Origin of the sequence: Cellulomonas citrea (assembly GCF_009829685.1) — a bacterium.
In the GTDB taxonomy this organism is placed as follows: Bacteria; Actinomycetota; Actinomycetes; order Actinomycetales; family Cellulomonadaceae; genus Cellulomonas; species Cellulomonas citrea.
Map to the genome: position 1 here is coordinate 1 of NZ_VWSD01000006.1, position 50,732 is coordinate 50,732.

The following is a 50,732-nucleotide window of genomic DNA, read 5'->3' on the forward strand; positions in this document are numbered from 1 at the left end:
CGGGTCGTCCCGGGGATCGTGGGTGAGTGCGGCGACGGCTGCGGCCAGGGTGCTGGCCAGGGTGCGACGGGGTTGTGGCGCGGGTTCGGGCTCGGGGGCCGGCTCGTTCTCGGTGCGCAGCACCCCGAGCAGCCGCCGCATGTCGGTGAGGGCGGCCCGCCCGGTCTCGGCGATGGTCTCGAGCGACCTGGTGGCGGCCTGCGGGTCGGCGGCGGCGGCGTACCTGCCCCCGTCGGCCTGGGCGATCATCACGGTGAGCGAGTGGGCGACGATGTCGTGCATCTCGCGGGCGATCCGGGACCGTTCGGCGGCCGCGGCGAGCCGGGCCTGCTGGTCGCGTTCGACCTCGAGGCGTCGGGCCCGGTCGCGCAGCGAGTCGACGGCCTCCCGGCGTGCTCGGCGCGCCAGCGCGAGTGCCCAGGTGGCCAGCATCATGAGGCTCGTCACCACGGCGGTCCCGACGACCGTCTCCGCTCCGCCGCGCATGAGCAGCGAGAGCAGCAGCGCGCCGACCAGCCCGCCGCTGATGGCGACCCGGGCGGCCCACCGCGGGCCGTGCACCGTCACCGACCACAGCGCGACGAGCACGACGAGGTCGACCGGCAGGATGAGCGGGGGACCGAGCAGCATGTGGCCGAGCGCCACGGTGTAGACCGCGGCGGACGAGGCGGCCGGACGCACCCGCCGCCAGGCGAGCGGGGCGACCATGAGGGCGGCGACCACGGGGACGGACCAGGACGTCCCGGGCGGGCCCTGGTAGGTCTCCCACATGTCCCACCCGGTCGCGGTGGGCACGACGATGAGCGCGGTGAACGCGGCGCTGAGCGCGTCGACGGCGAACCGGTGGCGGTCGGACCACGCCAGCACCCGACCCCATACGCCCATCCGACCAGGGTAGGCGGGCGGGTCGGTGCGGCGCGTACGCCCGGGGGTGGACCGCCGCGGAGGACTGTCTGCGCCTGGGGGTGGAGCGTGGCGTACGTCGCGTCGGCAAACGCGGGTCCTGCGGGGGTTCGTGACCTAGCATGGGGCTGTGACGCGCGTACTGCTGGCTGAGGATGACCCTGCCATTGCAGAGCCTTTGGCTCGCGCGTTGTCCCGTGAAGGCTATGACGTCAAAGTGCAAGGCACTGGTCAAGGCGCCATCGACGGGGCGTCGTCGGCCGATCTGGTGGTCCTCGACCTCGGTCTGCCGGACATGGATGGCCTGGACGTGGCCCGGGCGATCCGCGCGCAGGGGTTGTCCACCCCGGTCCTCGTGCTCACGGCGCGCGCCGACGAGGTGGATCTCGTCGTCGGGCTCGACGCCGGCGCCGACGACTACGTGACCAAACCGTTCCGGCTCGCCGAGCTGCTGGCCCGGGTCCGCGCGCTGCTGCGTCGCACCGGTGCCGACACCGTCGACGAGGACGAGCTGCGGGCCCAGAACGTGCGCGTCGACGTGGCCGCCCACCGGGCTTTCCAGGGCGAGCGCGAGCTGCACCTCACGGCCAAGGAGTTCGACCTGCTCCGGGTGCTGGTCGCGGCGGTCGGCACCGTGGTGTCCCGCGACGCGATCATGCGCGAGGTCTGGGGCTCGGACCCGAACGGCTCGACGAAGACCCTCGACATGCACGTGTCCTGGCTGCGGCGCAAGCTCGGCGACGACGCGAACTCCCCGCGCTACATCACCACCGTGCGCGGGATGGGGTTCCGCTTCGAGGCGGACGCGGGAGACCGGGTCTAGCCGGTGCGTCGCCGGGTCCTGCAGGCGACCATCGCGGCGGTCACCGTCGCGGTGGTGCTGCTCGGCTTCCCTCTGGCCTTCCTCGGTGCCCAGCTGGTGCGGCAGGCCCAGGTCCAGGCCCTGGAGTCACGTGCGCAGTCGGCGGTGCGGGCCGTCGACTTCCGCATCGAGCAGCAGATCCCGCTCACCCGCCAGACGCTCGAGCCCTACACCGGCGGCCCCGGGCAGGTGAGCGCATCGGTCGTGCTCACCACCGCCGAGGGCCGGGTGCTCACCGCGGGCACCCCGGTCACCGGGTCCACGATCCAGGTCTCGGCCACCTCGAACGAGGGCACGGTGGTCGTCCTCACGGCCTCGTGGTGGGACGTGTTCTGGCTGTCGTTGCGGATCATCGGGCTCGTCGTGGCTGCGGCGGTGATCGCCTTCGGCGCCTCGATCGCGATGGCGACCTGGCAGGCGAACCGGCTCTCGGCGCCCCTGGTCTACCTGGCTGCCTCGGCCGAGCAGCTGGGCTCGGGGCAGGTGCGCCCGCACCTCAAGCCGTCCGGGGTCGAGGAGATCGACCTGGTCGCGGCCGAGCTGTCCCGCAGCGCCGACCGGATGGCCGGGCGGCTGGCCGCCGAACGGCAGTTCGCCTCCGACGCGAGCCACCAGCTGCGCACCCCGCTGACCGCGCTGTCGATGCGGCTCGAGGAGATCATGCTCACGGCCTCCCAGGAGCATGTGCGCGAGGAGGCCCGCATCTCCCTGGAGCAGGTCGAGCGGCTGGTGCGGGTGGTCGACGACCTGCTCACCAGCTCGCGCCGCGCCGCAGGCGGCACCACGGAGGCCGTCGAGCTCGCGGAGATCCTGCACCAGCAGGAGGAGGAGTGGGCCGTCCCGTTCGCCGAGGCCGGTCGACGGCTCGTCGTGCACGCCGACCCGGCGTTGCAGGTGCTGGCCACCCCCGGGGCGTTGGCCCAGGTGCTCGCCACCCTCATCGAGAACTCGCTCAAGCACGGGGGTGGGACGACGACCGTCCGCACCCGTCCGGGCAGCTCCGCCCGGTCGGTGGTGCTCGAGGTGGCCGATGAGGGTGCGGGTGTTCCGGACGAGCTCGCACCGCGCATCTTCGAACGGAACGTGACCTCCGGTGCCGGGACCGGGCTCGGGCTCGCGCTCGCCCGTGACCTGGCGTCGGCCGACGGCGGGCGGCTCGAGCTCGCCCAGCGCAGACCGGCCGTCTTCGCCCTGTTCCTGTCGGCGGTGCCCGCTGCGCTGCGGACCGACGTCGTGCTGCCGATGGGCCCGGCCGTGGCGACCCGCCCGGAGCGCCGCCGTCGCTGACCGGGCTCAGGCCTTGGCGGCGTGCCGGTTGCGCACGTGCCGGAACGTCCACACCTTGTTGACGGCGAAGTTCACCGGCATCGTCACGACGATCGTGATGAGCTGCGCCCAGTACTCGCGCGAGTGCAAGCCCGCGTTCTCGTGGAAGAAGGCGGCCGACAGGTACACCGGCGACGTCGGGTTCGTGAGGCCGATCTTGACGAACAGACCGACGAGCGCCGCCACGGAGCCGACCGTGAGGAACGGCCAGAACTCGGCCCACCACGGCGCGCGCTGCGCGGAGCGGAACGTCCAGTGCCGGTTGAGCACGAAGTTGAACAGGTTCGCCACGAGGAACGCCACGATCCACACCAGCGACGTGAAGCGCAGGCTGAACTCGCTGCCGGGGATGTGCCACAGCACGCGCTGGGCGTTGACCGTGCCGCCGTTGGCCTTGTTCATCGCGACCGCGACGAGCATGTTGACGACCACACCGCCGCCGCCGACGAGGCCGAACTTCACGAACTGGTGCACGGCGCGCCGCAGGCGGTTCAGGTCCACAAGCCGGTCACCCTACAGGCGCGCGTCCGTGCGAACCTGGGCGTTCGGTCGCCGGTCGGCCCCGCTAGGCTCGACGCCCGTGGGTGCACCGGTGGTCGCAGTCGTGGGTGGTGGGCAGCTCGCCCGGATGATGTCGCAGGCGGCGACCTCGCTCGGGGTGCGGCTGCGGGTCCTCGTGGAGGCGTCGGACGGCTCGACGGGGCTCGTCGTCGTCGACGCGCCCGTCGGTGCTGCGTCCGACGAGAGCGCGGTGCTCGACCTCGTCGACGGCGCCGACGTGCTCACCTTCGAGCACGAGCACGTCCCGCCGGCGATCCTCGCGGCCGTCGGGGCCCGCGGCGTGCCCGTGCGACCGGGAGCCGACGCACTCGTCCACGCCCAGGACAAGCTCGTCATGCGACGACGGCTCACCGAGCTGGGGCTGCCGGTGCCCGCGTGGGCGCCCGTGCGGGACCTGGACGAGCTGGAGGCCTTCCTCGCCGCGAGCGGCGGCGAGGCGGTCGTCAAGACGGCCCGCGGCGGTTACGACGGCAAGGGCGTGCGGGTGGTCGACGACGCCCACGAGGCGGCGGACTGGCTTGCCGCCGCGGCGGACGGGACGGGCCCGGCGCTGCTGGCCGAGGAGAAGGTGCCGTTCAGCCGCGAGCTTGCGGTGCTCGTGGCCCGACGACCGTCGGGTGAGCTCATGACGTGGCCGGTCGTCGAGTCGGTGCAGCGCGACGGCGTCTGCGAGCAGGTGATCGCGCCGGCACCCGAGCTGCACCCGGCGACCGCGGCGCAGGCCGTGGCCGTCGCCCGTGCGATCGCCGAGGGGCTGCAGGTCGTCGGCGTTCTGGCCGTCGAGCTCTTCGAGGTGCCGGCCGGGCCCGGCGAGCCGCCGACGGTGCTCGTCAACGAGCTGGCGATGCGACCGCACAACTGCGGGCACTGGACCATCGACGGCTCGCTCACCAGCCAGTTCGAGCAGCACCTGCGGGCGGTGCTCGACCTGCCGCTGGGTGCGACGACGCCCCGGGCGCCGTGCACCGTCATGGTCAACGTGCTGGGCTCGGAGCTCACGGACCTCACCGACGCCCTGCCGGCCGTGCTGACCGATCCGGGGGTCAAGGTCCACCTCTACGGCAAGCAGGTGCGCCCTGGCCGCAAGCTCGGGCACGTGACCGTCTGCGGGGACGACCTCGACGCGGTGCGCGCCCGTGCGCTGGCCGCGGCGGCCCTGCTGCGCGGTGAGGCCGCTGCTCCCGGCGGTGCACGATGATGGTGGTTCGACCCAGCGCATGGAGGACGGCATGACACAGCAGCCCCTGGTCGGCGTCGTGATGGGGTCGGACTCCGACTGGCCGGTGATGGAGGCGGCGGCCACCGCGCTCACCGAGTTCGACGTGCCCTACGAGGTGGACGTCGTCTCGGCGCACCGTCAGCCGGCGAAGATGCTCGACTACGGGCGACAGGCAGCCGCACGAGGGCTGCGGGTCATCGTCGCCGGTGCCGGCGGAGCGGCCCACCTGCCGGGGATGCTCGCGGCCGCGACCGTGCTGCCCGTCATCGGGGTGCCGGTCCCGCTGGCCCACCTCGACGGCCTTGACTCGCTGCTGTCGATCGTCCAGATGCCGGCCGGTGTCCCGGTCGCGACGGTGTCCGTGGGCGGCGCCCGCAACGCGGGACTGCTCGCGGTGCGCATCCTGGCGGCAGGTCGCGATGAGCGCGCCGAGCAGCTGCGCGCGGCGATGGCCGTGTTCCAGGACGAGCTGCGCGCGGTGGCCGACGCCAAGGGCGAGCGGCTGCGGGCCCGCGCCTCGGGCACGGCACGTACCGGTTTCACCGCCTGACGCTCGTCAGGCGCCCGTCGTGCGTCAGTGGGTGACGCCGCCGACCGAGCCTGGCTGCAGCGTGCCGTTGCGGATCGCGTCCCAGAAGGCGGGTGAGGTGTCCGGGTCGAGCAGCACGGTGGACCCCACCTTGCCCGGCCGGTAGTCGAGGGACTTGATGGGTGGGGTCCCGGTGATCCCGTCGGGTCCGTTCGCCGCCTTGAAGGCGAGCGCGAGCCGGGCCAGGTCGAGGATCGAGGCGTGCTCGTCGACCGTGAGCGCACCGGTGCCCGCGTCGACGAGCGCGACCTGCTGGTCGGGGTGCCAGACGAGGCTCGCCGGATCGACCTTGGCCATCACCGCCGAGACGAGCTGTCGCTGCCGCAGGCCGCGGCCGATGTCACCGGTCGGGTCGGACTTGCGCATCCGGGAGAAGGCGAGCGCCTGGTCACCGTTCACGTCGTGGCAGCCGGCCGTCCAGACCATGCCCGAGTCCTCGTCGTTGACGTCGGCGTCCCAGCACAGGTTCACGCCACCGACCGCGTCGACGACCTCTTTGACCCCGCCCATCCCGATCTCGGCGTAGTGGTCGACCGTTAGCCCGGTGATCTGTTCGACCGTCGTGACGAGCAACGGAGCACCACCCCACGCGAACGCGGCGTTGAGCTTGGCGGGGCCGTGCCCGGGGATGTCGACGTAGGTGTCGCGGGGCAGCGAGATGAGCGCGACGGGGCCGCTGGCGGGCACCTGCAGCACCATGATCGTGTCGGTGCGGGCGCCGGTGGTCCCGTCGTCCTCGAGTCCGTCCCCACCGCGCTGGTCCGACCCCGTGATGAGGTAGGTGGTGCCCCCGGTCCCGGCCGCGCCGGACAGGGCCTGCGTGTGGTGGATCTTGCCGTTGGCCCAGAACACCAGGCCGACCGGCCAGGCGATCGCGGCGACGAGCAGCAGTGCCACCACGGCCACCACCAACCGGCGGCGACGGTGCCGCTTCGTCGGGGGAGCCGGAGGTGTGGGGGAGGCGGTGCGTGCGGGTGCCGGCCGTCGGGCACCCTGCTGTGAGGCGACGGTGCGCGCGCCGGCGGGAGCCGACCGTCCCGACGTCGGCCGCGCCGACGTCGATCGCGCTGGTGCCGACCGTGCTGCGCCGTCCGCACCAGCCGTAGCGGCGGCTCGTGCCTGGGCCGGGGTCGAGGAGGCCTGCCGTGCGGCGCCGGGTGCGCCTGCCGTGTGCGGACGGCCAGGAACGGCGATCGGTCTGCCCTCCACCCCGGGGTCGTGCGCAGCGGGTGAACCGGCTGCCGACCGTGCCGGAGTGCCGGTCCGGGGCCCGACCTCGATCGGCGCCGGTCGCCCGCCGGGCGCGGCAGGAGACGTCCCGGGCGAGGCGACGGAGCGTGAGGTCACCTGTCGCGGCCGGGCCGGGTCGGCCGGTGCCGCCGGTGCGGCGGAGCCCGACGAGACCGAGCGGGGTGCCTTGCGGGGTCCTTCGCCCGCGGCCGGGGTCTGCGGCCGGTCGGACGTCGTCCGGGCCATCCGCAGGTGGGTGGCCTGCGCACCCTCGTCGGAGGGCTGAGACCCGACGACCTGGACGTCGTCGGGCGCGGGACGGGCCCCCGCCTTCGACGGCGCGAAGCTCGGTGGGGTCGGGCGGTCGGGTCCGGTCGTCATCCGGGCAACCGGCCTAGGCGGCGCAGGTCTGGTTGCTCGTCAGGTCGTCCGCGCTCATCGCGTCCTTGCCGGCCTGCTTGGTCGTGGTCGGGTTCGGTGCCGGCGGCGCGGTGGTCGTGCCAGGGGCCGTCGAGCCGGACGTGGGGGTCGCGACCGGTGCCGGGGTCTCGTCCGGGACGATCGGGCGGTCAGCGGCCATGTTCGCCCAGATGGTGGTGGCCTCGGGCGTCCACGCCACACGGTTCTTGTCGCTCGGTGCCGGACCCCACGGGATCGTCATGAAGGTGATGTTCGCACCGGAGATGCCCTTGAGCCCGTAGGCCATACCGGTGAGCGTCGACAACGTCAGGCCCGGGTCCATCGTCAGCGAGCTGGAGACGGCTGACGCGAAGCCGATGAGCTCGCCTGCGTTGGTGAGCACGTTCTTGCTCAGCACCTCCTGGACCACGGCCGCCAGCAGCTGCTGCTGGTGGGCGATCCGGGTGATGTCCGAGCCGTCGGTCCCGCTCACGTGCCGGGCGCGGGCGAACTCCAGCGCCACCTCACCGTTGAGCGTCTGCCTGCCCGCCTTGAGGTCGAGGCCCGTCATGTCGTCGGTCATGTCCGTGGGGATGCACATCGTGACGCCGCCGATGGTGTCGATCATCTTCTGGAAGCCGGCGAAGTCGACGACGACGAAGTGGTTGATGCTGACCCCGGTGTTCACCTGCACCGTGTTGATCGCGCAGGCTGCGGCGGAGGCCATGTCGCCGCCGTGGTCCCACCCGTTGGCGAAGGCGCTGTTGAACATGGCCGAGGACTGCGCCTTGGTGGTCGACCCGTTCGTCATGTTGCAGGCCGGGATCTTCACCAGGGAGTCGCGCGGGATCGAGACCGCCTCGACGCGGGTGCGGTCGGCCGAGATGTGCAGCACGATCGCGGTGTCCGAGCGCATCCCGCCCGCGTCCCCGCCGATCTCACCGTTCACGCCCTCACGCGAGTCGGAGCCGAGCAGCAGGATGTTGATGGCCTGGCCGGCGTTCGGGTCCGTCGGGTCGGCGAGGGTGGGGGTGGTGCTGATGGTGGGCACGAGCGCCGAGACGTCGACGTGCTTGATGTTGTTCTGCAGCGTGAGCGTGACCGCAGCAGCCGACGACACACCGAACGCCAGGAGGGCGACGGTCACCAGGGCCACACCGCGCAGCACGCCGTGGCTGCGCACCTCACGACCGTGGCGGGGTCTGCTGGAACGGTCGGCGACGTGGTGGCGGGGAGTCACGGGATGATCGTAGAAGGTCAGGTCGAGCGATCGGAGGACCTGGGGCGGGCGGGGCGTAGAGGATCTGTGCAGATCAGCGGCCGAGCTGGGCGTACTTCGCCTCGGTCGCGTCCTTCTGCGGACGCCACCACGCCTCGTTCTCCCGGTACCAGTCGATGGTGTCGGCCAGCCCCTCGCGGAACGTCGTGAACCGGGGCTCCCAGCCGAGCTCGCTGCGCAGCTTGCTCGCGTCGATCGCGTAGCGCAGGTCGTGCCCCGGGCGGTCGTTGACGTGGTCGTAGGCCTTCGGGTCCTGACCCATGAGCTCGAGGATCAGCTCGATGACGGTCTTGTTGTCCTGCTCGCCGTCGGCGCCGATGAGGTACGTCTCGCCGATCCGGCCCTTCTCGATGATCGCCCACACCGCGGCGTTGTGGTCGTCGACGTGGATCCAGTCGCGCACGTTCTCGCCCGTCCCGTACAGCTTGGGGCGGATGCCGTCGAGCACGTTGGTGACCTGGCGCGGGATGAACTTCTCGACGTGCTGGTACGGGCCGTAGTTGTTCGAGCAGTTGGAGATCGTGGCCTGCACGCCGAAGCTGCGGGCCCATGCGCGCACCAGCAGGTCGGACGACGCCTTGGTCGAGGAGTACGGGCTCGACGGGTTGTACGGCGTCTGCGGGGTGAACTTCGCCGGGTCGTCCAGCTCGAGGTCGCCGTAGACCTCGTCGGTCGAGATGTGGTGGTAGCGCACGCCATGGCGGCGGACCGCCTCGAGCAGCTGGTACGTGCCGATCACGTTGGTCCGGACGAAGGGCCACGGGTCGTGCAGCGAGTTGTCGTTGTGCGACTCCGCGGCGAAGTGGACCACGAGGTCGGCGTCCTTGACCAGCGCGTCGACGATGTCCGGGTCGGCGATGTCGCCCTTGGCGAAGGTGACCGAGCCGGCCACCTCGTCCAGGCTGTGCTCGTTGCCTGCGTACGTGAGGGCATCGAGCACCGTGACCTGCACGTCGGGCCTCGTCCGCACCGTGTGGTGGACGAAGTTGGAGCCGATGAACCCGGCTCCGCCGGTGACGAGCATGCGCACGACGATCAACCCTTCCAGAGACCGGGATCCTCGCAGACCCTATCGCCCGCTGTTCGTGCGACGGCCGGGAGAGCGGGAGGCGACCCCTACTATGGCGCCATGTTTCGGTCGCGGTCGACGAGCTCGCGGGGCACCCATCTCGCGGCGTCCGACGTCGCTCTCCTGTACCGGGAGCTCCTCGGACGGACGCCCTCCGCCGACGAGGTCGCGGCGCAGATGGCGGCGACCGACGACTGGCGCGAGCTGCTGGCCGCGATGGTGGTCAGCGACGAGTTCTGCACCGGGAAGGGCGCCGCGATCGAGCCGCGCAACCCTTCTCGCCGTGTGAACGTCTGGCACCCGGACCTGGGTGCGTGGACCCACCCGGTCGGGACGGCCTCCGCCGACGGCGACGTCGTCGTGGGTCGTGACGGGTACGTGTTCCTCGTGGGCGGCAGCAACGCGGTCCTCGAGCAGTACCAGCCCGGGTTCGCTCCCGGGCCGGACTGGGCCGAGCGATGGGAACAGGTCGTCCGGACGCGCCGCGAGGAGGCCCGGAAGCTCGGTGTCCGGCTGGGGATGCTGATCGTTCCGGACAAGCTCGGCGTGCTGGGCGATCTCGTCCCGCCCGGTGCCGAGCTCAACGCCCGCCCGCCGGCGTCGGTGATCTCCGAGCTGCACCAGGTGAGCTATCCCATCGACCAGCTCGCCGCGGTGGAGGGGGCCTACCTGCGCACGGACACGCACCTGTCCTTCGCGGGCAACGTCGCGCTCGCGCAGCTCGCCCTCGCGGACCTCGGCGTGAGTGAGCGCGTGGGCCCGCACGACGTCCAGGCCACGACCTACCTCAGCAGCGGAGACCTGGGCTCCCGGTTCTCACCGCAGATCGTCGAGGTGATGAGCGGGTACTTCAACTGGGGGGCAGCTCACCTGGTCGAGGACACGTGGCCGCAGGCCGAGGCTCTCGGCCGGCACGTAGGCACGTATCGGATGCTCCGGAACGACCAGGCGGTCGACGACGGTGTGGTCGTCGTGTTCGGTGACTCGTTCGCCTTTCCCCAGCCGCACTACCACGGAGTCGCGTGGTACCTGGCCCAGCACTTCCGGGAGACGCACTTCGTGTGGTCGCCCTTCGGCTGGGACGCAGGATTCGTGCGGTCTGTGAAGGCAACCGCGGTGCTCTGCGAGTCCGCCGAACGCTTCGTGCCGCGACCGCCGGCCGACCGCATCGATGTCAAGGCCATGCTCCTCGAGCTGCGCAAGGCGAGCAAGGCGGCCGGGCTCGACTAGGCTCGTGTAAAGTCGATGACCGCCGGGGGCCCGCACCGCATGTGAGCACCCTCATCAGATCGAGGTCCTGGCCCTGTCGGCCCGACGACCGAGGACTGAAGACCTGATGACGAGCCCGACGACGCTGCGACCGCGAGCCGACGTCCCTGCAGGTCGCACCCTGGTCCGGCGGGCCGTCTTCCTCGCGGCGGCCGTCGCCACGGCGGTGCTGGCATGGTACGTGACGGGGACGACGGGCGTCACGGTGATCGCCTCGGTCTGGCTCCTTGCCGACGGCGTCGGACGACTCGTCCCGGGGATGCGCGGGGCTGCCGGATGGGCAGCAGCGATCACGGCCGAGCTCGTGCTGGTCATCGGTGCGAGCGCTGTGGTCGCCATCGCTGCGCCGGGACCGCACGGCTCGGTCGTGTGGTCGGCCATGCTCGCCGTCCCAGCGGTGGCGGGCGTGGTGCTCGAGGTCGTCAGCGCGGTCCGACGTCGAGACCCCCGAGCGGACGAGCAGGCCCACGCCGGCCTGGCGCTGGCGATCACCGCGCTCATCCTCGGGTGCTTCGCGGCCATCGAGCGACAGGGGCGCTACTTCGACGTCGCCTGGGCGATGAGCGGGGACGCGAGGAACCACGCGCTCATCGTGCGGTCGATCATCGCGGACGGCGGGCTGACCCTCGATTCCCTGCGGTCCTACCCGGCCGCTGTCAACGGGTTCGCCGCCGTGGTCGCCGCCGCGGCCGGACGCGGGGGAGCCGCGGGCCAGCTGGTGCTGGACGATGCGCACGCGCTCGCGACCATGTACGTGCTGTCGGCCATCGCCCTCGGGGTGCTGCTCGCCGGAGCCCTTCTGGAGACTCTCGCTGCCGACCGTCACCGTCAGCGGCTCTCGGTCCCCGTGGCACTCGTCGCTCTGGTCACCGCGACGGGCGCGGTCACACCGCTGGTCCTGGGTACGACGCTGCTGGACGGCTTCTTCTCCGCCTACGGCGCACTCGTCCCGGCCCTCGCGACGATCGTGCTGGCGCTGCGCTGCGTCCGAGAGCCGCGCCCGCTGCCGTTGCTGCTGGTGCTCGCGTCGGTCTCGACCGTGCTGACGTTCGTGAGCTGGACGGTGCTCGTCGCGGTCCCGTGGGCGGCGTTGCTGGCGGCGATCGTGAGCGTGCTGCGCGGTCGACGTGGCACCGCCGCCGACATGGCGGCCTCGACGAGGTGGTGGGGAGTCGCCGGGCTCGCGGTCGCAGGGCTGGCCCTCGTGGCCGTCGTGGCCGTCGTGGTGGCCTACCTGCCCACGTTCCGGGTGATCTTCGCCCTTCCCGGCTCGATCATCGCCCCTTCGCGCTGGCTGCTGCTGTCGTTGGTGCTGGTCAGCTGTGCTCTCGCGCTCGGTGGGGGTGACGCCCTGCTGCGGCGGCAGCTGTGGGTCCCCGCAGCCGCGGGCCTCATCGGTGGCGCCGCCGTGCTCGCGCTCCGCGTGCTGGGGCAGGCAGGACACCTCACCTGGACCTACTACGCGAGCAAGACCAGCTGGCTCGTGGTCTGCAGCCTCCTGTGGATCCCGTTCGTCCCGCTGATCCGCTGGGCCAGCGGATTCGGTCGGGACGTCGAGGAGACGACTCGTTGGCCGTCCTGGATCGGCGCGGCCATCGCCGGCCCCGCAGCCGTGATGCTGGTTCTGGGGACCGCGACCACGGCACCGAACCCGCTCTCCCTCGCCGCTCGGGGCTGGTCACAGCCGAGCGCCGAGGCGGTGGAGGACGTCGTTCAGGCAGCTGACCAGCCCGGACCGTTCGTCGTCTGGCGTCTGACCGACGGCGGCAACGACCGGATCGCCAACTTCTGGGCCGCGCTCGCCTGGGCGAGCCGCGACGGGGCGTGGGTGGAGCCTCCGCCCGGCGCGTCCCAGAGCTTCCCCGTCTGGGCCTACTTCGTGGACGAGTCGCAGGTCAGCCAGCTGTGCGAGGCCGCCAGCCTGTCGCCGGGGATCGTCGTCTACACGGCCGAGCCGAGTGTCGCGTCTGATCTGCAGACCGCCTGCCCGGCGGCGGACCTGTCCGTCGTGGTGGAACCGCGGTCCTAGCGGCGCCCGCCTGTCCCGCACCGCGGTCGTGCGGAGTCAGCTGTGCCACCCCCGCGGACCTCAGGGCGTCGGCGGGGGGGCTGCGCGCGACGGCAGGTCCGCCCTCGTCGCGCCTGCGCACGTCGGTCCGATGTGCGCAGGCGCCGGGTCCATGGCGCCGAGCAGCGGCTCGGCGCCATGGACCCGGGGGAATGCTCGGGGCGACGCAGCTCAGCGGTAGGCGACGACCGCGTACTCCCCGCACCGGCGCAGGTCCTGCACCAGGTTGCCCGAGCCCATCGGGAACACGATGCGACCGGACTCGAAACCGCAGTCCTGGGCGAGGAAGAGCAACGACTCGGGGAAGAGCGGCCTGACGTGGGTGATGTCCAGCCAGAAGACCTTGAGCGCGGGCGGCGAGTGGGGATTGACGGTCTCCGCGATGAAGACGCCCCCCGGACGCAGCACCCGGTGGGCCTCGGCCATGAGGGTGCGGAGCATCTCGACCGGCAGGTGCTCGATGACCTGGAACGAGACCAGTGAGCCCAGACTGGCGTCGGGAAGCGCGGCAAGGTACTCGAGCGCATCGGCCTGGGTGACGTCGAGCCCGCGTGCGCGTGCCCGGTCGAGCATGCTCGGGTCCAGGTCGATGCCCTTGGCGGCGACACCCTCCTCCGCGAGGAGCGACAGCATCTCGCCACGGCCGCATCCCACGTCGAGCACCGGGACGTGCTCTCGGACGAGGGGGACGTAGCCGCGCAGACGGTCCTTGATGAAGTCCTCGCTGCCACGGAAGACGTCCTCGAAGCCCGCGTAGGACCCCTTGCTCCCTCGGGTGAATCCCAGGTACGGGCGTCCGTCCTCGCCGATGACCTCGATCGAGGTGCCGGGCCCCTCGAACGGTCGAGCGCCGAGCTCGAAGTCGATCCGGGCCACGTCGCCCGACGTCGCGTCCAGCCGCGTCGCGAGGTCATGCAGGATCGCCTCGTCCGCCGCCGTCGTCGAACGCACCTCGGCGAGACCGTGGGCGACCTCGGCCAGGTGCGCGTCGGTCGAGTCGAGCCGAGCACGCACCTTCCCGAACGGGCCGCGCGCCGACGGGTCGACGGCTGGGCCTGCGTCCGCTCGTCCTGGCTGCCCGGGGTCCGAGGACCGGACGGCGGACCTGAGCTGGCGTGCGGTCCGGCGGGCACGCCGTGCCGCGCGCAGCACGACGCTGGGCTTGGCCGCCGTCGCCTCGTTCCCCGGGATCTGTCGCACCGCGCGGACGACCGGAGAAGCGGCGCGCCGAAGTCCTGCCGCCGCGCGGGCTGATGCGGGCCGACGCCTGCGGGGGCGCACACCGATCGCCTCGACACGGTTGCGCACGAACGCCGCCGCCGCGCTCGGGTCCCCGATGCGGGCGACCGCAGCCCGTGCGCGCTCACCGACCTCGCGAGCGTGGTCCGGGTCGTCGACGATGCTGCGCATGTGCTGCGCCGCGACCTCGATGTCGGGCTCCGCCCAGTGGGCAGTGCTCGGGTACGGGGCCAGACCCGGACCGACGGGCACCAGGGTGTAGGGGACGAGGAAGCTGTCGTCCTCCGACATGAAGTCGAGGTTCCCCGAGTAGGCCGTCGCGATGACGGGACGCCCTAGAGCCATCGACTCAGCCATCGTCAGGCCGTAGCCCTCGGAGCGGTGCAGCGAGACGTAGGCGGTGGCGTTCGCCATGAGAGAGGTCAGCTGAGGCGCGGACAGGTAGTCCTCGACCAGGAGGATGTCCGAACGCGCGGCGCAGGCCCGGCGAAGGCGCTCCCGATCGGCTCGGCGCCGGCCCCCGTTGATCGTCTTGATGACGAGCATCGGGCCCTGTCCCTCGTCGAACGCGCGGGAGAACGCGGCGATCGTCGCGAGCGGGTTCTTGCGCTCCAGGACGCTGAAGTAGTCGAAGACGAAGAGGAAGTAGGGCTGGTCCGTGAGCCCGATCGCCGCCCGGTCCAGGGGCTCGATGTGCTCCGGCGCTGCGGGGATCGGCAGCGGGAGGACGTGAACGGGCTTCCTGGTCCGCTTCGCCACCGCGTCGCTCACGAACTTCGAGATGCCCCAGATCTCGTCGACCGCCGCGAAGGACTCGGGGTAGTCGGGGAAGTCCTCGAGCTCCCACGCCCAGACGCCGATGGTGTATCGGTCGGCGAGCAGGTCCGGGCCGACATCGGCGATCCAGAGCGGGAACTGGTCAGCGTTGACGAAGGCGATGTTGATCGGGTAGCGCACGTCCGACTCGTTGGCCGCGAACGTGGCTTGCTGACGGCTCAGGGTCCGGCCGGAGTTGATGGTGGTGTACGGGAGGCCGCCGGACCTGACCGCCTCGATGAGCAGCCGCCCTCCCTGCCCCATGCCGAGCTCGGCGGCGAAGTAGCCGGCGAGGTTGACGCCGAGCTCGTTGGAGCGCGTTGCCGTGGCGGTGCGGGTCCTGGTCTGGCCGGGGAGCCACGACGGAGGAATCTCGCCCTCCTTGACGCCCCACTTGGCGGCCCAGTCCAGGAAGGGGGCGGAGTCGCCCCGAAGAGCGTTCGGGAAGGCGCCCTGCAGGTCGGGTCGGGCCTTCCAGAGCCCCTCGAGGATCCGGTTGAGGTGGCCGTTGCGCGGCTCGGTGAACCAGGAGACCAGGTCCGACTCGGTGCTGGCGTCGAAGGCGACCGGCGGGTACTCGCCCTGTCCGCTGTCCGCCTCGAGGACGGCGGCCCGGTAGACGGAACGCATCGTCCGCCCGACGCGCGTCCCGTCGGTGAGCGTGTTGAAGCGGTAGGGCGCGATCTTGCCCGCTGCCATGCCGGCAGCGATGGCGGCGCGGCCGTACTCCTCGCAGAGCTCGGCGACGACGGGGTGGTCGCTCAGCACCACCCGCGGGTTGTCCGCCACGTACTTGCTGAGCAGCCACGGGGACTCGGGCCGGTAGCCCGAGAAGTGGAAGAACCGCAGCGGCCGACCACCGGCGAGGATCTGCGCGCCGTCCCGTTCCAGCGGTCGGTGGTCGAGGTTCCAGTAGGCCACGTTGTAGCCGGGGTCGCGGAGGATCTTGCACTGCCACATGCCCGGGACGAGGTCGATCCAGCGCTGGTCGGTGAACAGCATCTGCTCAGGTGCGGAGATGGAGTCCCGGCGCAGGCGCTCCTGCCACCAGCGCAGCATCGGGACGTTCTCCTGGCCCACCGCGATGAACCCCAGGTTGTACACGCCGGACCCCATGATGTCGGCCTCGGTGGGCCGCAGACCGTCACGGGGGATCGGCTCGGCCGCGTGCGGCGTGAGCACGATCCCGTGCTCACGGGACAGCTGGTCGATCTCGGCCAGGGACGAGAACACGCAGATGTCGGGGTCGAGGTACACGGCGGTCGTCGCGCCGCGGAGCAGGAGCATCTCGAGGGCCCAGGGCTTGAGCGCCGTCGACAGCTCGGTGACGTCGTAGATGAGGGCGAGCCGCCGGAACTCCTCGTCGTCGAGAGGCAGGTCCGCGGGCGTGGCGACCTCGAAGTCGGCCTCGGGCTCGACCTCGCCGACCTCGGCGTCCACCACGAGCGCGACGAACGTGTCGTCCGCGTTGTGCTCCTTGAACGACTTCGCGAGGAGTCGGACGAACGGGAGGTAGTTGCGCGCCGCGATCGTTACCACGTGCATGGTGGAGTTGTCCCCCTAGGAGTTTCGGATCGGCTGAAGGGCGTGGTGCGCCGACGACAGGACGGTCACTGACCCTCGACCAGGTTGACGTCGGGGTTCGCCACGTGCGTGTAGCCGACGACCTGCCCGCTTGCCACGACCGTGAGAGCTGCGCCCTCCGAGAGGCGGTCCGCCTCGGTGAGGCCGTCGAACGAGATTGCGGCATCGACCGAGTAGCTGCCCTCGCCGAGCATGAGCCCGGGGAGCGTGAACTCGACGACCGAGCCACCAGCGACGTGCGGCAACGGCTTGCCGAGCATCACTGCGTTGGTGCCGAGGACCATCTGGCCCAGCGGGTTGTTCAGTGCGATGCCCACGTTCCAGTCGTCGAGGGCGTGGGTGCTCGTCACGTGCACCCGGACGGTCAGGTCGTCCCCGGGAGTCAGGGTCGCGCGGTCCCGCGGCGCCCCGTCGGACACGAGGTCGATCGCCGTGATCTCGGCGGACGGTGCGGGCTCCGTCCGCGTCCGTCGGGAGACCCGCCGGGCCTCCTCGACGTCGTGCCGACGGGTCTCCTCGAAGTCCTCCCGCAGGACGCGCAACGCCTCCCGCGGCGGGCCGTCGGCGCGGACCTGGCCCGCCTCGAGCACGACGGCCCGGTCGCAGAGGTCTGCGACCTGGTCGAGGGCGTGCGAGACGAGCACGATCGACCGGCCCTCGGCCTGGAAGCCCCGGATCCGGTCCATGCACTTGCGCTGGAACGGCTCGTCGCCGACCGCCAGCACCTCGTCGACGAGCAGGATGTCCGGGTCGACGTGGACGGCGACGGCGAACGCGAGCCGGACGTACATCCCGGACGAGTAGTACTTCACCTGGGTGTCGATGAAGGGTTCGATCCCCGAGAAGTCGACGATCGCGTCGAAGTAGCGGTCGGTCTGGGCACGCGAGATGCCCAGGATGGCCGCGTTGAGGTAGACGTTCTCGCGCCCTGTGAGGTCCGGGTGGAAGCCGGCACCCAGCTCGAGGAGCGCGGCCAGTCGACCGCGGAGCCGCACCGACCCCGTCGTCGGCTGGTGGATGCCCCCGATCATCTTGAGCAGGGTCGACTTGCCCGAACCGTTGGCCCCGACGAGACCCACGGTGGAACCGAGCTCGATGTCCAGGTTGACGTCGCGCAGCGCCCAGAAGTCCTGCTTGTGCCGACGATCCCGGCTGCGGTTGAGGACGCGCTCCTTGAGCGACTTGTCCCGGTGGATCACGAAGCGCTTGGAGACGTTCGAGATCTCCACGACGTTGAGGGCCATCACAGCTCCTGGGCGAAGTTCGCCTGCAGGCGAGCGAAGATCCGCTGGCTCACCCACAGGAGTGCGACGGAAATCCCGAGGGTCACGAGGAGGCGCATCTGAAGGTCCGCCGGGTACGAGCTGCTCGGGCCGCTCACCCAGAACGTGCGCTGGAACCCGAGCACGACCTGCGTCATCGGGTTCGCGAGGTAGATGTCCTTGATCAGACCGTGCAGAGCGCCGTCGACCGAGTGCCAGGAGTACACGATCGGAGATGCCCAGAAGAGGATCATGATGAGGATCTCGACGAGGTACTGCACATCGCGCAGATAGACGTTGATCGCCGAGAGCAGCAGGGCGAGCGCGGTCGAGAAGACCACCAGGACGGCGAGCGCGAGCACGAAGTAGGACCAGCGGGAGCCGGTCGGGAAGTTCCTGACCAGGAGGGTCGCACCGGCGAGCACGACGAGCTGGATGCCGAAGTTGACGATCGACGACCCGACCACGCTGAGCGGGAAGACCTCGCGGGGCACGTAGACCTTCTTGATGAGCCCAGAGTTCGTGACGATCGACGCCGTTCCGTTGGTGACGATGTCGCTGAAGAGCTGCCACGCCGTCAGCCCCGCGAAGATGAAGACCGCGAAATCGGGGATCCCGTTCGGGTTGCGGGTCGGGCTCTGTGCGGCATTGAGGAACTTGCCGATGGCCACGTAATATACGAGGAGCATTGTCAGCGGTCGTGCGAGGCTCCAGAAGAAGCCCAGGGTGCTGTCCTTGTAGCGGGCCTTGAGCTCGCGCCCGGTCAGCAGGCGCAGAAGCTCGGACTGCCCGGCGATCGCCCGGATCGAGAGGACCGTGCCTCGCAAGAACCCCTGAGTCGGTCCCGCCGGCCTGAAGGGTTCCTCCGACAGCGCCGTCTCTCGATCCACTGACGCGCCGCTCATGAGTCTCCCGGTTCCGTGTTCCGCGGGCAGGCGCAAGGCGTCGGTCCACGGGGTTTGGCGCTGACGATAGTAGCCGAGACGGCTGAGACACCCACTCTCCGGAGGCCCGTCGACCCGGGCCGCCGGGGGCACGAGTGCCCTCGACCTCGGCGGCGGGCCGGCCGCGTGCGGCCCGCGACTGCCGCGCCCGACCTGCGGCGCCGTGACGGGGTGAGGCCACGGCCGAGCGTGGGGTCGCGCACTCGACAGGGCGCGCGACCCCACGCCGCTAGCCGACCGTGACGCTGCGGCAGCCCAGCTGCGGGTTCGGTCCCTTGAGGGTCGAGTCGATCGCGTAGACGCACACGGTGTGCTGTCCGGCGGCGGACGGGAGGGACGTGTAGAAGCCGTGCTGGTCGCCCCTGCCGAACGCGGCGCCGACGTCCGTCCTCGTCGCGTCGGCCAGGACGCCCTGGATCGCGGCGCCGTCGACGTAGACGTGGACCAGGATCGGGTCGGTCGTGTCGGGGTCGAGCGCCCAGCCGGCGACGTCGATCGCGCCGACGGATCCCGTGATCGAGTCGATGCTCCCGAAGGGGGCGGTGTTCGGCGCAGCCGACGGGACGGTGACCGTCCGGCACGCGAACTGGGGGTTCGGGCCCGCGAGCGTGGAGTCGATCGCGTACATGCACACGGTGTGGACGCCACCCGTCGCGGAGACCGTCCACGAGAAGCCGTGGTCGTCCCCGTGGCCGAAGGCCGCGCCGACATCGGTCCGGCGCACGTTCGCGACGGCCCCGAGCACGGGCGAGCCGTCGACGTAGGTGTGGACCTGGATCGGGTCCGTGGTGTCCGGGTCGAGTGCCCACCCGGCGACGGAGATGCTCCCGATGGCCGTCGTGAGGCTGTCGATCGACCCGAACGGCGCGTGGTTGATCGCGGCGGCAGTTCCGACGGTGCGGCATCCCAGCAGCGGGTTGGCCCCGCCGTTGGCGTCGATCGCGTAGAAGCACACGTCGTGGATCCCCGGCGACGAGCTGAGGCTCGCCGCGAACCCGTGCTGGTCGCCCAGCCCGTACGCGGCTCCCACGTCCGTCCGCGTGTTGTTCGCGATCAGGCCCAGCCTGGCCGCCCCGTCGACGTAGACGTGGACCTGGATGGGGCTGGTCGTGTCAGGGTCGAGGGCCCAACCGGCCACGCTGATGGTGTTGGACGTCGCCGTCACGGTGTCGATCGACCCGATCGTGAGCGCGCTGGGCACCGTCACCGCACGGCAGCCGATCGACGGGTTCGGACCGCCGGCCACGGAGTCGATCGCGTAGATGCAGAGCGTGTGGGCGCCGGCTCGCGCCGGGATGGACACGCTGTAGCCGTGCTCCGCGCCCTTGTTGAACGCGGCCGCGATGTCGGACCGCGAGATCCCGGCGGTCGACGCGAGCACGGCCGACCCGTCGAGGTACACGTGGACCTGGATCGGGGAGGTGGTGTCGGGGTCGAGCGCCCAACCGGCGACCGAGATGCTGTTCCACGTCGCGCCGACGGTGTCGATCGACCCGATCGGCACCCGCTGCGTGGTGGGCCCGAACCAGTCGGTGAAGTAGTTCCAGAAGTTGCGGTTCCCGTAGCTCGCACAGCCGGCGCCGCTCCCGCTGGCGGTGCCGTACCCCGCCGCCAGTGCCGCGGCGTTCGGCTGGTACGGCGTGTAGTTGTACAGGCTCGCCGTCGCCTGGTTCTGGATGAAGACCGTCGACGAGCCGCACCCCGAGTTCGGGCTGAAGAGGATGTCGTTCGCCACGCCTGCCCGGTGCGAGTACTGCTGAGGGTTGAGCGCGTAGTTCCGGAACTGCGACGCCGCCGAGTAGACCTGGTTGAAGAACCCGTAGTACAGCGAGTTGCACGCAGCCGAGTCCGGGCACCCGTAGCCCATCGCGGCACGGTAGCGACCGGCGGAGGGGTTGGTCGTCGTCACGAGACCCTGCTCCTTCTGCAGGGTCACGATGAGCACCTGCGGGTTGATCCCGCAGGCCTGGGCCACCTTGCTGATGATGACGGCGGCGGACTCGTTCGAACCTGCTGCGTAGGCCGCGCACCGCGACGTCGCCCCGCGGCCGGCCGTCGACTCGCGGTAGTTCTTCAGGCACGGGGAGCCGTCCGAGCCCTGGGAGCACGCGGCCCCGGCGGACGAGAGGAACGCCTGGACCGTGTCCGCGTTCATGGTCGTCGTGTCGTAGAAGACGGTGTCGCTGATGATGTTCCCGGGATCGAAGCCGCGCAGATCGGCGCCGACGGCAGGAGTCGGGGCGACGATGAGCGCGGCACCGAGCATGCCGAGCGCGACGACGGCGCCGAGCAGTGTCCGGTGCGGAGTCCGGTGCGGGGTCATCAGTGAACCTCAATCGTGAAGGGGAGCGAGGTGCCGGCGCTCGTAGCCGACGAGTAGCGGAGCGTGCCCTGCCAGGTTCCCTGACCAAGTCGGGAACGGGGGACGACGAGCTCGCCGCAGGAGACCGTCGTGGCGTCCGGGGCTGCTGGTCCGTCGACCGTGACCGAGGTGGCGCCCGAGGACAAGCTCACGGTGCAGGTCCCGTTCTCCTCCACGGTCGTCGCGTACCCGCTGACGCTCACGTCCCCGGACTTCTCGTCCGAGGACGAGGAGACGACGACCACGTCCACCGGCGTGCGTGCTCCGGCCTGGTTCGACCCGCCAGGCGTCGAGGCCGGGGCCGGGGCGCCGGGAGCAGCCGGGGCGCTCGCCGGGGCGTCCGACGGTGCGCCCGTGGCCGGTGCGGTCGGCTGCGGTGACGGGCTGTGCGCGGCGGCGCTCTCGGACCCGCGGTCGGTCGCCGTCGGCGCGGCTGTCCCGGACGACGAGGGGAGTGCGGCCCCGTCGGCGCGCGTCTGCAGGTACCACCCGGCACCTCCGAGGAGGACCACGCCGGCAACGACGGCGACCAGCGTGAGCACCGCGGGCCTTCGCTTGTCGGGAGACATCGCACACCAATCAGTCGCCATGGGGAACGTGTCAACCGTACCTTCCGTGGCTGCCGGCGCCTCGATCTGCAATAGCGCGTCGCCGGTCGAAGGTGCACCGAGAGTCGTTGTGCTCCTGGCCCGCAAGACCCGGGCTGAACGTGGACCGCGCGATATCGGAGCAAATGGTACAAAGAGCCGCCCGGCGAACGGTCGGTCGAACCTTGTGCGGATAGAGGCGAGGTGCTGCGGCAAGGTCACCGCGACCACCGCGGGGAGGTGCGGGTGCGCACCGCCCGGGCGCAACGGCGCCCGACGGCCAGGACCGGTGCGGCCCGTGACCTGCGCACCGCACCGCGCCGGGCACGGAGGCCGGTGCGGGATCGCGGCTAGGGTGTCGGCGTGAAGAGGGTGACTCGATGACCGCGGATGCACCGACGACCCGGCCGGGCCAGGTCTCGGTCATCCTCGTCAACTACCGGGGCGCCGAGGACACCATCACCGCGCTCCGTTCGCTGGGCGAGCTGGACTGGCCGGCGGACAGGCTCGAGCTGATCGTCGTGGACAACGACTCGGGTGACGGCTCCGCCGAGCGCATCCGCCGTGCCGTGCCTGAGGTGCGTGTGATCGAGTCGGGGCAGAACCTCGGCTTCGCAGGCGGCTGCAACCTCGGCGTCAGCCAGGCTGCCGGGGAGTACGTCGCGTTCCTGAACAACGACGCCCGGCCGGACGCCCGCTGGGTCCGCGCGGCGGTCGAGGAGCTCGAGCACGCGCCCGACGTCGCCGCCGTGGCGTCGAAGGTGCTCGACTGGGACGGTGGCCTGGTCGACTACGTCGACGGATCCCTCACCTGGTTCGGCATGGGCTACAAGCGCGAGGTCGAGCGCCCTGACTCACCGACCTACGACACCCCGAAGGACGTGCTCTTCGGCACCGGTGCGGCGATGTTCGTCCGCGCCGACGTCTACCGCGAGGTCGGTGGCTTCGACGAGCGCTTCTTCATGTTCTACGAGGACGTCGACCTGGGGTGGCGTCTCAATCTGCTCGGGCACCGCGTGCGCTACATCCCCGACTCCGTCGCCTTTCACAAGCACCACGTGACGATGCGCAAGTTCGGCAATTTCCGTGAGAGCTATCTCCTCGAGCGCAATGCGTTGCTGTCGATGTACAAGAACTACGACGACGACACGCTCGCACGAGCCCTTCCCGCGGCCATGGCATTGTCCGTCCGTCGGTCCGTGGCGCGCACCGGGCTCGACGCGACGATGCTCGACCTCCAGCGATCGCCCGGCGGTGACGAGACGGCCGACGTCGTCGTGCCGAAGATGGCGCTCACGGGCCCGCTCGCCATCGACTACCTCGTCGAGCAGCTGCCGTCGCTGCACGAGACGCGACGCGACCTGCAGGCTCGTCGACGGCGCAGCGATCGCGCCCTGTTCCCGCTCTTCCGGGACGCACTCGAACCCGCGTACGGCGAACCGGCCTACCTCGCAGCGCACGAGAGCCTCGTGGCAGCGTTCGACATCGCCGAGCACTTCACGACACGCCTGCGGGTGCTCGTCGTGACCGGTGAGCCCCTGGCCGATCGCATGGCAGGTCCCGCGATCCGCGCGTGGGAGATCGCCAAGGCCCTCGCATCGGACCACGACGTGCGCCTCGTCTCGACGGCCGGTGCCCGGCGCGCGGGCGAGGGCTTCGCCGTCGAGTACGCGGCCGGCACGGGGCTGCGGGAACCGACCGCCTGGGCGGACGTCATCATCTTCCAGGGCTTCCTGCTCGACACCGCGCCGTGGGTCCGCGAGTCCGACGCGATCGTGGTGGCGGACATCTACGACCCGATGCACCTCGAACAGCTCGAGCAGGCGAAGGACCTCGGGGTGGTCGGCCGTCTGAACGCCGTGCAGATCACCACGGACTCGCTCAACCTGCAGCTGCGGCGTGCTGACTTCCTCGTGTGTGCGTCCGAGAAGCAGCGTGACTTCTGGTTGGGCCAGCTGGCGGGGCAGGGGCGCGTGTCGCCGGCGATGTACGACGAGGACCCCGGCCTCCGGAACCTCATCGACGTCGTGCCGTTCGGCATCACCGACGCCCCTCCGCAGCAGCGCCGCCACGGCATCAAGGGCACGGTTCCGGGGATCGGTGCGGACGACAAGGTCATCCTCTGGGGCGGTGGCGTCTACAACTGGTTCGATCCGCTCACGCTCATCCGGGCGGTCGACATCCTGCGGCGGGACCATCCGGAGGTCCGGCTGTTCTTCATGGGCCTGCGCCACCCCAACCCGGGCGTGCCGGAGATGCAGATGGCGGGCGACACCCGCGACCTCGCCGAACGGCTGGGCCTCTCCGGCTCGCATGTGTTCTTCAACGAGGACTGGGTGCCCTACGAGGAGCGCGCCGACTACCTTCTCGACGCCGACGTCGGCGTCTCCACGCACTTCGAGCACATCGAGACGGCGTTCAGCTTCCGCACGCGCATCCTCGACTACCTCTGGGCCGGGCTTCCCGTGGTGGCCTCCGACGGCGACACCTTCGCGGACCTGATCCGCGAGCACGGTTTCGGCCGGGTCGTGCCGACGCAGGACGCGGTCGCACTCGCTGCCGCGCTGGATGAGGTGCTGTTCGACCCGTCGGTCGCCGAGGCCTGTCGACAGGCGAGCGCGGCGCTGGCTCCGCAGTTCCGGTGGTCCCGGGTGCTCGCGCCGCTCGTGAGCTTCTGCGCCGACCCGCGCAGGGCGACGGACCTGGCGGTCTCGGCACCCACGACGCCCGCGGCCCGGCGTCGGTCGTCGCGACCGCGATGGTCGCCCCGCCAGGACCTCGCGCTCGCCCGGGGCTACCTGCGCGCGGGCGGAGCACGTGAGCTCGGCAGACGCGCGGCCGGCCGGGCCCGTCGGGTGTTCGGAGGCAGCTGAGGGCCGTGGGGCCGCGCAGGTCTACCGTCGCCAGGCCGCGTCGGCGACGGTGCGACGGGTGACGACCGCATCGGCCCAGAGCGAGCGTCGTTCGTGGAGGGTGCGGCGCAGCCGCCCGACCCAGGCGCGCAGCGCTCGCGCTCGGGCCCGCGTGGTCGGGTCGCGCCATCCCGCGGCCATCCCGCTCCGCAGGCAGCCCATCGTCTGCCGGGTCGCCGACCTGAGGATCGTCCGTACCGGGGCGTGCCGGGTGAGGACGACGAGGGAGTTGCGGGTGTTGTAGTACCGGAACAGCGGTGAGTCGGTCCCCGAGCTGGCCGCGTGCCGGTGGATCGCCACCGCGGACTCGACGTAGCGAACCGTCCACCCGTGCGCCCGCAGACGCCACGACAGCTCGGTGTCCTCGTAGTAGAGGAACAGCCACGGGTCGAACCCGCCGACCTCGTCGAGCGCCTCCCGGCGCAGCGCACAGGCGCCGCCGTTGAAGCCGAACACCTCGGGGTCGTGCGACTGCGAGCCGACCGGTGCGAGCCAGTCCCGGTCGCCGCCGGCCCCGTTGCGTGCCACCACGTTGCCGGTCGAGTTGACGAGGGCAGGTGTGCCGCCGTCCCCGCGGAGCAGCACGAGCGCGGTGGTCGCGCCGACCCGTTCGGCTGTGGGGGGCCGCAGGGCGACCAGCAGCTGCTCGACCGCGTCGGCGGCGAAGGTGGCGTCGTTGTTCAGGAGAACGACGTCGCCGTCGGCGTCGGCCATGCCGAGCGCGGCCCCGCCGGCGAACCCGAGGTTCCGGTCGGAGCGGATGACCCGCACCCACGGGTAGTGCGTGGCGAGCAGCGCGTCGGTCCCGTCGGTGGAGGCGTTGTCGACCACGACGACCTCGAGGTGCGGTCGAAGCGTCTGCTTCTCGAGCGAGTCGAGGCACTCCGGCAGGAGCGCCGCACCGTTCCAGCTGACGACGACGACGCGCGCGGTGCGGGGATCGGTCACCTGGGGAGTGTAGGAGCCGCCGCCGACCGTGCTTCCCGGACCCTCCCCGTAGGGTTGGTCGCGTGCGGACGCTGCAGGTCGGGATGACGGTCGAGCAGTGCTGGCACGCCGTCCCCGGCGGTTCGGGCACCTACATCCGCGAGCTCCTCCGTGAGCTGCCGGCCGCACAGGTCGCCGTGACCGGACTCGCCGCGTGGCACCGCGACGAGTCCGCACCCGGCCTGGGGATCCCCGTCCGGCGGGTGCCGTTGCCGCGGCGCGGACTCTACGAGGCCTGGAACCGGGTCCGGCGCCCCGGGGCCGAGTCGGTGCTCGGCCCGGTCGACGTCCTGCACGCCACGACGTGGGCGGTTCCGGGGCGCTCCGTCCCGCTCGTGGTCACCGTCCACGACCTGGCGTTCCTGCGCGAGCCCGGGCACTTCACCGCTCGGGGGACCTCCTTCTTCACCCGGTCGCTCCAGATCGTGCGTGACGAGGCGGCGGTCGTCGTCGTCCCGTCCGAGGCGACGCGCCGGGACTGCGTGGACGTGGGGATCGAGCCGGGACGTCTCGTGGTGGCCCGGCATGGCGTCCGGGCCGAGCAGGTGACGGCGGAGGCACGGACCCGATGGGCCGCGCGACTCGGGACCGGCCGCCCGTACGTGCTGTGGTGCGGGACGCTCGAACCCCGCAAGAACGTTCCGACGCTCGTCGCCGCGTTCGCGCTGCTGCTGCGTGAGACCGGCACCCCCGTGGACCTCGTCCTCGCCGGTCCGGACGGATGGGGCTCCGCGGCCGCTGAGGTCGCCCGGTCGCTCGAGGGTGTCCCGGAGGGGCGGGTGCACCTGGTCGGCAGGCTCAGCGACGCCGAGCTCCAGGCGGCCTACGCCGGCGCCTCGGTGTTCGCCTTCCCGTCGGTGTGGGAGGGGTTCGGCATGCCGGTGCTCGAGGCGATGGCGCACGGCGTCCCGGTGGTCACGTCGCGGGACACCTCGATGGCGGAGTTCGCCGAGGGGGCCGGGGCGCTCGCCGACCCGCTCGACCCCCAGGCGCTCGCCACCGCTCTGGCAGAGGCGCTGGGTCCGCAGGGGGCGCTGTGGGGTGCGGTCGGGCGCGAGCGGGCCGCGGCGATGACATGGACCGCCAGCGCGTCGCGCCACGTCGCGGCGTACCGTCAGGCGCTCGCGACGGCCTGAGGCATCGGCGACGCGCTGGTCGCCTCGTCGGCGCCTTCGGCCCTCACCAGGAGCACGGCGCCCACGACCAGCGCGACCACGTGCACGGCCAGGAGCAGCCCGCCGTTGAGCGGAGGTGCCCACGGACCGCCGAGCGCCGACCGCCACGATCCGCTCTCGCCGACGGTGTACCGCCGTAGGTTCGCGACGAACGCGATCGTGAGGCCGAGCGGCGCGAGGGTCGCGACGAGGACGAGCAGCCGGCGCGCCAACCGTTCGGGCAGCGACGAGAAGACGTCGCGGCACGCGAACCCTGCGGTCACGCCGACCGCGACGTACAGCGGCATCGAGTAGCGCGCCGTCCAGATGTACCCCACGCTGTGCGCCTGCCACGCCTGGAGGAGGACCGGGAGGAGCACCGCGACAGCGGCACCTGCCAGCACGGCCAGACGCATGCGTCGACCCGCCAGACCGACGGCGAGCAGCAACGGAAGCCCGATGAGTGCGGCGTAGCCGAGGTACACCAGCTGCGGGAGCTCGGCGTCCATCCAGCCGAACCGGCCGATGGCCACCGTCAGGAAGTCGCCGGTGTCGAGCAGCGTGCGGTTCGCAGTCGAGAGGAAGCCGTACTCGGGATGCTCCGCACCGCCTGCGCCGAGTGTGCCGGCCCGCAAGGTCCACATCAGCGCGGCCGCCGTCGACGCGAGGATCACGGCGAGCCACGGCCACGTCCGACGGTCCAGCAGTGCCTTGGTGAACTCGCGCCACGGCCCGACGCCGACCGCTGCGAGAGCGACGAGGACGACCACGTAGAGCGGGGACAGCCCCCGGGAGTTCACCAGGAAGGCCGTCACGACCGCGATCCCCGCCGCGCGGACCGGCAACCGTGCGGGGTCCGGGTCGCGCAGGAGCACCAGGAGGCTCGCCATGAGCGTGAGCGAGGCGCTGATCTCGAGCGACGAGGGGTTCACCGTGCTGTTGAGGTAGACCACCATCGGGGTGAGCGCCGTGAGCACCCCGACGATGACCAGCGGACGCCGGGAGAGCTCGGCGAGCGCGCGAAAGCCCCAGGCGAGCACCAGGCTGCTGATGGCCGCGCTGAGGAGCCGCATGAGGTAGAGCACCCAGGGCGCGGGCGGGAGCAGGGTCGGGAGGCCGACGATCGCGTAGTACAGCGGGTTGTTGCGGATGACCCACGTCGAGGCCTGGGTGGGCGTCGCGGCCGCGCTGCCGGTCGGCAGCTGGGCGCTCGGGCAGTCGGCGGGGACGTCGGGCTGGAAGGCGAAGCACGTCGGGTAGACGCCCAGCGTCGCGTACAGCGCGGGGACGGTCACCACCCCCGCACCGGCCGCACCAGGTGCGCTCGTCCCCGTGAGGTCTCCGCGCACCACGGCCGCCGCCTTGACGACGTGGGCGTTCTCGTCCGGACCGGAAGCGATCGGCGAGGCCAATGCCCAGGCGGACGTGACCGTCCACAGGACGGCGAAGGCGAGCCAGAACACCCTGCCGGGACGGGGCGCCCGTCTCGGGGACGGCCCGTCCTTGCTCTCTGCGGAGGAGACGGGTAGCGACATGGGGTCCTCGGTGGCTCGATGGGGCGCACGACGCGTGCGAGGCTACCGCGCTGCTCGACCGGGACCGCTCGCTACCCTCGGCGGGTGCGCATCGCTGTGGCCTTCGACTGCTTCTACCCGATGACGACTGGTGGCGGCGAGCGGCAGTACCGGCTGTTCGCCGAGGCATGGGCCGGTGCGGGACACGAGGTCGACTACCTCACGCGCAGGCTCTGGGACGGCGCGGCGCCGCAGGTCGCACCCGGCGTGAGCGTCGTCGGGGTGAGCGCCCGGAGCGAGCTCTACGACGCCCGGGGGAACCGTCGCCCGCTGGTGGCGCTGCGGTTCGCGGCCGGGCTGTTCGGGCACCTGCTCCGCAACCGGGGCCGGTACGACGTCGTGGTGGTGTCCGCGCTCCCGGTGCTCAACGTCTTCGCGGCACGGCTCGCACTCCTGGGCAGCCGGACCCGCATGTGCTCCGACTTCCTCGAGGTCTGGCGGCGCGACCAGTGGCTCGAGTACTCCGGGCCGGTCGTCGGGCGGGTGGCGGCGACGCTCCAGCACCTCGCCGTCCGCGCCAGCCCCTGGGTCAGCTGCTACTCGCGGATGAACGCCCGGCGTCTGGTGGCCGAGGGTGCGCGACATGAGCCCGTCCTCGGCCCGGGGCTCGTCGGGACGGAGGGCAGCGGCTTCGACGAGAGCGGGTTCGACGACTCCCTGCCCGCCACGGTCGTCTACGTCGGTCGGCACATCCCCGACAAGCAGGTCGACGTCATCCCCGCCGCGATCGCCTGGGCCCGCCGCAGCGGTGCGGACCTGCGCGCTGCCGTGCTCGGCGACGGACCCCAGCGCGCCGCGGTCGAGCGTGAGATCGGCCGGCTCGGTCTCGACGACGTCGTCGAGCTTCCCGGCTTCGTCCCGGAGGACGAGCTGCACCGACGCGTCGCGAGCGCGGCCGTCCTGGTCAACCCGTCCCGCCGCGAGGGGTACGGACTGGTCGTCGTCGAGGCGTGCGCCTCCGGCACCCCGGTGGTCCTGGTCGACGCCGAGGACAACGCCTCGGTCGATCTGGTCGACGAGGGTGTCAACGGGTTCGTCGCGGCGTCGACGGAGCCGGAGGTCCTCGGCGCTGCGCTGCTGCGCGCGATCGACGCCGGCCCGGCCCTGCGCAGGTCGGCGCGGGCCTGGTACGAGGCGGCTGCTCGGGAGCGCACCGCGGCGGCGTCGGCGCTCGCGATCGTCGAACGCCTCACGCGCGCATGAGGGGAGGGCGTGCTCTCCGGCTCCTCGGGCGTTGGTAGAGTACGCGCCTACCTGCACCCCCACGGACGGACGTGGTCATGGCCCCGCCGAGCGTTGAGCTCACGATCTTGATGCCGTGCCTCAACGAGGCAGAGACGCTTGAGGTCTGCATCCGCAAGGCGCTCGGGTACCTGCAGGGCGCAGGGGTCGACGGCGAGGTCGTCATCGCGGACAACGGCAGCACCGACGGTTCGCAGCAGATCGCCGAGCGGCTCGGGGCCCGCGTGGTCCCGGTCGCCGAGAAGGGCTACGGCGCGGCGCTGATCGGTGGCATCGTCGCGGCGCGCGGGCGGTTCGTCATCATGGGCGATGCCGACGACAGCTATGACTTCTCCGCGCTCGGGCCCTTCCTCGCCAAGCTGCGCGAGGGCAACGACCTGGTGATGGGCAACCGGTTCGCCGGGGGCATCGCACCCGGGGCCATGCCCCCGCTGCACCGCTACCTCGGCAACCCGGTGCTCTCGGGCATCGGTCAGCTCTTCTTCAAGCCGGGAGTGCGCGACTTCCACTGCGGGCTTCGTGGCTTCTCCCGCGAGCGGATCCTCGCCCTGGGGCTGCGGACGTCCGGGATGGAGTTCGCCTCCGAGATGGTGGTGCGGGCCTCGCTCGCCGGTCTGCGCATCGCGGAGGTCCCCACCACGCTCAAGAAGGACGGCCGGTCCCGGCCGCCGCACCTGCGGAGCTGGCACGACGGGTGGCGGCACCTTCGCTTCCTCCTGGTCTTCTCCCCGCGATGGCTGTTCTGGATCCCCGGCTGGACGATGCTGGTGACCGGTCTGCTGGTCAGCGTCGTGCTCCTGTTCGGGCCCGTCGCCGTGGGGTCGGTCGGTTTCGACGTCTCGACCATGGTCTATGCCCTGGGTGCGGCGATCCTGGGCTACCAGGCGCTGCTGTTCGCCGTGCTGACCAAGGTGTATGCCCACCACGAGGGCTTCCTGCCCAGCGGACCGCGCTTCTGGCGGCTGATGGACAAGGTGACCGTCGAGCGCGGGCTCCTGCTCGGTCTGCTCCTGTTCGTGCTGGGACTCGCGACCGCGGTGGCCCAGGTCGTTCGGTGGGGCGACGTCGGCTTCGGTGGCCTTGACGCCCGCTCGGCGGTGCGGATCGCGATCCCGGCGGTCCTCGGTCTCACGCTCGGCTTCCAGACGATGATGTCCAGCATGTTCATCGGGATCCTCGGGATCCCGACGCGGGCCGGTTCCAACCCGCACACACCCGTGTCCGCCGAGGAGCCTGACGAGGTGGCGCCCGGCGACCTCGCGAGCGACGAGGACGCGGTGGCAGGGCCCTCGGCAGCGCGTGACGCCGCGGGTACGGACGACTCCGCGCGGACGGGGGAGGACTCGAACCTGGCACCGTCCACGGGTCGGTCCGCCATCGCCTCCGAGTCGTGACGGCGACACGGCGCGTCGCCGTCGACCTGCTGTACGTCACGGGCCACCGCGGCGGTACGGAGACCTACGCCCGGGAGCTGCTCCCACGGTTGGCGGACCGCCTCGACGACATCGAGTTCGTGGGTCTGGCCGCCGCACCCGGCGCCGGGCTCGTCGAGACCTGGTTCCCCGGTCCGGTGCACCGGACGTCGGTCGACACGCGGCAGCGTGCGGCCTGGGCCCTGGCGGAGACCTTCGCGGTGGAGGGGGCCGCCGCCAGGCACGGCGCCGACCTCCTGTGGTGCCCCGCGAACTACGGTCCTGGCGGTCGGCGCGTGCCCACCCTCGTGACGGCGCACGACGTGATCCCGTTCGAGCACGTGCCGCCGGGTCTCGGCCGCGCGGGGCAGCGCGTGACGACCTGGCTGCTGCGTCGTGCGGCGCGCGGTGCCACCCGCCTGCTCGCCGTGAGCGAGGACGGGGCCCGGCGCGCAGCGGACGTGATGGGCGTCGACCGCGAGCGCATCAGCGTGGCACCCAACGGCGCCAGCACCGTCCCGGTGCCAGGCGACCCCCGAGCGGTGCTGGACGAGATGGGCGTTCCGCGGAGCCGCGCGATCGTCGTGAGCGCGGGGAACCGCATGCCGCACAAGAACTTCTCGACGCTGCTGCGTGCGGTGGCGGCCGTCCCGCCGGAGCGCAGGCCCTTCCTGGTGCTGCCCGGCGGGGGGAGCGACGACCCGCTCGATCCCGTCGTCGCGGCGCTCGGGCTCCGTGACGACGTGATGCTGCCGGGCTGGGTGACGGGCGACCAGCTGGGCGCACTGCTTGCGGTGGCCGACCTGTACGTCTGCCCGTCGCTCGACGAGGGCTTCGGGCTCCCCGTCGTCGACGCGATGCGCGCTGGCTGCCCCGTGCTCGCCTCCGACATCGCGGTGCTCCACGAGGTCGGCGCCGATGCGGTCGAGTACGTGGACGCACGCGACGAGCACGCCCTGGCCGCGGCCGTCGACCGGGTGCTGGCGGATCCCGCGCTGCGGGCGGGTCTGCGGGCGCGCGGCCTCGAACGTGCCCGGCTGTTCACCTGGGACCGGTCGGCGGACCTCGTGGCCGAGGTCGTCTCACGGACGCTCGCCGAGGTCCAGCGGACATGAGGCTCGGGCTGGTGGTCACGACCATCGGGCGTCCTGAGGCGCTCGAACGGCTGCTCGCCTCGCTCGACGGGCAGCTCCTGGCGGACGATGCGCTCGTCGTCGTCGCGCAGGGCAGGGTCGACGACGTCGCACGCGTCCTCGAACGCCACGGGGCCATCGCCGCCAACGTGAGCCTCACCACGTCGGAGCGCGGGGCCGCGCTCGGGCGTAACGTCGGCGTCGCCGCGCTGCCGGACGACGGGCACGACAGGTTGCTGTGCTTCCCCAACGACACCACGTGGTTCCCCCCGGGGTCGGTCGAGGCCCTTCGGTCGTCGACGGCTGCCGCGGACCTCGAGGCCGGGGCGATCACGGTGGCCGATGAGCTCGGTCCCAAGTTCGTGCTCCCGGCTGCGGGGACGCCGCTCGACCGCTGGAACGTGTGGGCGGTCATCGAGATGGGCCTGCTGATCCGGCGGTACCTGTTCGACGAGATCGGTGGCTTCGACCCGACCGTGGGAACCGGTGCGGCGACCCCCTGGCAGGCCGGGGAGGCGACGGATCTCCTCCTGCGTCTGCTCGCCGCCCGGCCCGATGTCGCGCAGCGCTTCGGCTGGTTGCCGCCCGAGCTGTCGATCGGGGGGATCTCCGACCCGCACGGACTGACGACCGCCGAGCGTCGTCGCAAGCTCCGTGCCTACGGGCGCGGGCTCGGGCGCCTCGTCGTCGTCCACCGGTACCCGCTCTGGTGGCGCGGGGCGTTCGTCGTCGGCGGACTTCTCTTCGGCGTGCGCCACCCGGGCACGAACCGCCCGGCCGACGGCTGGTGGGTCTTCCTCGGTCGCCTCGAGGGTGCCCTGGGCCGCGAGATCGGGCGGGCCGCCTCGACTGCGGTGACGAGATGAGCGCGCCGGCGACCGGCGGGGCCCCGGCGCGGGCCGTGCGCAGCATGATGACGCTTGCCGGCGGCGCCGCACTGGCGGTGGTTCCCGCCGCCTCGGTGTCGATCGCGTCGCGGCTGTTCGACTCCCGGGAGCAGGGCTGGGTCGCGGTCGCCGTGCTCATCGCGACCTTCGCCGGTCAGCTGGTGTTCAGCGTCGTCGTCGAGGCCCGGCTCGCGACCCCGGTCTCGGACCGGCGTGTGGTGTTCCCGAGATGGCTCGTCGCGCTCGCCGTCGGTGCCGCCGCCGTCGTTGCGTTCACACCGCCCGACGCGCTGGTGCTGTGCGTCGCGTTGCCGCTCATGTCGGCCGGGCTCGAGGTCGGGCGTGGCGTGTCCGTGGCCGAGCGGCTGGACCGCCGCGAGGCTGTGGCCTCCCTCGCCGTCGGCTCGGGCGCCGCAGCCGGTGTCGTGGCGGGTCTGCTCGGCCAGCGGTGGGCACTCGTGCCGCTCGTCGTCGGCATCGCGGTCGCGACGCTGGTACGCGCGCGTCCGGTCGGGCACCGGGCGAGCCGTGCCGAGCCGAGCGTGATGCGGTGGGTGGTGGCCGACACCGCCGCGACGGGTGTGGTCCCTCCGCTGCTCAACGCTGTGATCCTGGGTCTGCTGAACCCCTCCGACGCCGTCCTGTTCACGTCCGTGTCGACGGTCTCCGGTCTGCTCGCGATCCCGCTGAACTTCATGAGGCTGCGGCTCCTCAAGGAGAGCTCACGGCTCGATGTCGTGCTGTCTGCGGTCTCGCTCGTCGCCGCGGTGCTGCTCATCGTCGTCGCGGAGGTTCTCGGCCTCTTCGGCGTGCTGTTCGGGAGCGCGTGGAGCGACAACCCGACACTGGTCCCGTTGCTCGTGGCCTGCGTCTGGCGGTCTGCGTCGCTCGTGACCACGATCCCGTTCGCCGCGCTGCGCCGCGCCGGTGCGGCGCGGCTCGTCACGATCTTGCGGGCCGTGATCTCCGTCGTGACGGTGGGCCTCGCACTCGTCGGCCTCGCCGTCGCCGGGCTCCTCGGCGTGTTCGGGGGCCTGCTGGTCGCCGAGCTGGTGGGGGCGACGGTCCTCAGCTGGGCGGCACGGCGGCATCGGCTCGCGGCCCCGGTGCCGTCCGGCGATCCTCAGGAGGCGACCTAGCTGTGCGTGTGCTCATCGATGCGACCGCCATCCCGGCCGACCGGGGTGGGGTGGGTCGGTACGTGGAGGAGCTGGTCGCCGCTCTCGACCAGATGGACCTGTCGGTGGGGGTCGTCGCGCAGCCGCGCGACGTCGAGCGGCTCGCGGCCCGGGCGCCGACCGCGGAGCTGATCGCCGCCCCGCGGTCCGTCGAACGACGGCCGGCGCGGTTGGCGTGGGAGCAGACGCTGCTCCCGGCCCTCGCCCGCCAGTGGCGCGCGGACGTCCTGCACTGTCCGCACTACACCGCGCCGGTCGCTGCAGGGGTGCCCGTCGTCGTCACGCTGCACGACGCGACGTTCTTCAGCCACCCCGAGGTGCACTCCGGGCTCAAGGGGCGGTTCTTCCGGGCGGCCACCCGGCGCGCGGTGCGGCGGGCCGCGGCGCTGGTGGTCCCGTCGGAGGCGACCGGGCGTGAGGTCCGCAGGTTCGCCGGTGGCAGCCCGGCGACGTTCCACGTGGCCTACCACGGCGTCGACCGCGAGGTCTTCCATCCGACGGGCGATGACGTGCAGGAGCGGGTGCGCGGTGCGCTCGGCCTGGGTGGTCGGCCCTACGTGGCCTTCCTCGGCACCCTGGAGCCGCGCAAGAACGTCCCCGCGCTCGTCCTCGGCTGGACCGCGGCGGTGCGTGATCGCGAGGACCCGCCGGCGCTCGTTCTCGCCGGTGGCCCCGGGTGGGACGATGCGGTCGAGCCGGCACTCGCAGCAGTGCCGCGGACGCTCGTCGCCCTCCGTGCCGGCTATCTTCCGCTCGATGACCTGGCCGGGTTCCTCGGTGGTGCCGAGGTCGTGGCCTATCCGAGCCTGGGAGAGGGGTTCGGGCTGCCCGTGCTCGAGGCGATGGCCTGCGGTGCGCCGGTGCTCACGAGCCGGGAGCTCTCGCTGCCGGAGGTGGGCGGCGACGCCGTCGAGTACGCGGGGACGTCACCGGAGGAGATCGCGGACGTGCTCGGCCGGCTGCTCGATGACGTCGCGCGCCGTCACGCCCTGGGCGAGGCTGCCGTCGAACGAGCCGCGCTGTTCACCTGGGAGGCCTCCGCCCGTGTCCACGCGGAGGCCTACCGGGCCGCGCAGCGGGCCGCCACGACGTGACTCAGAGGTCGGTCAGGACGCTCCGGGACGCCTCGGCCCACCGCTGCGCCCAGTCGCCGATGGGGGCGATCCCGATGGCGCGCAGCGCGTCGTGCCCCAGCACCGAGTACGCCGGGCGCGGCGCCGGTCTCACGTAGCTGGTGCTGGACGTGGGCAGCACCGCGACGTCGGGGCGCCCGGTGGCGGCGATGACGGCCTGGGCGAACCCGAACCACGAGGCCGCCCCTGAGGAGGTGCCGTGATAGGTGCCGGCCGGAGCGCCGGACTCCACGAGCCGCAGGACGAGTGCCGCGAGGTCGACGGTCCAGGTCGGCTGTCCGACCTGGTCGTCGACGACGGTCAGCTCGTCCCGCGTGGCGGCGAGCCGGGCCATCGTCTTGGGGAAGCACGGCCCGTGCGCGCCGTACAGCCACGCGGTCCGGACGATCAGGTGGTCCGGGTGCTCTGCACGGACCGCCCACTCACCGGCCGCCTTGGTGCGGCCGTAGGCGCTCGTGGGTGCCGAGGGTGCGTCCTCGGCGTAGGGCGTCGTCGCATCACCGGCGAACACGTAGTCGGTGGAGATCTGGACGAGGCGCGCCTCGGCTCGGTGTGCGGCACGTGCCAGCAGCGCGGGGCCCACGGCATTGACCGCGAACGCCTGGGGTTCGTGCGTCTCGGCGTCGTCGACAGCCGTCCACGCGGCGCAGTTGACCACGACGTCGTACGAGTGCGGTGCGACGACCGCGTCGACGGAGCCGGCGTCGGTGATGTCGACGGTCTCCCGGTCGACGCCTCGGACGGAGTGGCCTGCGGCGTGCAGAGCCGCCACGAGGTCCTGGCCGAGCATGCCGTTCGCACCTACGACGAGCCAACGCACGGGTGTCCTCCTCAGGGGTGGGATGGTTCAGCGCAGCGAGGCGACGTAGTCGGCGACCTCGTCGTAGCGGGGGAGCAGACCCGCTGCGGCCGCCTCCTCGATCGAGGGCGCGTCGCTGTCCTTGGGTGACAGGAGAGGGGTGAGCGGCCGCCCGTGCCGGTCGGTCGTCGGCCACGTGATACCAAGCTGCGGGTCCAGGGGGTCGACCCCGTGCTCACGCCCCGGTGCGTAGCCCGTCGAGCACAGGTACATCACGGTCGAGTCGTCGTCGAGGGACACGAAGGCGTGCCCGAGGCCCTCGGCGAGGTAGATCGCGCGCCGGTCGACGTCGTCGAGAAGGACGGTGTCCCAGGAGCCGAAGGTCGGGGAGCCCACGCGGATGTCCACGACGACGTCGAGGACGGCGCCGCGCGTGCACATGACGTACTTCGCCTGTCCGGGCGGGACGTCGGAGAAGTGGATCCCGCGGATCACACCTGCCGCCGACACCGAGCAGTTGACCTGCTGCAGGTCGAACCGGTGCCCGACCCGGTCGGCGAACGGCCCGGCCTGGAACGCCTCGTGGAAGGTGCCGCGGGAGTCTGCGTGCTGCACGGGTGTGATCTCCCAGGCCCCGGAGATCGCCAGTTCGCGGTAGGTCATGAGAGCCCTTTCGGATGGGGGTGGAGCGCGGCGCAGCTCGGGGCGGCCACGTGGTCTCGTGCGGTGGCCGTCCCCGTCGGCGTCCGGTCGGGCGGAGGAACGGGGGCCCCTCTCCCGGGGACGAGGCGACCGCTCATGGTGCGGGGTCGGTGCCCCCTGCCTCGGGTTCAGGCGCGTGGGCCCGGGGACGTTCGACCACCTTGTCGACGTCGTAGCGCAGCAGAGCGATCTCCTCGGCAAGGGTCCGGGTCTCCTCCTCGAGCCCGGACACCTCGACGGAGAGCTGGATGCAGACGAGCAGCAGGACGACGAAGGCGAGTGCGAAGAGGAGGTTCGCGGGCGTCTCGACGCCGACGAGGGCCGCCACCCAGAACGCCAGCCGGGGGAAGATGCCCAGCACGATGACCGCGAGCGCGAGGGCGATCCACACCGCCGCGTACTTCTCCCGGATGCGACGTGTCCGCATCAGGACGAAGAGCATCGCCAGGACGATGGCGGTCAGTGCGACTGCGAAGAGATAGCCGCTCATGCCCGGCTCTCGGAGGCGGCGCCCGCTGTGACCGGACGTGACAAGGCGATGAGCAGGGCGAGGGCGGCCCGGCCGAGGAACACGGCAGCCCTGAAGGGCCGGTGCGACGGCTGTCCGCCGGCACGCGGTCGCATCGAGACCCCGACCTGACCGACCCGCAACCCGGCGCGGGACGCGATGACGAGCGACTCGATGGTGTCTCCCAGGTACTCGGCGGGGTAGTCGGCGGCGAAGAGCGTGATCGCCGCACGGTTCGACGCCTTGAACCCGGAGGTGGTGTCGGTCAGCCTCGTCCGCGCGACACGCGAGAGCACCGACGACAGCAGGCGCATGGTCCACCTGCGCGGGCCGTGCACGTCGTAGTCGCCCACGCCTGCGAAGCGCGCGCCGATCATGATGTCGACCTTCTGACGGTCCATCGCCTCGAGCAGCGTGCCGATCTCCGCCGGGTCGTGCTGGCCGTCGGCGTCGACCTGGATCGCGATGTCGTAGCCGTGCCGCAGCGCGAACCGGTACCCGGCGCGCATCGCGCCGCCCACCCCCAGGTTGATCGGGAGATCGAGGACCGCGGCGCCGGCCGACCTGGCGACGTCACTGGTCGCGTCGGTGGAGCCGTCGTTGACGACGACGACGTCGGCGCCCGTCGCGGCCGCCAGGATCTCGGCGACCGTGGCGCCGACCGTCTGCTCCTCGTTCCACGCCGGCACGACGACAAGCACGCGCCTCGTAGAGTCGTTGGGCATGCGAGGCATCCTACCCAGGTCGTTCCCCGGGCCGACGACGGGTGCTGCGGGGCCCATGAGGGCGGCGCGGCCGCCGTCGCGGGACGGCTGACAAGGAGCCCGTGAGACGATTCCGCCTCGAGGTGAACGCCACGCGAGGAGTCTGAGTTGACCAGTCCGGCACCGGAGCGGCTGTGACGACGACCGACGGCGACGCGGTGATCAACCGCCGAGGCATCGCCTCGGTGGGGGTCGCCTCGATCGTGGCCGCCCTGGCGGGCTACCTCGTCCTCGTCATCGTCGCACGCACCGTGTCGCCGCAGGTCAACGCCGACTTCCTGGTCTTCTGGTCGTTGTTCTTCGGTGGCTACGGCCTGCTGGGTGGCCTTCAGCAGGAGGCCACTCGCGCCGTGGGCGCGCAGATGCTCGAGAGTCGGGAGCGCACCGGGCCGGAAGGTACCCGGGTGCTTCCGTGGTTCCTGCTCATCGGGCTGGTCACGGCGGCCCTGGCAGCACTGACCGCGCCCGCATGGTTTCCTCGACTGCTCGCCGGGCAGCCGGGCGCCATCGTCCTCATCCTCTGCGTCGCGACGGTTGTCCTGGCCGGGCACGTCACGCTGGGCGGTCTGCTCGCCGGGCGCAGGCTGTGGAACCTGTCGGCGGTGCTCACAGGTGGCGAGTCGGCGCTTCGGCTCGTCGCGGTCGCCGTCGTGGCGTTCTTCGGCGCGGGCGTGATCGGCCTCGAGGTCGCCACCGTGGTGTCCTCCGCCTTCTGGCTCGTCATGCTCGCCTGCTCACGATCCGTCCGCCGGGCTGCGGGCGCCCGGTCCGCTGACCGGCCCGCCCGGATGGTGGGTCGTGCGGGTCAGGCGATGCTCGCGGCTGCCGGCTCGGCCGCCCTCGTGGTCGGCTACCCGACGCTGATGCGCCTGAGCGCCACCACGTCCGAGTGGGCGTCGGCGGCACCGCTCGTGCTCGCGATCTCGCTGACCCGCGCACCGCTGCTCATGCCGCTCAGCGCCTACCAGGGCGTCGCCATCAGCTACTTCCTCGACCCTCGTCACGGGCGGTTCGCGGCGCTCGCGAAGATCGTGCTCGGCATCCTCGGGGTGGGATCGGTCGGGGCGGTCCTGGCGTGGTTCGTCGGACCGTGGCTCCTGGTGACGTTCTTCGGCCCGGGCTACCGGGAGTCCGGGATGCTGCTTGCGGCCCTGACGCTGGCGGCCGTCGCGCTCGCGGTGCTCACGATCACCGGCGCCTGCGTGCTTGCCCTCGGGATGCACCGGGCGTACGCGCTCGGGTGGGTGCTCGCGTTCGCGGTCTCGGCCGGTGCGCTCTTCGCGCCCCTGCCGCTCGCGGAACGTGCTGTCCTGTCCCTCGCGATCGGGCCTGCCATCGGGGCGTGCCTGCACGTGGTCTCCTTGGCCGTGACCCGCAGGCTCGAACCGACCCGGGGTTCGTGACCCGGACGGGCCCACGCCCGGCCGTCGCGGGACGCAGGGCTGGTAACCTCTAGCGCTGCATCGCTGACGAGACGCCCTCCCTGTCGGACAGGGCGATGGTCTCAGCACCGAGACAACGTCCTCATGAGGAGTCCAATGGCCGCGCGCGTCCCAGTGTCGAGGCCGGACCTCGGTGACCTGGAGCTGTCGAACGTCGAGCGCGCCGTCACCTCGTCGTGGATCTCCTCGTCCGGCGAGTTCCTCGAGCAGCTCGAGGAGAGGTTCCGGGCAGCCACCGGCACCGAGCACGCGATCCCGGTGTCGAACGGGACCGTCGCGCTGCACCTCGCGCTCGTCGCGTTGGGGATCGGCCCCGGAGACGAGGTCATCGTCCCGTCGCTGACCTACATCGCGACCGCCAACGCGGTCCACTACACGGGAGCCACCCCGGTCTTCGCCGATGTCACGGCATCCGACTGGGGTCTCGACCCCGCGCACGTCGAGTCCCTGGTGTCGCCGCGGACACGCGCGATCATCGCGGTGCACCTCTACGGGCACCCCGCGGACATGCCTGCCCTGAGGGCCGTCGCCGACCGGCACGGCCTCGCGCTGGTCGAGGACGCGGCCGAGGCGCCGTTCGCGACCTGCCACGGACAGCTCGCGGGCAGCCTCGGCGATGTCGCGACCTTCTCCTTCTACGGCAACAAGATCGTCTCCTCGGGGGAGGGCGGCGCGGTGACGACCAACGACGCAGCGCTCGCTGCCCGGATGCGTCTTCTCCGCGGGCAGGGGATGGACCCGAACCGTCGCTACTACTTCCCGGTCGTCGGCTTCAACTACCGGATGACGAACGTCGCGGCCGCGATCGCCTGCGCGCAGCTGGCACGGGCGGACGAGATGCTCGACGCGCGACGAGCCATCTATGCGCGCTACGACCGTGCGGTCGCCGAGCTGCCCGGTCTCGTCGCGCAGCCGCAGCAGCCGTGGGCGACGATCTCGCCCTGGCTCTACCCCCTGCTCGTGCCGGCAGGGGCGGGCGAACGTGATCGCCTGATCGACGCGCTGGCCGGGCACGGGGTCGAGACGCGTCCGTTCTTCATCCCGATCCACCGTCTTCCTCCCTACCTCGACGACTCGGGCCGACTCCTGGCCGATCTCCCGGTAACCGACCGGCTCTCGTCGGAGGGCTTCAACCTCCCCACGTCGAGCAGCCTCACCCCTGACGAGGTGGGGCAGGTCGTCGCCGCGCTCGCGGCTGTCGTCCAGGGCGGCTGACGTTGCTGCACGTCGCGATCGACGCGCGGCTGCCCTCGGGGCTCGCAGGTGGTGTCCGTCAGGTGGTGCTCGGGCTCGCTGCGGGCTTCGGGAGCGCCGACCTGCCGGTTCGGCGCACCTGGCTCGTCACTCGCGACCACGACTGGCTGACCGACATCCCGGCCGAGGACGGCGTCCTGGTGCTGACCTCCGCCTTCGAGGAGCTGTCCTTCGCGGCCGCGGAGCGCTACCCGAAGCTCGCCTCCCGTGCTCGTCCCTGGGTGGAGAGGGTCCGACGTCCGCCGCGCGCGCCCTACGACCAGCGCCTGCGGGAGCTGGGCGTCGACGTGGTGCACTTCACCTTCCAGGACGCGTTCGACACCGAGCTGCCCTACGTCTACCAACCCCACGATCTGCAGCACCGGCACTTCCCGCAGTACTTCAGTGCGGCGCAGATCCGTCACCGCGAGACGACCTGGCGCAGCACGGCGCTCTCGGCCGATGCGGTCTGCGTCGGTACGCAATGGGTGGCGCAGGACGTGGCCACGCAGTGGGAGGTCCAGCCCGAGCGGATCGCCGTTGTCCCGCTGGCACCGCTTCCCGAGATGTTCTCGGCGGCCGCCGCGGAGCCGTCCGGACGCGACCTGCTGCTCTACCCGGCCGCGTTCTGGCCGCACAAGAACCACCGGACCCTCGTCGAGGCGATCGCGCTCCTGCGAGACGGGGGTCTTCAGGTGCCGGTGGTCCTCTCGGGGGCTCCGACCGTCGAGTTCGACCAGATCCGGCGACGAGTGTCGGAGCTCGGTCTTGACGGGCTCGTGACGCTCCCCGGCTACGTGAGCCAGAGCGAGCTCGACGGCCTCTACGCCCGTGCCCGGGTCGTTGCGGTTCCCAGCCGGTTCGAGTCCGCGAGCTTCCCGGTCTGGGAGGCGATGCGTCGGGGCATCCCTGTGGTCGCGTCCGACGTGACGGCGCTGCCCAAGCAGCTGGGTGACGGGGGACTGCTCGCCGAGCCCGACGACACGGCAGCGTGGGCTGCGGCGATCCGACGACTGTGGACCGACGACGTGACCTGGCGCCGGTGCTCCGCCGCCGGTGCCGCCCGGGCGAGCGTCTACAGCTGGGCCAAGACCGCCGAGGCGTTCGCCAGCCTGTACGCCCACGTGGCGTCCGGTGGCTCGGGCCCCTGGTCGGACACCGTCTTCTCAGCTGCCGACCTGCTGTGACGGGAGTCCCCATGCCTGCAACCGCTCGGTCTGCGCCGGTCCCCGGCGACGTGCTGCTGGTTGTCGGTGACGGTGGACATGCGCATGAGGTGCAGGAGCTTGCCCGTCACCACCTCGGCTACCGCGGGGTGCTCCTCGTGTCCCGTGACGACGAGGCCGTGACGCTCGGCGCCCATGTCGGGCCGGCGGCACTCGGGATCGGGTATCCGCGCATCCGTCGTCTGGCGCACGAGAAGTGGGCCTCCCGTGCCGAGCTCGAGTGGCCGACCCTGAGGCACCCCAGCGCCGAGGTCGCCACGACCTCTCAGGTCGGTGACGGGTGCGTGCTCACCTATGGGAGCTACGTCTCGACGGACTCGGTCATCGGCTTCGGTGTCCTGCTGAACTGGAACTGCTCGGTCGGGCACGACACGACCGTCGGCGACTACTGCGTCATCAACCCCGGGGCGACGGTTGCCGGGCATGTGCAGCTCGGTCCGGGTGTGCTCGTGGGCACGGGCGCCAACGTCCTGGAAGGACGCACGGTGGGTGCCGGCGCCGTCGTCGGTGCGGGCGCCGTGGTGACCCATGACGTTCCCGCGGGGACGACCGTCGTCGGCGTGCCTGCTCGCCCCCTGGTCTAGGCCTTCGCAGGCGGGCTGACTCGCGGGGGACGCGCGCGGCGCCCGCGAGTCAGGAGCGCGCTTGTGCGCGATGCTCCAGGTACCAGTCCACGGTCGCCCCGATGCCAGCCTCGAGCGAGACCGAGGGCTCCCAGCCCAGCTCGCGCAGCCGGGTGACGTCGAGGAGCTTCCTCGGCGTGCCGTCGGGTCGTGTGGTGTCCCATGTCGTCTCTCCGGCGTAGCCGGCGGCCGCGGCGACGAGCGACGCGATGTGGCGGATCGAGTGGTCCTCGCCCGTGCCCACGTTGATCGTCGACGGGTCGTCGTAGTGCTCGAGCAGGAACGAGACGGCCGAGGCGAGGTCGTCGACGTGCAGGAACTCCCGCAGCGGTGAGCCGGAGCCCCAGTTGACGACCTCGGGCGCCCCCGACTCCGTCGCCTCGACGTACCGGCGGATGAGCGCGGGCAGCACGTGCGAGGTCTGTGCGGTGAAGTTGTCGCCGGGCCCGTACAGGTTGGTGGGCATGGCAGAGATCCAGTGCTTGCCGTACTCGCGGCGGACCGACTGCACCTGGATGATCCCGGCGATCTTGGCGATCGCGTAGGCCTCGTTGGTCTGCTCCAGGTGCCCGGTGAGGAGGTACTCCTCCTTGATCGGCTGCGGCGCGAGCCGCGGGTAGATGCACGACGAGCCGAGGAACAGGAGGCGGTCGACGCCGTGCTCGAGCGCGGCGTCCATCAGGTTCACCTGGATACGGAGGTTCTCCGAGAGGAACTCGGCGGGGTACGTGTCGTTGGCCAGGATCCCACCGACGCGGGCCGCCGCGACGACGACCGTCGTGGGCTGGATCTCGTCGAAGAGTCGACGCGTGGCGTCGCGGTCCCGCAGGTCGACCTCCTTGCTGGAGCGGCCGACGAGGTCGGTCCAGCCGTCCGCCTCCAGACGCCGCCAGATCGCGGAACCTGCCAGGCCCCGGTGTCCGGCGACGTACGTCGTGCTCGTCTTGTCAGCCAGCATGGCTCACCTCTCCTTGTACACCGAGCCGGCGTGCCCTCGACGACACGGTGACCGCAGCACGTTCCGCCGCCCACCGGACAGGAACCTCCCACAACGGTGCGAGCCGGGCCACCTGTCGAGGCAGGTGGCGGCGCTTCACCGCCTCGGACTCCGCGCTCGAGGCCCGTCGGTTCGCCACGGTCAGGGAGTCCGGGTGCCACCTGAACGCAGAGACGGACTGCCGGGTGGACACGTACCGTCCGGAGCGCCGGAGCCTGAGGAACATGTCGAGGTCCATGGCGTACTTGAGAGCGGGGTCGAACAGCCCCGCGGCGCGCATGGCGTCGAGCCGGATCATGGATCCGGGATGGGGGATCAGGTCGGGACCCCACGGGAGCAGCCACTGTGCGGCTCGCCCGGCACGGGAGGTGCCGATGGTGCGGCCTTCGGGGTCGATGTAGTCGCACCCGCCGTAGGCCACCACGACGTCGGGGGAGGACTCCATGAGGTCGAGGAGGCGCCTGAGCCCCGCCGGCCGGAAGAGGTCGTCGTCGCCGATCCAGGCGTAGTACGTCTCGTCCTGCGCTGACTCGATACCGGCGTTGATGGCGGCCGAGATGCCGGTCTTGGGATCGCTCACGACGGTTGCACCGAACCGCGCCGCGAGGGCACGGGCATCGGTCGCCGACTCGGGTGCGACGACGACGAGGCGCAGCGGCACCTCGGGACGCTGCGCCTCCACCGAGAGGAGGGTGAGCTCAAGCGTGTCGAGCCGATCACCCAGTGTCGGCAGCACGACGAGAACTGTGCCGGGGGTCAGCCCCATACGGGCGTGTCGATCCACGGGCTGCCGACGTGGTTCAGCGCCGCGACGTCGGCGTCGACCATGAGGCGCGCAAGGTCGGGGGCGTGCACCTTGGGCGTCCAGCCGAGCACGTCCCGGGCCTTGCTCGCGTCGCCGATGAGGGCGTCGACCTCGGTCGGGCGCAGGTAGCGCTCGTCGAACTTCACGTACTTCTCCCAGTCGAGCCCGACCCGCTCGAACGACGTGGCGAGGAAGTCGCGCACCGTGAACCGCGTGCCCGTGGCCACGACGTAGTCGGTGGGCTCGTCGTGCTGCAGCATGCGCCACATCGCCTCGACGTACTCCGGTGCGTAGCCCCAGTCGCGGACGGCGTCGAGGTTGCCCATGTAGAGCTCGTCCTGCTCACCTGCGGCGATGCGTGCGGCGGCGCGCGTGATCTTGCGCGTCACGAAGGTCTCGCCGCGTCGCGGCGACTCGTGGTTGAACAGGATCCCGTTGACCGCGAACATGCCGTAGCCCTCGCGGTAGTTCCGCGTGACCCAGTACGCGTAGACCTTCGCCGCGCCGTACGGCGACCGCGGCCAGAAGACGGTCTGCTCGTTCTGCGGAGGCGGTGTGGCCCCGAACATCTCCGAGCTCGACGCCTGGTAGTACTTGCAGTGGAGGCCGACCATGCGGATCGCCTCGAGAAGTCGGATCGCACCGAGCCCGGTCGAGTCCCCGGTGTACTCGGGCTCGTCGAACGAGACCCGGACGTGGGACTGGGCAGCGAGGTTGTACACCTCCTGCGGCTGGATCCTGTCGAGGAGCGTGACCAGACGCGAACCGTCCGACAGGTCGCCGTAGTGCAGGAAGAGCTTCGTCCCCTCGTCGTGGGCGTCACGATAGAGGTGGTCGATCCGGCTGGTGTTGAAGGTGGACGACCTGCGGATGAGGCCGTGCACCTCGTAGCCCTTCGCCAGCAGCAGCTCCGCGAGGTAGCTTCCGTCCTGCCCGGTCACGCCCGTGATGAACGCCCGTCGTCCCACGGAGTCTCCCAGAGCCGTCACTGCTGCCACCTTCCGATTCTCCCGCGGAGATCTCGAGCGGTGCGCCCAAGATCGTTGGCCCGGCGATCCTACCGGCTCATGCTCCGGGATCGGGACGACCTCGCCCTTCGGGGGGCTCGTGCGCGCTGCCCTGCTGCTCGGCGACGTCGTGGTCCACCATCAGGTTCACGAGGCCGGCGAAGTCGATCGTCGGCTCCCATCCGAGCACCTCGCGCGCCCGTGTGGCGTCACCCACGAGGACGTTCTTCTCGGGGGTCCGAGCGAACTCGGCATCCTCGACGACGTAGGGCGTCCAGTCGTGCACGCCGATGCGCGCGAACGCGACGTCGAGCAGGTCGCGGATCGAGTGGCTCACCCCTGTGGCGACGACGTAGTCGTCGGGCTCGTCCTGCTGGAGCATGAGCCACATCGCGTGCACGTAGTCGCCGGCGAAACCCCAGTCCCGCCTGGCGTCGAGGTTGCCGAGGTGGAGCGAGTCCTGAAGGCCGAGATGGATCCGCGCCACCCCGCGCGTCACCTTGCGCGTCACGAACTCGGGTCCGCGACGTGGCGACTCGTGGTTGAACAGGATCCCCGACGAGGCGTGCATGCCGTGCTTCTGCCGGTAGTTCACCGTCATCTGGTGCCCGAAGACCTTGGCGACCCCGTACGGCGAACGTGGCGCCAGGTACGTCGTCTCCCGCTGCGGCGACTCCTGCACACGACCGAACATCTCGGACGTGGAGGCCTGGAAGAAGCGGATGCGGCGCACGTCGCCCTCGCAGTGCATCCGGATCGCCTCGAGGAGGTTGAGCACGCCGACCGCCGTGACCTCGGTCGTGATGAGGGGGTTCTCCCAAGAGAACTGGACGAACGAGATCGCCCCGAGGTTGTACACCTCGTGGGGTTCGGAGACGGTGAGGGCGCGCATCAGGCTGGGCAGGTCCGTCAGGTCGCCGGTCAGCAGACGGACACCCGGGATGACCCGTCGCACCAGGTCGGCCTGGGGGTTGTGCTCTCCGTGCACCAGTCCGTGGACGTCGTACCCCTTGGCCAGGAGAAGCTCCGCCAGGTACATCCCGTCCTGCCCGGTGATCCCTGTGATCAGCGCTCTCTTCGGTGTCACTGTGTCCCTTCCTGCATCTCGGGCTCCATGACGCCGGCAGTGCGGATCGCGAGACCAGGGTGCTCCCGGCCGCCGAGCATCGACCGCGGAAGCCTACAGACCCCGCGAGGCGACCCCTCAGCGGGAGCGGTCGTCCTCGGCGTCGAGCAGACCGAGGAGGTACGACCCGTAACCCGACTTGACCAGCTTCTCCGCACGAGTGCGCAGCTCGTCGTCGGAGAGGAAGCCGCGGCGCCACGCGACCTCCTCGGGCGACCCGATCTTCAGGCCCTGTCGGGACTCGATCGTCCGCACGAAGTCCGACGCCTCGAGGAGCGAGTCGAAGGTTCCGGTGTCGAGCCAGGCCGTGCCCCGGGGCAGCACCTCGACGTGCAGCCGGCCCTGCTCGAGGTAGGTCCGGTTCACGTCCGTGATCTCGTACTCCCCACGGGCCGACGGCTTCAGGTCCCGCGCGATCGCCACGACGTCGTTGTCGTAGAAGTAGAGACCCGGCACGGCGTAGTTGCTCTTCGGCCTCGACGGCTTCTCCTCCAGGGAGAGTGCTCGCCCGTCGGCGTCGAACTCGACGACGCCGTAGGCGGTGGGGTCGGCGACGCGGTAGGCGAAGACCGCCGCCCCGTCGACACCGTGGAAGCGGCTCAGCTGTGAACCGAGCCGCGGGCCGTAGAAGATGTTGTCACCGAGGACCAGGGCGGCAGCGTCGCTCCCGATGAAGTCGGCGCCGAGCACGAAGGCCTGGGCCAGGCCGTTGGGCTCCTGCTGCTGCGTGTAGCTGATGGAGACGCCGAACTGGGAGCCGTCGCCCAGGAGCCGCTCGAACTGGGCGGCGTCGTGCGGCGTCGTGATGACGAGGATGTCGCGGATCCCCGCGGCGATCAGCGTCGACAACGGGTAGTAGACCATCGGCTTGTCGTAGACGGGGACGAGCTGCTTGCTGACGCCGAGGGTGATCGGGTGCAGGCGGGTTCCGGAGCCCCCGGCCAGGATGATTCCGCGCATGGGCAGCCAGTGTGGCCCATGGCGCGACCCCTGCGCCAAACCGCTCGCTACCATCGACCGGAAAACGACCACCCATCTCTGAGGTTTCCCGTGCTGAGGATCATGCAGGCGACCCAGGCATACGCCTGGGGCTCGTCGAACGCGCTGCAGGACGCGCTGGCGCTGACGCACGACGGCGTGCTCGCAGAGGCGTGGATGGGAGCGCACACGTCCGCTCCGTCCGCGGTGCAGGCGGTGGACGACGGGCCGGTGGACCTGCTGCAGTTCGTCGGCCGCAGCCCACGCGACGTGCTCGGCGTGGACGTCGTCAACCGGTTCGGGCCGCAGCTGCCGTACCTGCTCAAGGTCATCGCCGCGGAGCACCCGCTGTCCCTGCAGGTGCACCCGCACATCGAGGCCGCCCGTGCTGGCTACGCGGCCGAGGACGCGGCCGGTGTCCCGCTGGACTCGCCGCACCGCAACTACAAGGACCGCAACCACAAGCCGGAGCTCGTCTTCGCGCTCACGCAGTTCGAGGCGATGTGCGGGTTCCGAGCCCCCCGTCGGGCGGCGGAGATGTTCGCGGACCTCGACTGCCCGCTCGCCAAGGAGCTGCACGGGATCCTGGTGGAGAAGCCGTCGACCGAGGGGATCTGCGAGGCGTTCACCCGGCTGCTCGACCCGGCGACGCGGCCCGAGCCCGAGGAGGTGGCGCGGCTCGCCGACGCCGTCGCGGCGAGGTTGGCCGACGGGTCGCCGTCCCCCCGGACCGACCGCACGGTGCTGCTGCTGCAGCGGGAGTACCCGGGAGACCCGGGCGTGGTCACCTCGATGCTGCTGAACCCCGTGACGTTGCAGCCGGGGGAGGCGATGTTCGTGCCGGCCGGTGGGGTGCACGCCTATCTGCACGGTGTCGGCGTGGAGATCATGGCCAGCTCGGACAACGTGCTCCGCGCCGGTCTGACCCCCAAGCACGTGGACGTCCCAGAGCTGCTCCGCAACGTCGACTACGTCGCCGCCCCGCCGATCCGGATCGCACCCGAGGTGTTCCACGGCGCCACCAAGGTGTTCTACGCGCCCGTGGACGACTTCGAGCTGTCGGTGACCGATCTGGCCGACGACGACGAGCACCCGTTGCCCGGCCGCGGGCCGCGGATCCTGCTGGCGCTCGCTGGCGAGCTGACCGTGGCGACGTCGGGCGACGGGTCGCTCACCCTCACGACGGGGCAGGCGGCCTTTGTCCCGGCCAGCGACGGGCGGCTGACCGTGCGCGGTCGGGGGCGGCTGGTGCAGGCGGACGTTCCCTGACGTCGGGCTGCGCGGCCCGAGCGGCGTGCGCCTGCGGGTCGGACGAACCTCGCGCCGGAGGCTCGCCTACAGCAGGTCGACGGTCACGCGTTCCGCGGCGACCAGAGCCGCACGGCGGGCCGCGTCCGAGCGGAGGCCGGTGGCCGTCGTGTCGTCCAGCAGCACGACGGACCCGGCAGTCGTCAGGACTGCCAGCACCTGGGTGAGCGTGGTCTCGAGCCCGGCGCCCGTCAGCAGCACGCGCGCCCCGCTCGCGGTCGTCGTCCTCGCGGCGCCGGCCAATGCCGAGTGGGAGGTCGCCTGTCCGCCGGCGAGGAGAGCAGGCTGCTCGGGCTCGGTCTCGGGAACCCAGCCGAGGCGGTCCGAGTAGGTCATCACCGCGGCGGCCGCGTCGATCGCCCCGGCGGGGAGGACGCCGTCGAACCGGCGGGCGAGGGCGGCCAGCGTCACGGCCACCACCTCCTGGGCGCCCGGGTGCGCGGCGGGTCGGTCCGTCACGACGAGGTCGACCGGCCGAGCCTCGCGTCCCTGTCCGGTCGTCCCGGCACCGTCGTCGTCGGTCGTCATCGGGACCACGACGCACGCACCGACCCGCCAGACGGCAAGCGCCCAGACCGCGGAGCGCCAGTGCACCGGAAGGGCGACCAGCACGCGCGTCCCCGGCCCGGCGTCGAACTCCTCGACCAGCAGGTTCGCGGTCTTGGCGACCCAGTTGGCGAGGACCGCGCCGGACAGCTCGACCCGTTCGCCGTCGGCGCCGTACCACGTGATCCGGGGCCGTCCGGGGTCCGTGAGGACGGTCGCGAGCACCTGGGCACCGGGGTTCTCCTGCACCCGCACAGCGTAGGCTGGGTGCGATCCGGGTGAATTCGGACATCTAGCACACCCCGACTTGACGGTGCTGAACGACACGCGTGTAATTCACTCTGACGCGCTTCGCAGCGGCACGCGGTGCGGGCATCAGGGCCCGGGAGGCACACATGTGGGATCTGCTGGACGACGACGGGGCACGCCAGACCCCGGCCCCCAGCCCCCTTGCCGATGTCCTGTCGCTGTTCGACGAGCCGGACGCCGGGCCGATGTCCTGGCAGGAGCGCGCGCTGTGCGCCCAGACCGACCCGGAGGCGTTCTTCCCCGAGAAGGGCGGCTCCACCCGCGAGGCCAAGAAGGTCTGCACCGGGTGCGAGGTGCGTGCCGAGTGCCTCGACTACGCGCTGGCCAACGACGAGCGGTTCGGCATCTGGGGCGGCCTGTCCGAGCGGGAACGACGCAAGCTCAAGCGCCGGGTCGTCTGAGATGACGAGTGGTCTGAGGTCGTGATCGCTCGACCCGAACCCGGGTCGCAGGCGGCATGAGCACCGCGGACCTGCCGGACCTGCCTGTCACCTCCTCGGTGCCGGTGACTGCTCCCGTGACCGCCGTCGTCGTCACCGCGGGGTTGACGCCCTACCTGTCGCGGACCCTCGAGGCCCTCGCCGCCCAGACCCGCCGTCCGCTCCAGGTGCTGCTCGTCGACGTCGGCGGTCCGGCCGGAGTCGCCGACGAGCTCGACCGGGCGTTCGCGTCCGTGCCCGGGGTGCGGACCGCACGTGCGCACATCCCGGTGCGCACGTTCGGCGAGGCCGTCACGGACGGTCTGGACCGGCTGGCGGTCGGCGGGGGTGCACCGAGCCCGTGGGTGTGGCTGCTGCACGACGACAGCGCGCCCGCGCCCGAGGCGCTCGCCGAGCTCGTCCGCGCCGTCAACCAGGCGCCGTCCGTCGTCGTCGCCGGGGCCAAGCAGCGCACGTGGACCGATCCGGAGCGTCTGCTCGAGGTCGGGGTGCGCACCACCCGGTCAGGGCGGCGGGTCACCGACGTCGAGCCCGGTGAGCTCGACCAGGGGCAGCACGACGGGCGCACGGACGTGCTGGGCGTGGGGATCGCCGGTGCGCTCGTGCGCCGCGACGTCTGGGACGCCCTCGGCGGCACCGACCCGGCCCTGGGGATCTTCGGCGACGGGCTCGACCTGTCCCGGCGGGCGCGGCTGGCCGGGCACCGGGTGGTCGTGGTGCCCGGCGCCGTGGTGCGCCA

General features: G+C 71.7%; 43 protein-coding genes. 21 read left to right on the forward strand and 22 right to left on the reverse strand.

The genetic code is table 11. The features are described from left to right. A partial coding sequence (locus F2B26_RS01670; RefSeq protein ID WP_201292558.1) for a sensor histidine kinase occupies window positions 1-885 on the reverse strand: 885 nt, incomplete at its 3' end. 148 nt (window positions 886-1,033) lie between these two features. On the opposite strand from F2B26_RS01670, the gene F2B26_RS01675 reads away from it, so the two are divergent. Both F2B26_RS01675 and F2B26_RS01680 read left to right on the forward strand, forming a co-directional pair. Continuing rightward, window positions 1,034-1,726: a response regulator transcription factor gene (locus F2B26_RS01675; protein WP_159805755.1), complete on the forward strand. Its 693-nt coding sequence runs from the start codon at window positions 1,034-1,036 to the stop codon at window positions 1,724-1,726. A gap of 3 nt (window positions 1,727-1,729) precedes the next feature. Further along, the gene (locus F2B26_RS01680) at window positions 1,730-3,052 is read left to right on the forward strand and encodes an ATP-binding protein (RefSeq protein WP_159805757.1); all 1,323 of its coding nucleotides are present in this window, start codon (window positions 1,730-1,732) and stop codon (window positions 3,050-3,052) included. A gap of 6 nt (window positions 3,053-3,058) precedes the next feature. Here F2B26_RS01680 and F2B26_RS01685 read toward each other — a convergent pair whose 3' ends face one another. Beyond that, window positions 3,059-3,592, reverse strand: a complete 534-nt coding sequence (locus tag F2B26_RS01685; RefSeq protein ID WP_235929438.1) for a GtrA family protein — start codon at window positions 3,590-3,592, stop codon at window positions 3,059-3,061. Window positions 3,593-3,671: 79 nt separating this feature from the next. On the opposite strand from F2B26_RS01685, the gene F2B26_RS01690 reads away from it, so the two are divergent. Then, complete coding sequence (locus F2B26_RS01690) at window positions 3,672-4,850, forward strand: 5-(carboxyamino)imidazole ribonucleotide synthase (protein ID WP_235929439.1); 1,179 nt, start codon at window positions 3,672-3,674, stop codon at window positions 4,848-4,850. A gap of 31 nt (window positions 4,851-4,881) precedes the next feature. Beyond that, window positions 4,882-5,421 (forward strand): 5-(carboxyamino)imidazole ribonucleotide mutase, encoded by a 540-nt coding sequence (gene purE / locus F2B26_RS01695; RefSeq protein ID WP_159805764.1) that lies wholly within the window; start codon window positions 4,882-4,884, stop codon window positions 5,419-5,421. A 24-nt stretch (window positions 5,422-5,445) separates the two neighbouring features. Here purE and F2B26_RS17355 read toward each other — a convergent pair whose 3' ends face one another. The 3 genes from F2B26_RS17355 to rfbB form a co-directional block, all read right to left on the reverse strand. Further along, entirely contained in the window at window positions 5,446-6,357 is a 912-nt protein-coding gene (locus tag F2B26_RS17355; RefSeq protein ID WP_235929440.1) for an LCP family protein, read from the reverse strand. Window positions 6,358-7,084: 727 nt separating this feature from the next. Beyond that, on the reverse strand, window positions 7,085-8,329 hold the full coding sequence (locus F2B26_RS01705; protein WP_235929441.1) for an LCP family protein: 1,245 nt from the start codon (window positions 8,327-8,329) through the stop codon (window positions 7,085-7,087). Between the two features lie 73 nt (window positions 8,330-8,402). Then, window positions 8,403-9,398 carry a dTDP-glucose 4,6-dehydratase gene (gene rfbB, locus F2B26_RS01710; protein WP_159805766.1) on the reverse strand — a complete coding sequence of 332 codons (996 nt, stop codon included), beginning with the start codon at window positions 9,396-9,398 and terminating at the stop codon, window positions 8,403-8,405. Window positions 9,399-9,497: 99 nt separating this feature from the next. Here rfbB and F2B26_RS01715 point away from each other — a divergent pair, with 99 nt between their 5' ends. After that, the gene (locus tag F2B26_RS01715) at window positions 9,498-10,667 is read left to right on the forward strand and encodes a hypothetical protein (RefSeq protein ID WP_159805768.1); all 1,170 of its coding nucleotides are present in this window, start codon (window positions 9,498-9,500) and stop codon (window positions 10,665-10,667) included. 106 nt (window positions 10,668-10,773) lie between these two features. Then, window positions 10,774-12,735, forward strand: a complete 1,962-nt coding sequence (locus F2B26_RS01720; RefSeq protein ID WP_159805770.1) for a hypothetical protein — start codon at window positions 10,774-10,776, stop codon at window positions 12,733-12,735. A 210-nt stretch (window positions 12,736-12,945) separates the two neighbouring features. Here the strand turns inward: F2B26_RS01720 and F2B26_RS01725 are convergent, their stop codons facing one another. From F2B26_RS01725 to F2B26_RS01745, 5 genes are all read right to left on the reverse strand, one after another. Further along, window positions 12,946-16,374: a methyltransferase domain-containing protein gene (locus F2B26_RS01725; RefSeq protein WP_159805772.1), complete on the reverse strand. Its 3,429-nt coding sequence runs from the start codon at window positions 16,372-16,374 to the stop codon at window positions 12,946-12,948. Window positions 16,375-16,439: 65 nt separating this feature from the next. Continuing rightward, window positions 16,440-17,657, reverse strand: a complete 1,218-nt coding sequence (locus F2B26_RS01730) for an ABC transporter ATP-binding protein (protein WP_159805774.1) — start codon at window positions 17,655-17,657, stop codon at window positions 16,440-16,442. Continuing rightward, window positions 17,657-18,502, reverse strand: coding sequence for an ABC transporter permease (locus F2B26_RS01735; protein WP_235929442.1), 846 nt, complete (start codon window positions 18,500-18,502; stop codon window positions 17,657-17,659). Before F2B26_RS01735 ends, F2B26_RS01730 begins: the two co-directional genes overlap by 1 nt. Before the next feature lie 346 nt (window positions 18,503-18,848). Next, window positions 18,849-20,942, reverse strand: coding sequence for a LasA N-terminal domain-containing protein (locus F2B26_RS01740; protein ID WP_159805778.1), 2,094 nt, complete (start codon window positions 20,940-20,942; stop codon window positions 18,849-18,851). Beyond that, on the reverse strand, window positions 20,942-21,550 hold the full coding sequence (locus F2B26_RS01745; RefSeq protein ID WP_159805780.1) for a hypothetical protein: 609 nt from the start codon (window positions 21,548-21,550) through the stop codon (window positions 20,942-20,944). The genes F2B26_RS01740 and F2B26_RS01745 overlap by 1 nt, the downstream gene beginning before the upstream one ends. Window positions 21,551-21,948: 398 nt before the next feature. On the opposite strand from F2B26_RS01745, the gene F2B26_RS01750 reads away from it, so the two are divergent. Further along, window positions 21,949-24,441 (forward strand): glycosyltransferase, encoded by a 2,493-nt coding sequence (locus tag F2B26_RS01750; protein WP_159805782.1) that lies wholly within the window; start codon window positions 21,949-21,951, stop codon window positions 24,439-24,441. Between the two features lie 21 nt (window positions 24,442-24,462). On the opposite strand, the gene F2B26_RS01755 is transcribed toward F2B26_RS01750, so the two are convergent. Continuing rightward, on the reverse strand, window positions 24,463-25,428 hold the full coding sequence (locus F2B26_RS01755) for a glycosyltransferase family 2 protein (protein ID WP_159805784.1): 966 nt from the start codon (window positions 25,426-25,428) through the stop codon (window positions 24,463-24,465). A 62-nt stretch (window positions 25,429-25,490) separates the two neighbouring features. On the opposite strand from F2B26_RS01755, the gene F2B26_RS01760 reads away from it, so the two are divergent. After that, window positions 25,491-26,603 carry a glycosyltransferase family 4 protein gene (locus F2B26_RS01760; protein ID WP_328698642.1) on the forward strand — a complete coding sequence of 371 codons (1,113 nt, stop codon included), beginning with the start codon at window positions 25,491-25,493 and terminating at the stop codon, window positions 26,601-26,603. Here F2B26_RS01760 and F2B26_RS01765 read toward each other — a convergent pair. Then, on the reverse strand, window positions 26,582-28,084 hold the full coding sequence (locus F2B26_RS01765) for a DUF2142 domain-containing protein (protein ID WP_159805786.1): 1,503 nt from the start codon (window positions 28,082-28,084) through the stop codon (window positions 26,582-26,584). The two genes, F2B26_RS01760 and F2B26_RS01765, sit on opposite strands and share 22 nt — an antisense overlap. A 156-nt stretch (window positions 28,085-28,240) precedes the next feature. Between F2B26_RS01765 and F2B26_RS01770 the strand changes: the two genes are divergently transcribed. The 6 genes from F2B26_RS01770 to F2B26_RS01795 all read left to right on the forward strand — a co-directional run bounded on the left by F2B26_RS01770 (window position 28,241) and on the right by F2B26_RS01795 (window position 35,141). After that, window positions 28,241-29,398, forward strand: a complete 1,158-nt coding sequence (locus tag F2B26_RS01770; RefSeq protein ID WP_159805788.1) for a glycosyltransferase family 4 protein — start codon at window positions 28,241-28,243, stop codon at window positions 29,396-29,398. A 77-nt stretch (window positions 29,399-29,475) separates the two neighbouring features. Next, window positions 29,476-30,831, forward strand: coding sequence for a glycosyltransferase family 2 protein (locus tag F2B26_RS01775; RefSeq protein WP_201292560.1), 1,356 nt, complete (start codon window positions 29,476-29,478; stop codon window positions 30,829-30,831). Beyond that, window positions 30,828-31,964, forward strand: coding sequence for a glycosyltransferase family 4 protein (locus tag F2B26_RS01780; RefSeq protein ID WP_159805790.1), 1,137 nt, complete (start codon window positions 30,828-30,830; stop codon window positions 31,962-31,964). The genes F2B26_RS01775 and F2B26_RS01780 overlap by 4 nt, the downstream gene beginning before the upstream one ends. Then, a complete protein-coding gene (locus F2B26_RS01785) occupies window positions 31,961-32,848 on the forward strand; it encodes a glycosyltransferase family 2 protein (protein WP_159805792.1) in 888 nt (295 codons plus the stop codon). The genes F2B26_RS01780 and F2B26_RS01785 overlap by 4 nt, the downstream gene beginning before the upstream one ends. After that, a complete protein-coding gene (locus F2B26_RS01790; RefSeq protein ID WP_159805794.1) occupies window positions 32,845-34,008 on the forward strand; it encodes a hypothetical protein in 1,164 nt (387 codons plus the stop codon). Before F2B26_RS01785 ends, F2B26_RS01790 begins: the two co-directional genes overlap by 4 nt. A gap of 2 nt (window positions 34,009-34,010) precedes the next feature. Next, window positions 34,011-35,141 (forward strand): glycosyltransferase family 4 protein, encoded by a 1,131-nt coding sequence (locus tag F2B26_RS01795; protein ID WP_159805796.1) that lies wholly within the window; start codon window positions 34,011-34,013, stop codon window positions 35,139-35,141. Window position 35,142: 1 nt separating this feature from the next. On the opposite strand, the gene rfbD is transcribed toward F2B26_RS01795, so the two are convergent. The 4 genes from rfbD to F2B26_RS01815 form a co-directional block, all read right to left on the reverse strand. Beyond that, on the reverse strand, window positions 35,143-36,000 hold the full coding sequence (rfbD, locus tag F2B26_RS01800; RefSeq protein WP_159805798.1) for a dTDP-4-dehydrorhamnose reductase: 858 nt from the start codon (window positions 35,998-36,000) through the stop codon (window positions 35,143-35,145). A gap of 27 nt (window positions 36,001-36,027) precedes the next feature. After that, on the reverse strand, window positions 36,028-36,642 hold the full coding sequence (locus F2B26_RS01805) for a dTDP-4-dehydrorhamnose 3,5-epimerase family protein (RefSeq protein WP_159805800.1): 615 nt from the start codon (window positions 36,640-36,642) through the stop codon (window positions 36,028-36,030). A gap of 133 nt (window positions 36,643-36,775) precedes the next feature. Then, on the reverse strand, window positions 36,776-37,171 hold the full coding sequence (locus tag F2B26_RS01810; protein ID WP_159805802.1) for a DUF2304 domain-containing protein: 396 nt from the start codon (window positions 37,169-37,171) through the stop codon (window positions 36,776-36,778). After that, the gene (locus tag F2B26_RS01815) at window positions 37,168-37,914 is read right to left on the reverse strand and encodes a glycosyltransferase family 2 protein (RefSeq protein ID WP_438939158.1); all 747 of its coding nucleotides are present in this window, start codon (window positions 37,912-37,914) and stop codon (window positions 37,168-37,170) included. Before F2B26_RS01815 ends, F2B26_RS01810 begins: the two co-directional genes overlap by 4 nt. A 173-nt stretch (window positions 37,915-38,087) precedes the next feature. On the opposite strand from F2B26_RS01815, the gene F2B26_RS01820 reads away from it, so the two are divergent. From F2B26_RS01820 to F2B26_RS17360, 4 genes are all read left to right on the forward strand, one after another. After that, entirely contained in the window at window positions 38,088-39,356 is a 1,269-nt protein-coding gene (locus tag F2B26_RS01820) for a polysaccharide biosynthesis protein (RefSeq protein ID WP_159805806.1), read from the forward strand. Window positions 39,357-39,491: 135 nt separating this feature from the next. Further along, a complete protein-coding gene (locus F2B26_RS01825) occupies window positions 39,492-40,610 on the forward strand; it encodes a DegT/DnrJ/EryC1/StrS family aminotransferase (RefSeq protein WP_201292561.1) in 1,119 nt (372 codons plus the stop codon). 2 nt (window positions 40,611-40,612) lie between these two features. Further along, the gene (locus F2B26_RS01830; protein ID WP_159805810.1) at window positions 40,613-41,815 is read left to right on the forward strand and encodes a glycosyltransferase family 4 protein; all 1,203 of its coding nucleotides are present in this window, start codon (window positions 40,613-40,615) and stop codon (window positions 41,813-41,815) included. Window positions 41,816-41,826: 11 nt separating this feature from the next. Next, window positions 41,827-42,438, forward strand: a complete 612-nt coding sequence (locus tag F2B26_RS17360) for an LbetaH domain-containing protein (RefSeq protein ID WP_159805812.1) — start codon at window positions 41,827-41,829, stop codon at window positions 42,436-42,438. Window positions 42,439-42,487: 49 nt separating this feature from the next. Here F2B26_RS17360 and F2B26_RS01840 read toward each other — a convergent pair whose 3' ends face one another. The 5 genes from F2B26_RS01840 to rfbA all read right to left on the reverse strand — a co-directional run bounded on the left by F2B26_RS01840 (window position 42,488) and on the right by rfbA (window position 47,372). Continuing rightward, window positions 42,488-43,435, reverse strand: coding sequence for a GDP-L-fucose synthase family protein (locus F2B26_RS01840; protein ID WP_159805814.1), 948 nt, complete (start codon window positions 43,433-43,435; stop codon window positions 42,488-42,490). After that, window positions 43,425-44,210: a glycosyltransferase gene (locus F2B26_RS01845; RefSeq protein WP_159805815.1), complete on the reverse strand. Its 786-nt coding sequence runs from the start codon at window positions 44,208-44,210 to the stop codon at window positions 43,425-43,427. The genes F2B26_RS01840 and F2B26_RS01845 overlap by 11 nt, the downstream gene beginning before the upstream one ends. A 20-nt stretch (window positions 44,211-44,230) precedes the next feature. Next, window positions 44,231-45,247, reverse strand: a complete 1,017-nt coding sequence (gene gmd, locus F2B26_RS01850) for a GDP-mannose 4,6-dehydratase (RefSeq protein WP_159805833.1) — start codon at window positions 45,245-45,247, stop codon at window positions 44,231-44,233. 97 nt (window positions 45,248-45,344) lie between these two features. Then, window positions 45,345-46,373: a GDP-mannose 4,6-dehydratase gene (locus F2B26_RS01855; RefSeq protein WP_268891087.1), complete on the reverse strand. Its 1,029-nt coding sequence runs from the start codon at window positions 46,371-46,373 to the stop codon at window positions 45,345-45,347. A 117-nt stretch (window positions 46,374-46,490) separates the two neighbouring features. After that, window positions 46,491-47,372 (reverse strand): glucose-1-phosphate thymidylyltransferase RfbA, encoded by an 882-nt coding sequence (gene rfbA, locus F2B26_RS01860; RefSeq protein WP_159805817.1) that lies wholly within the window; start codon window positions 47,370-47,372, stop codon window positions 46,491-46,493. 90 nt (window positions 47,373-47,462) lie between these two features. Here rfbA and manA point away from each other — a divergent pair, with 90 nt between their 5' ends. Then, complete coding sequence (gene manA, locus F2B26_RS01865; RefSeq protein ID WP_159805819.1) at window positions 47,463-48,659, forward strand: mannose-6-phosphate isomerase, class I; 1,197 nt, start codon at window positions 47,463-47,465, stop codon at window positions 48,657-48,659. Window positions 48,660-48,725: 66 nt separating this feature from the next. Here the strand turns inward: manA and F2B26_RS01870 are convergent, their stop codons facing one another. After that, window positions 48,726-49,493 (reverse strand): TIGR03089 family protein, encoded by a 768-nt coding sequence (locus tag F2B26_RS01870; RefSeq protein ID WP_159805821.1) that lies wholly within the window; start codon window positions 49,491-49,493, stop codon window positions 48,726-48,728. A gap of 146 nt (window positions 49,494-49,639) precedes the next feature. Here F2B26_RS01870 and F2B26_RS01875 point away from each other — a divergent pair, with 146 nt between their 5' ends. Further along, window positions 49,640-49,954 carry a WhiB family transcriptional regulator gene (locus tag F2B26_RS01875; protein ID WP_438939159.1) on the forward strand — a complete coding sequence of 105 codons (315 nt, stop codon included), beginning with the start codon at window positions 49,640-49,642 and terminating at the stop codon, window positions 49,952-49,954. 56 nt (window positions 49,955-50,010) lie between these two features. Next, window positions 50,011-50,732 (forward strand): glycosyltransferase family 2 protein (locus tag F2B26_RS01880; protein WP_159805823.1); only part of this gene is annotated, 722 nt, incomplete at its 3' end.

Coding starts and splice junctions, on each gene's coding strand:
- F2B26_RS01815 (WP_438939158.1), bottom strand. CDS start 37,914: ATGCCCAACGACTCTACGAGGCGCGTGCTTGTCGTCGTGCCGGCGTGG.
- F2B26_RS01840 (WP_159805814.1), bottom strand. CDS start 43,435: ATGCTGGCTGACAAGACGAGCACGACGTACGTCGCCGGACACCGGGGC.
- F2B26_RS01805 (WP_159805800.1), bottom strand. CDS start 36,642: ATGACCTACCGCGAACTGGCGATCTCCGGGGCCTGGGAGATCACACCC.
- F2B26_RS01725 (WP_159805772.1), bottom strand. CDS start 16,374: ATGCACGTGGTAACGATCGCGGCGCGCAACTACCTCCCGTTCGTCCGA.
- F2B26_RS01810 (WP_159805802.1), bottom strand. CDS start 37,171: ATGAGCGGCTATCTCTTCGCAGTCGCACTGACCGCCATCGTCCTGGCG.
- F2B26_RS01740 (WP_159805778.1), bottom strand. CDS start 20,942: ATGACCCCGCACCGGACTCCGCACCGGACACTGCTCGGCGCCGTCGTC.
- F2B26_RS01790 (WP_159805794.1), top strand. CDS start 32,845: ATGAGCGCGCCGGCGACCGGCGGGGCCCCGGCGCGGGCCGTGCGCAGC.
- F2B26_RS01785 (WP_159805792.1), top strand. CDS start 31,961: ATGAGGCTCGGGCTGGTGGTCACGACCATCGGGCGTCCTGAGGCGCTC.
- F2B26_RS01750 (WP_159805782.1), top strand. CDS start 21,949: ATGACCGCGGATGCACCGACGACCCGGCCGGGCCAGGTCTCGGTCATC.
- F2B26_RS01875 (WP_438939159.1), top strand. CDS start 49,640: ATGTGGGATCTGCTGGACGACGACGGGGCACGCCAGACCCCGGCCCCC.
- F2B26_RS01745 (WP_159805780.1), bottom strand. CDS start 21,550: ATGTCTCCCGACAAGCGAAGGCCCGCGGTGCTCACGCTGGTCGCCGTC.
- F2B26_RS01715 (WP_159805768.1), top strand. CDS start 9,498: ATGTTTCGGTCGCGGTCGACGAGCTCGCGGGGCACCCATCTCGCGGCG.
- F2B26_RS01825 (WP_201292561.1), top strand. CDS start 39,492: ATGGCCGCGCGCGTCCCAGTGTCGAGGCCGGACCTCGGTGACCTGGAG.
- rfbA (WP_159805817.1), bottom strand. CDS start 47,372: ATGCGCGGAATCATCCTGGCCGGGGGCTCCGGAACCCGCCTGCACCCG.
- F2B26_RS17360 (WP_159805812.1), top strand. CDS start 41,827: ATGCCTGCAACCGCTCGGTCTGCGCCGGTCCCCGGCGACGTGCTGCTG.
- purE (WP_159805764.1), top strand. CDS start 4,882: ATGACACAGCAGCCCCTGGTCGGCGTCGTGATGGGGTCGGACTCCGAC.
- F2B26_RS01775 (WP_201292560.1), top strand. CDS start 29,476: ATGGCCCCGCCGAGCGTTGAGCTCACGATCTTGATGCCGTGCCTCAAC.
- F2B26_RS01730 (WP_159805774.1), bottom strand. CDS start 17,657: ATGGCCCTCAACGTCGTGGAGATCTCGAACGTCTCCAAGCGCTTCGTG.
- F2B26_RS01720 (WP_159805770.1), top strand. CDS start 10,774: ATGACGAGCCCGACGACGCTGCGACCGCGAGCCGACGTCCCTGCAGGT.